The following is a 55,655-nucleotide window of genomic DNA, read 5'->3' on the forward strand; positions in this document are numbered from 1 at the left end:
GCTGTCAAATCCGACACGCCGTAGCTCCCGAAGAAGCCATCCGACCGTGCCGAGATCTTCACGAACTCGAAACGAGGAAGACAAGCCACAAACCTACAGACCCGAACCTGAGTCCCAACTGGAAGCCGGGGATCCGAACTGAAGAACTTGTGATTTGTGTCACACGGCCTGGGGTGGGGAGTCTTCCGACTCAACCTCACCGCTTGGCGGCGACAAGGGATTACATTACGCGGATCCCGGGGTGGCCACAAACGAGGCCGCGTCCGGGCGTGTCGCGTCAAGGTCTTCGATAACGGTCCCGGTCGCGTCCGCTCCCCCGTCTGCCAGCGCGTCCAGCAGCGCGACACCGCCGATCAGGACGCCGATGAGCACCAGGAGCGCGACTACGGAGCCGACCACGAGTCCGACGCCCGCCCGGTTCTCGAGCGAGCTGCGCGCAGGCCCGGTCGAGAGAAGCTTCTCGATCGCCTCGCGCCGCTCGGCGAGGGACCCGTACCTGTCAGACGCACGCAGGGTGAGGTCGCCCGTGAGCTCGCTCACGTACTGGCTCATCACCTGAGCGCGTCCCTCCGGCGTGCGGAGCGCCTTCGAGGCCTCGAGCAGCCGCTCGGCCTCTTCGTCATGCACCCCGTACCGGTCCGCGAGCCCACCCGAGACGTGCACACCCAGTTCGCGAAGCGCCTCACCGCGCCCCTCGGTCGTCGCGAGGCTCTGCGATTCCTCGACGATCTGCGCGGCAGCGGGATCGAGGCCGACTCGTTCGGCGGCTTTCCGCACCCCGGTCTCGCTGTGCTCCGCGAGCTGCTGCTGCGCGATCCCCCGCAGAGCGCTCTCGCGTGCCGCAGGATCCATCTCTGCGATATCCGTCGCCTGCTCGGCGACCGCACTGACGTCGGTCCAGGGCATCGTCATCGATCGACGCTGCGGACTGCTCAGGTGCTGATCACTCATCGAGATTCCCCTCCGATCTGAGGCTATCCGTTCGGAGGCCCAGATCCCAGGCATCCGCTGACACAACGGCGCCCTCACACCGAGATGGGTGCGAGGGCGCCGTCGATGCGCGCCGTTCAGCGGAGGAAGACTCCCGCGAGCGACTTCTTGCCGCGACGGATCACGGAGACGCCGCCGGGCAGGGATCCGGTGATCTTCTCGTCGTCGGAGGCGACCTTCGCCCCGTCCACCGAGACGCCGCCCTGCGTGATGGCGCGGCGCGCTTCTGATGCGGAGCTGACCAGCTCGGTCGCCACGAGCGCGTCGATGACGGACGTGCCCGTTGCGAGCGTCGCGTTCGGCAGCTCGCCCAGCGCCGCCTGCAGTGTTGCGGCGTCGAGCGCTGCCAGATCGCCCTTGCCGAAGAGCGCTTCAGAGGCCGCGATCGCCTTGTTGGTGGCGTCGATTCCATGCGCCGTGGCCGTCACCTCGAAGGCGAGGCGCTTCTGCGCCGCGCGCCGGAAGGGCTCGTCGCGCACGAGGCGCTCGTACTCGCTGATCTCGTCGCGTGTGAGGAACGTGAACACCTTCAGGCGCTCGGCGACGTCGCGATCGTCGGTGTTGAGCCAGAACTGGTAGAACGCGTACGGGCTGCACATCGCGGGATCGAGCCAGATCGCGTTGCCCTCGCTCTTGCCGAACTTCGTGCCGTCGCTGTTCGTGATCAGCGGCGTGCCGAATGCATGCACGGACACGCCCTCGACGCGGTGGATGAGATCCGTGCCGCTCGTGAGGTTCCCCCACTGGTCGGATCCGCCGGTCTGAAGGACGCAGTCGTAGCGTCGGTACTGCTCGAGGAAGTCCATCCCCTGCAGCAGCTGGTAGCTGAACTCGGTGTAGCTGATGCCGGCGTCGGAGTTGAGTCGCGCGCTCACCGCGTCCTTCTTGAGCATCGTGCCGACGCGGTAGTGCTTGCCGACGTCGCGCAGGAAGTCGATCGCGCTCAGCCCCGACGTCCAGTCGAGGTTGTTCGTCATGCGCGCGGCGTTGTCGCCCTCGAAGCTCAGGAAGCGCTCGATCTGACCGCGCAGCTCGGCGACCCACTCCGCGACGGTCTCCTTCGTCTGCATCATGCGCTCGGACGTCGGACGCGGGTCGCCGATCAGCCCCGTCGCGCCGCCGACGAGCCCCAGCGGTCGGTGCCCGGCGAGCTGCATGCGCCGCATCGTCAGCAGCTGGACGAGGTGGCCGAGGTGCAGACTCGGCGCCGTCGGGTCGAACCCGCAGTAATACACGATCGGATCCCCATCGAGCAGCTCGCGCAGCGCGCCTTCGTCGGTCGATACGTGGATCAGGCCGCGCCAGACGAGTTCATCCCAGAGCGTCTCGAAACTGGGGTCGTTCGCCTGCACGGCCGTTTCTGCAGGTGCGGTCATGACTGTCGATCCTACTTCTCGGTGAGTGCGGTGAACGCCGACTGCGCGCGCTCGACCAGCTCTGTGCGCTGCTCGGCGACGCGATCGGGAGCGGTGCCCCCGACGCCCGAGCGCGAGGCGACGGACCCCTCGATCGTGAGGACCTCGCGGACACCAGGAGTGAGATGCTCCGACACGCTCGACAGGAGGGCGTCGTCGACGTCCTCGAGGCCGATTCCGCGCTGTTCGCACGCACGTACGAGGGAACCGGAGATCTCGTGCGCGTCGCGGAAGGGGACGCCCTGCTTCACGAGCCACTCGGCGACGTCGGTCGCGAGCGAGAAGCCCTCGGGAGCGAGCTGAGCCATCCGATCGGTGTGGAAGCGCATCGTCGCGACCATGCCGGTGAACGCCGGCAGCACGAGCTCGAGCGTCTCGACGGAGTCAAAGATCGGCTCCTTGTCCTCCTGCAGGTCGCGGTTGTACGCGAGCGGGAGCGCCTTGAGCGTGGCGAGCAGGCCCGTGAGGTTTCCGATCAGACGCCCCGACTTCCCGCGCGCGAGCTCGGCGATGTCGGGATTCTTCTTCTGCGGCATGATGCTCGATCCCGTGGAGTAGCCGTCGTCGAGCGTGACGAAGTCGAACTCGCGCGTATTCCACACGATGATCTCCTCGGACAGGCGGGAGATGTCGATGCCGATCTGCGCCGCGATGAACGCGAACTCGGCGATGACGTCGCGCGCGGCAGTCGCGTCCATGGAGTTCTCGGCCGGGCGGTCGAGGCCCAGCTCTCGCGCGACGAGCGCGGGGTCGAGCCCCAGCGTGGATCCGGCGAGCGCGCCGCCGCCGTACGGCGACACCCCCGCGCGCACGCGCCAGTCGCGCAGTCGTTCGAGGTCGCGGACGATCGGCCAGGCGTGCGCCTGGAGATGGTGGGCGAGCAGAACGGGCTGAGCGTGCTGCAGGTGGGTGCGGCCCGGAAGGATCGCGTGCTCGTGCGCCTCCGCCTGAGCCACGAGCGCATCGACGAGCTGCAGGAGCTCGCGCGCGACGATCTCGGCGTGGTCGATGAGATACATGCGGACGAACGTCGCGATCTGGTCGTTGCGGCTGCGACCGGCGCGGAGGCGACCGCCGAGCTCGGGGCCGACCTCGTCGAGGAGCATCTGCTCCATCGCGCCATGCACGTCCTCGTCTTCCGCCCGCGGCGCGAGCTGACCCGATCGCACCTTCTCGGCCAGGCGGTCGAGGCCGTCGTGCATGCGCTGCGCGTCGTCGGGCGTGAGGTAGCCGGCCGACTCGAGTGCCGTCGCATGCGCGTGAGATCCGCGGATGTCGTAGAGCGCGAGCTTCCAGTCGAAGTGCGTCGACTTGCTCAGGGCCTCGAGCGCGGGGCTCGGGCCGGACGCGAATCGGCCGCCCCAGAGGGCGCCGTCGTTCGTGCCGTGTGCGGGGGTCTCGGGCTCGGAAGTGCTCACCCGGTCAGCCTATCGGGGAGTGGGAGCCGGTCCCGGCACCGCCGCCCGCGCGGCCCCCGCGATCGCCGCCTCGAGCGGTCCGCGCCCGAGGAGTGCGGCCCAGACGGAGCACGCGACGATCGTGCCGATCGCGAGGGGCCAGAACGGATCCGCCTCCTGGAAGTCGTACAGGCGGCTCACGGCGGAGCCATCGTTCTCCGCGACCCAGATCCAGATGCTCCACGCGACGAGCTGGGCCGTGTAGGCCGTGAGCGGCATGGAGCCCACCGCGCGGATCGGCCAGAGGAGCCATCGCGCGGGCGTCCGCCCGACCAGCACGCACACGCAGATGACCACGACGGCGAGACCACCGGACCCGACGATCTCTCCCATCCCCGTCGAATGGGGCTCAGCAGACAGCGCCGATTCGGGAGACGCCCCCGCGCCGATGATGCCGAAGCCGACGTACGAGACCGCGGCTCCGATCGCCCCCGCGATCGCCGCGCGGGCAGGTCCCACTCCCCCCGCGCGGACGAGCGCGAGCCCGGTCAGAACGAACGCAATCCATGCAAGGAACGGGTAGTGCCACCCGAACAGAGCGGCGACGACGCGGCCCGATTCCGACGTCCAGAATGACCACCCGTCCACGCGCTGGACGAGGAACGGCGACACCGCAGCCACGCCCGCGGCGAGGGCGAGGAGCGGCAGCGGTCGCCAGCGCAGCAGGGGCAGCGCGATGACGAAGAGGATCGCATAGGCGGGAAGGATCACGTACACCGGCGCCGGGAGAAGCCACAGGACGACGCCGATCACCAAGATGAGCGCCGCGCGGATCGCGATCCGCTGCCGCGCGGTTCGCAGCCGGGCTCCCGCGATCGGTTCGGATCCGCCCGTCACGAGCGCGAGCGAGACGCCCGCGAGCGTCGCGAACAGGATCGACGAATTGCCGTGGACGGCCGCGAGCCACGTCGAGGGATCCGCCCCGCGGAACGCGTCGGGCGTCACGACGACGTGCGCCGCGAACATGCCGAAGACCGCGAGCCCGCGCGCCAGATCGACGCCGGGCTCGCGGCCGGGTTCGTCGAGCCGCGCCCGACGAGAAGACGAGTCGGCGCTTACGCCGCCTGCTGCCGCAGCAGCCACACCAGCAGCGCCTTCTGCGCGTGGAGACGGTTCTCGGCCTCGTCCCAGATCACACTCTGCGGGCCGTCGATGACCTCGGCGTCGACCTCGAAGCCGCGATCCGCGGGGAGGCAGTGGATGAAGATCGCGTCGCTCTTCGCGAGCCCCATCACCTCGGTCGTCACCTTGTACTCGCCGAGGTCGCGGAGGCGCTCGAGCTTCTCCTCCTCCTTGCCCATCGACACCCACGTGTCTGTGACCATGACGTCGGCGCCCGCAGCGGCCTCGAACGGGTCGGTCATCAGGGTGAGGGATCCACCCGTCTCCGCGGCGATGCGGGCCGCGTCGTCGACGATGTCGGCGCGCGGCGCATACGCCTCGGGGCTCGCGACGCGCACGTGCATTCCGGCCATGACGCCCGAGAGGACGTACGAGTGCGCCATGTTGCTGCGTCCGTCGCCGTAGAACGACATCGTCAGACCCTGCGTGGCGCCCTTGTGCTCGCGGATCGTGAGGATGTCGGCGAGCAGCTGGCAGGGGTGGAAGTCATCGCTCAGCGCGTTGACGACCGGGACGGTCGTGCCCTCGGCCATCTGCTCGAGCCCCTCCTGCGCATAGGTGCGCCAGACGATCGCCGAGACCTGGCGCTCGAGAACGCGCGCCGTGTCGGCCGGTGTCTCCTTGCCGCCGAGCTGGCTGTTCGCCGTCGAGATGATGAGGGGGGATCCGCCGAGGTCGGCGATGCCGACTGCGAACGACACCCGGGTGCGCGTCGACGACTTATCGAAGATGACGGCGACCGTCTGCGGGCCCTCGAGCGACTTGTCCTTCCAGCGATCGGCCTTGAGCTCGGCCGCGAGATCGAGGATCTCGGACTGCTCGGCAGGCGTGATGCTGTCGTCGCGCAGGAAGTGACGGGTCATGCGGTGGCCTCCACAGTCTGGTTCTCGGCGACGGCGGCGAGCGCCTGGCCGAAGAGGTCGAGGAACTCGGTGATCTCGGGCTCGCCGATCGTGTATGCCGGCGCGATGCGGATGACGTCCGCGGTCGGGGCGTTGATGATGAGGCCGCGCGACATCGCCTCGCGTGCGACGTCGGCCGCCACCGGATGCGCCAGCTCGATGCCGATGAGGAGGCCCGCTCCGCGCGTGCCCGACACGAGCGGGAGCGCGCTGACGCCCTCGCGCAGCTCGGCGCCGCGGCGCGTGACGTTCGCGAGGAGGTCCCCTCGCTCGATGTGATCGAGCACCGCGTTCGCGACAGCGCTCGCGAGCGGGTTGCCGCCGAACGTCGAGTTGTGCGTGCCGGGCGAGAACAGCTCGCTCGCCTCGCCGAACGTGATGAGGGCGCCGACAGGGAAGCCGCCCGCCACCCCCTTCGCCAGCGTGATCGCGTCCGGCGTGATCCCCTCGCGCTGGAAGCCGAACCACTCCCCCGTCCGACCGGACCCCGTCTGGACCTCGTCGATGATGAGGAGGGATCCGTGGTGCTCCGTGAGTGCGCGGGCCCGAGCGACGAAGCCCTCTGGCAGCTCGACGACACCGGCCTCGCCCTGGATGGGCTCGAGGAACATCGCGGCGATGTCGCCCGCGTCGAAAGCGGCCTCGAGGGCCTCGATCGTCGGAGCGATCGCCCGCACGCCCGGCATCAGCGGGGCGAAGGGATCCTGGTAGGCCGCCTTCGGCGTGATCGCGAGCGCGCCCGTCGAGCGCCCGTGGAACGCGCCCTCGAGGCAGAGGATCGTACCGGCGCCCGTCTTCTTCGCGTGCAGCCGCGCGAGTTTGATCGCCGTCTCGTTGGCCTCGGTTCCCGAGTTCGCGAGGAACACCCGCCCCGACTCTCCCGTGCCGGCGAGTCGCTTGAGACGCGCCGCGAGCTCCAGCTGCTGCGGCGTCGCGAAGTAGTTGGACACGTGCGCGAGCACGCCCGCCTGCTGCTCGACGGCGCGCACGAACGCGGGGTGCGCGTGGCCCAGGCAGTTGACGGCGATGCCGCCCAGGAAGTCGAGGTAGCGGGTGCCCTCATCGTCCCAGACGTGAGATCCCTCGCCCCGTACGAGATTCGCGAGACGTCCGCCGACGCTCATCAGGTCGCGCGTCGCCGCGTCGTTCCAGTCGCTCGTCATGCTGCCACGACCTCCGTTCCGATTCCGTTGCTGGTGAACAGTTCGACGAGCACCGAGTGCGGCACGCGACCGTCGATGATCGATGCCTTCTGGACGCCGCCGTCGACGGCATCCAGGCAGGCCTGCATCTTGGGGATCATGCCCGACTCGAGCTTCGGCATGAGCTCGCGCAGCTCGGACGATGTGAGGTGCGAGACGAGCGAATCGCGATTGGGCCAGTCGGCGTAGAGGCCGGGCACGTCGGTGAGGACGACGAGCTTCTTCGCCCCCAGGGAGCGAGCGAGAGCGCTGGCCGCGGCGTCCGCGTTGATGTTGAGCGTGTGCCCTGGGTTGTCGAGGTCGGGTGCGACGCCCGCGATCACCGGAATCCTGTCCGCGCGCAGGTGATCGAGGACCGGAGTCGGATCCACCTTCTCGACGTTGCCGACGCGCCCGAGGCTCTCTTCGACGCCATCGATCATGACTCCGCGACGGCGGCCGCCGAAGAGCGCGGCGTCCTCTCCGGAGAGACCGACCGCGAAGGGGCCGTGCGAGTTGATCTTGGCGACGAGCTGCGGATTGATCTGGCCCGTCAGGACCATGCGCACGACGCTGATCGCCTCGGTCGACGTGACGCGGTACCCGCCCTTGAACTCGCTCGGGATCGCGAGGCGATCGAGCATGTTCGAGATCTGCGGGCCGCCGCCGTGCACGACGACCGGCTTGATGCCGACGTAGCGGAGGTAGGCGATGTCCTCGGCGAAGGCGTCCTGCAGCTCCTCCGAGATCATCGCGTTGCCGCCGTACTTCACGACGACGATCTGGTCGCGGTACTGCTTCAGCCAGGGCAGCGATTCGATGAGCGTGGAGGCCTTGAACTCGGCCTCCTCTGCGCTCGTCTGCTGCAAGTCGATAGGAGGTGTCATGAGGAGTATGCGCTGTTCTCGTGAACGTAGGCGTGCGTGAGGTCGTTGGTCATGATCGTCGCCGTCGCCTCGCCCTGAAGCAGGTCGATGACCACGTGGGTGTCGCGCGGGGCGAGGTCCACCTCTTCGCGCGGACGGTCGGGTCCGCCCTTCGTGCAGACACGCACGCCGTTCATCGTCACGTCGACGTCGTACGGATCGAACTGCGCGGATGTCGTGCCGATGGCCGCCAGCACGCGCCCCCAGTTGGGGTCGTTCCCGAAGATCGCGGTCTTGAAGAGATTGTTTCGCGCGACGGAGCGGCCGACCTCGAGGGCCTCCTCCTCGGTCGCGGCGTGGAGGACCTCGATGCGGATGTCGTGACTCGCTCCCTCGGCGTCGCGCATGAGCTGCGCGGCGAGGTCGAGGCAGAGCTCCGTGAGCTCGTGCTCGAACTCGGCCGCGTCGGGGACGATTCCCGACGCCCCGCTCGCGAGGAGCGTGACCTGATCGTTCGTCGACATCGCACCATCGGAGTCGAGGCGGTCGAAGCTCATGCGCGTCGCCGCGCGAAGGTGTGCGTCGGCCTGATCGGGGCTCAGCTCGGCGTCGGTCGTGACGACGACGAGCATCGTCGCGAGGCCGGGCGCGAGCATTCCCGCGCCCTTCGCGATGCCGCCGATCGTCCAGCCGCTCCGCGAGCGGACCGCGGTCTTCGGGACCGAGTCGGTCGTCATGATCGCGGCGGCCGCGTCGTCGCCGCCCTCGGCCGACAGCGCGCCGATCGCGTCTTCCGTGCCGCTCAGCACCTTCTGGCGGAACACATCGTCGCCGATGCCGATGAGTCCCGTCGAGCAGACGATGACGTCGACGGCGCTCACGTCGAGCAGCTCGGCCGCTCGCTCAGCCGTCGCGTGCGCCGTCTGGAATCCGAAGGATCCCGTGAAGCAGTTCGCTCCGCCGGAGTTGAGCACGACGGCCTCGACGCGGCCGTCCGCAATCACCTGCTCGGACCACATGATCGGGTTGGCCTTCGCGCGGTTCGACGTGAAGACGGCGGCACCTGCCTTGTGCGGTCCACGGTTGACGACGACGGCCACGTCGGGCCGGCCGGTGCTCTTGAGGCCCGCAGCGACGCCCGCCGCCTCGAAGCCCTTCGGTGCGGTCACGCTCACGGCGCCACTCCATTCACGGTCAGCGCGCGGTCCTCAGGAAGACCGAGCGCGATGTTCATCGATTGGACGGCCGCCCCGGCCGTGCCCTTCGCGAGATTGTCGACAGCCGTCACGACGACGACGCGGTTCGCGGCGCGATCGATCGCCAGACCGATGAGTGCGGTGTTGGCCCCCAGGACGTCCGCCGTGCGCGGCATCTGCCCTTCTGGCAGCAGCTGCACGAACGTCTCGTCGCCGTAGGCGGACTCCCACGCCTCTCGGATCTCGGAATCGGACGCATCGCCGGCGATCGGCGCGGACGTCGTCGCGAGGATCCCGCGCGCCATCGGCACGAGCACAGGCGTGAACGAGATGCGCGGATCCGACGCGCCTGCCTGGCGCAGGGCCTGCTGGATCTCGGGGATGTGACGGTGCGTCCCGCCGACTGCGTATGGGGACGCCGTTCCCATGAGCTCCGCCCCGAGCAGATGGGTTTTGAGAGCCTTGCCTGCGCCGGAAGGCCCCACCGCGAGGACGCTGACGACATCGGACGCGTCGATGACGCCCGCCGCGACGCCGGGCGCCATGCTGAGCGACACCGTCGAGGCGTTGCAGCCCGGCGCAGCGATGCGCGTCGCACCGACGAGGCGGTCGCGTTGCCGGCCCGTCGCCGTGATCAGCTCGGGGACCCCGTACGTCCACGGCTCGTGGAAGGATCCGCCGTAGAACGCGTTCCAGTCGGCCTCGCTGGTGAGGCGGTGGTCGGCGCCCGCGTCGATCACGAGGCTCGCGTCGCCGAGCGCGTCGGTGTACTGGCCCGACTGGCCGTGCGGCAGCGCCAGAACCACGATGTCGTGCCCCGCGAGGACCTCGGGCGTCGTGGGCTGGAGGACGAGGTCGCGCAGCGACCGCAGGTGGGGCTGATGCGCGATGAGCGGATCGCCCGCACTCGAGTGCGCGGTGACCGTGCGGATCTCGATATCGGGATGCCCGGCGAGCAGGCGGAGGACCTCGCCGCCCGCATAGCCGGAGGCACCGGAGACGGCGACCGAATACGTCATGACTTCTACCTTATTGACTCGTGAACGGCTTCCGGGACGGCGGGCCGCTCACGCGCCGTCAGGCACGCAGGCTGCAGCGACCCGCCGAGAGTCGGCGGACGCGCAGGCGCAGCACGGAGACGCTCGGAGCGAGCGTCGAATCCATCGCAGGCGCGGTCATGCCGCGAGCGTAGCACGACGCGACGACGTCGAACCCGACGTGGCGCGCCGAATGCGGCGCCCCTCGTCGGGTTCGACGTCGTCGATCGGATCGTCAGTCGCGGATCTTCGCGCCGAAGCGCCGCTCGGCGACCTGGACGCCCGCCATCTTCGCCTCGGTGGCCTCGGCCGCGGTCAGCGTGCGGTCGTCCGCGCGGAAGCGCAGCGCGAACGTCAGCGACTTCGCCCCGTCCTCGATGCCCGTGCCGCGGTAGTCGTCGACGAGGCGCGTGGTCTCGAGGAGCACCCCTGCCCCCTCGACCAGCGCTGCGCGCACGTCGCCTGCCGGGACGTCTGCGGACAGCACGAGCGACACGTCCTGCGTCGCAGCCGGGAATGTCGCGAGCGACGAGACCGTCACGCGATCGCTGGCGAGGGCTACGACGCGGTCGAGGTCGAGCTCGGCGACCGTGACGCGACCGGTGAGATCGGCCTCGGACGACACCTCGGGGTGCAGCTCCCCGACGTAGCCCACCGGCTCGCCTGCAATGGTCAGCACGCCCGTGCGCCCCGGGTGGAGAGCGGCGCGCTCGCCCTGGACGACGTCGATGCGGACGCCCGCGGCGCCGCCGACCACGCGGATCGCGTCGAGAGCGGTCTCGAGCCCCGCCGGCTCTGCCGGGCGACCGGGTTGCTTCGGCGCGACATCGCCCGCGAACAGCATCGCGACGTGGCGGGGCTGCGGCGGGATCGCGGCGTCAAGCTGGGCCAGCACGTCGTCCGATGGCTTCTCGCCGCGCGGCGGATTGGCATCCGTGCCGTAGGTGACGCCCTCCTCCGGCAGGAACACGCTGCCCACCTCGAAGAGCGAGAGATCGGTGGATCCGCGCGACAGGTTGCGGTGCGCGGCCTTCATGAGCCCCGGCACGAGCGTGCGACGGAGGAACGGCGTGCTGGCATCGAGCGCATTCGCGAGCTTCACGGCCGGCAGACGGAAGCCGGAAGCGGATCCGTGCAGGTCGTTCTGCTGCTCGGTCGCGAAGGGGAACGAGATGATCTCGACGAGGCCGGACGCGGCGAGCGCATTCGAGACCCGACGGCGCGCCTGCTGCGCGGGCGTGTAGCCGCGCCCCGACGGCGGGTTCGGCAGAATCGACGGCACCTTGTCGAGGCCGTCGACGCGCGCGACCTCCTCGGCGAGGGTCCACTTGTCGGTGAGGTCGGGGCGCCAGGACGGCGTCTCGACCGAGAATCCGGGTACCGTCGCCGCGACCGCGCAGCCGATGAGCGTGAGCGCCTCGGCGATGCGCTCCGGCGGGTAGTCGACGCCGATGAGACCCGGCACGAAGCCGGCGGGCAGCTCGATGCGCACGGACTCGTGCACGTGCCCGAGCGACGCCCCCGCCTCCCCCGCCGATCCGCCGGCGAGCTCGACCATCAGGTCGACGACGCGCTGTGCGGCGGCGAAGGGGATCTGCGGATCCACCCCGCGCTCGTAGCGCTTCGACGCCTCGCTCGGCAGCCGGTGCCGGCGTGCCGTGCGCGCGATCGACACCGGGTCGAACACCGCCGCTTCGACGACGACGTTCGTCGTGTCGCCGCCGAGCTCCGTCGTCTGGCCGCCCATGACACCCGCGAGACCGATGGGCCCCGAGTCGTCGGTGATGAGGAGGTCCTCGTCGCTCAGGGTGCGCTCGACACCGTCGAGTGTCGTGAGCTTCTCGCCCGTGTCCGCGCGTCGCACGGTGATGCCGCCGGCGAGACGGTCGGCGTCGTAGCCGTGGATCGGATTCCCGAGCTCGAGCATCACGTAGTTCGTGATGTCGATCAGGAGGCCCAGCGGGCGGATGCCAGCGAGCTGCAGGCGCGCGGTCATCCAGGCCGGCGTCGGACGCGAGGGGTCGACGCCGTTCACCGTGCGCACGACGAACTCGGTGACGCCCGCATTGCCGCGGATCGGGTTGTCGTCGACGACGGCGAGCGGGAATCCCGTGCCCGACTCGATGTCGCCGGCCTGACGGCCCGCCGGATCCGTGAACGCCGCGCCGGTCGCGAGCGCGTACTCCCGGGCGAGGCCGCGGATCGACAGTGCGTAGCCGCGGTCTGGTGTGACGTTGACGTCGACCGCGACGTCGTCGAGGCAGAGGAGATCGATCGCGTCGGCGCCGACGGCCGGGTCGAGGCCCCACTCCGCCAGGCGGATGATGCCGTCGTGGTCGTCGCCGAGCCCGAGCTCCTTCGCCGACGCGATCATGCCGTCGGAGACGTGCCCATAGGTCTGACGCGCCGAGATGGGGAACGGCCCCGGCAGCACCGCGCCGGGCAGGGACACGACGACCTTGTCGCCCGGATGGAAGTTCTGGGCGCCGCAGATGATCCCGCGCACGCCGCCGTGCGCCTCGCCGACGTCGACCTGACACCAGCGGATGTTCTTGCCGTTCTTCTGCGGCTCGATCTCGAACGAGAGCACCTGGCCGACGACGACGGGCCCCGTCACGTCGAAGCCGAGGGCCTCCTCCTCCTCGAATCCGACCGACACGAGCGACGCGAAGACGTCATCGGTCGTCGCATCCGCAGGAACCTCGACGAACTCACGCAGCCACGAAAGCGGGACGCGCATCACACCACCATCCCGAACTGCTCGCTGAAGCGGACATCGCCCTCGGCCATGTCGCGCATGTCCTGTACATCGCTGCGGAACATCAGTGCCCGCTCGATCCCGATTCCGAAGGCGAATCCGCTGTACACCTCGGGATCGATCCCCGCCGCCCGCAGCACGTTGGGATTGACCATGCCGCAGCCGCCCCACTCGATCCAGCGTGCGCCGCCCGTGAATGTCGGGTGCCAGAGATCGAATTCAGCGCTCGGCTCGGTGAACGGAAAGTAGTTCACGCGCATGCGCGTCTCGGCTTCGGCGCCGAAGAGCTGGCGCGCGATGTGGTCGAGCGTGCCCTTCAGGTGCGCCATCGTGATGCCCTTGTCGACGACGAGCCCCTCGGCCTGCGTGAAGACGGGCAGATGCGTGGCATCGAACTCGTCCGTGCGGGCGACCTTGCCCGGCGCGAGGATGTAGATCGGCAGCTCGCGGTCGAGCATCGAACGCATCTGCACGGGGCTGGTCTGCGTGCGCATCACGAGATGGCGTTCGACGGGATCCACGAAGAACGTGTCCTGGAGCTGGCGCGCCGGGTGATCCTCATCGAGGTTGAGCGCGTCGAAGTTGAACCACTCGTGCTCGAGCTCCGGCCCCTCGGCGATCTCCCACCCCATGCCGACGAACACATCGCTGATGTGCTCCTGCATCAGGTTGATGGGATGGCGCGCGCCCGTGCGTGTGCGGCTCGCGACAGCGGTGATGTCGACGCGCTCGGACTCGAGCCGCCGCGCGACCTCGGCGGCCGCGAGCTCCTCCTCGCGCGTGGCGAACGCCGCATTCACGCGCCCGCGCGCCTGTCCGATGAGCTTGCCGAACTCGGCCTTGCGCTCCTTCGGCACATGGCGCATCTGCGCGTTGTACGCGGCGAGCGGGCTGCCCTCGCCCTGGTGCGCGGCGCGCGCCTTCTTCAGGCCGGCGGTATCGGGGGCTGCGGCGGCCGCGGCAAGCGCATCCGCGACAGCGGCCTCCACCCCCTGGGGAGTGATCTCGGGAACGTCAGACACGAAAGATCATCTTACGGGGCGCGGCCGGCGCGCCGCGCCCTCAGTGCGGGCCGGGCGCGTGGCCGGGGTCGAACTTCCCCGCCCCCTTCTGCGCCGCAAGAGTCTCCGTGACCGTGCCGTCATGGGCCCGCGGGTCGTCGACGATCGCGCGCGACTTCGGCGACGCGTACGTGCGCTTCTCGACCATGCGGACGACGGCCGAGAGGATCAGACAGAGCGCGATGTAGATGCCGCCGATGACGATCGCCGCGGGGATGTACGGACGCCCCGTCTGCAGGTTGCCGCCGATGAGCTTCGCGACGTACAGCAGCTCGTCGTACGTGATGAGGGATCCGAGTGCCGTGTCCTTCAGTGTCACGACCAGCTGCGCGAGAATCACCGGCAGCATGACGCGCACGGCCTGCGGCATCAGCACGAACGTCATGACTCCCGACTTGCGCAGCCCGATCGCGTAGGCGGCTTCGCTCTGTCCAGTGGGAAGCGACGCGACGCCGGCGCGGATCGCCTCGGCGATGACCGAACCGTTGTAAGCGATCAGCGCGAGCACGACCGCCCAGTAGGCGTCCATCGTCACGCCGACCGACGGCAGGCCGTAGTAGAGGATCATCATGAAGATGAGCACGGGGATCGCCCGGAAGACCTCGGTGACGGCCATGAACGGCACGCGCACCCACACATGATCGGAGAGCCGGCCCACGGCGAGCACGAACGCGAACACGATCGAACCGATCGCGGCAGTGAGAAAGGCGCCGAGGGTCTTTCCGAGCGCCGGCAGGATCTGGTCGGTCCAGAGGTAGCTGTAGCTGAACGCCGACCACTTCTCCGCCGTGAGCTGACCTGTGTCGATGAAGCGCCACAGCAGCCAGCCGAACAGCGCCAGGAGGACGAGGACCGTGAGGACGCCGACCAGGCGATTGCGTGCGACGGCCTTGGGGCCCGGGACGTCGTAGAGAACCGAGGTCATCGGTACACCTTCCATCGCGTCTCGAGGGTGCGCTGGAGCCAGCTGAGCAGCAGCACGAGCGCCACGAAGAACGCCGCGATCCACAGCAGGACGGCCATGGCCGGCTCGCCGCGCTCGGAGAGGTTCGCGCGCATCGACCCCAGCTCGACGACGGAGAAGCCTGCCGCGATCGTCGTGTTCTTCAGGAGGGCGATCAGCACGCTCATCATGGGCGGCACGATCGAGCGGAATGCCTGCGGCAGGACGATGAAGCCCATCACCTGGCCGAACGGCAGTCCGATCGCACGGGCCGCCTCGGCCTGGCCCACGGGAACCGTGTTGATGCCGGCGCGCAGCGCTTCGGCGACGTAGGTCGCCGTGTAGAAGCCGAGGGCCAGGATCGCGAGCGTCGTGAAGTCGAGGCTGACGATGGCAAGCGACGGGAAGCCGAACGCGAAGAAGAAGAAGATCAGCGTCAGCGGCGTGTTGCGCACGAGGTTGACATAGGCCGTGCCGACCGCGCGCGCGATCGGTACGGGCGAGACGCGCATGGCGCCGACGATCGCACCGAGCACGAGGGCCATCGCCGCGCTCGCGAAGAACAGCACAACCGTGCGCCCCAGAGCAGGGATCCACAGATCGAGGTTGTCGATCAGGGTGTCCACGTCGCCTCCTTCAGGAGTGGTGTGAGGGCGGTGGCCGGCCGGGAGACCGGCCACCGCATCAGGATCCGACGGATCCGTCGATCAGTAGCGGTCGACCTCGGGCTGCTCGGCCGCGACGCCCGCGTCGCCGAGCTCCTGCTCGAAGATCTCGGTCCAGGTGTCGCCGCCCTCTTCGAGGGTGTCGTTGAAGAACCCGCGAAGCGCGTCGTCGCCCTTCGGCACGCCGATGCCGTAGTTCTCGACCGAGAACGGCTCGCCGACGATCTTCGTCTGGTCAGGATAGGCCGCCGCGTATCCGATGAGGATCAGCTCGTCGGTCGTGACCGCGTCGACCGTGCCCGCGAGGAGCGCGTCGACGCACGCCGTGTAGGTGTCGAACTCTCGGGTCTCCGCGTCGTAGTTCTCGCGGATGTTCTGGATCGGCGTCGAGCCGGTCGCCGAGCACACGGTGACGTCGCTGGTGAGGTCGGCGTCGGACTCGATCTCCGAGTCGGCGCCGACGAGCAGGCCCTGGCCCGTCGAGAAGTACGGTCCGGCGAAGTCGATCTGCTCCTTGCGCTCGTCCGTGATCGAGTAGGTGCCGACGTAGAAGTCGATGTCGCCGTTGACGAGCGCCTGCTCGCGGTTCGCCGACGGAATCGCCTGCCAGTCGATGTCGTCCTCGGCGAAGCCGAGCTCGGCAGCCATCCAGCGCGCGATCTCGACATCGAAGCCGGTGCGGTCACCCGTCGTGGCGTCGAAGTAGCCGAGACCCGGCTGGTCCTCCTTCACGCCGATCGTGATCGTGCCGGCTTCCGCGGCGGCGTCATAGGTGGGGCTGCCCTCGAGTGCGACGTCCTCGGCGACGTCCTGTTCGGGTGCATCGCCGCCGCCGCCCGGCGTGCCGCTGTTGCAGGCGGTGAGGGCGAACAGCGCTCCGGCGGCGAGACCGGCCGCCGCGATGTTGCGGAACTTTCGCATGTGATTCCTCCTGGTGGGTGGTGGCGCCTGATGCTGTGTGGAATGGCGCCGTGATCGGTGTGCGGGCAGATCGCGCCTCAGTGCGTGATCAGCTTCGAGAGGAAGTCCTTCGCCCGGGCGGACTGCGGGTTCGTGAAGAACTCCTCGGGCGTGGCCTCCTCGACGATCTCGCCGTCGGCCATGAAGACGACGCGGTCTGCGGCCTTGCGTGCGAAGCCCATCTCGTGGGTGACGACGACCATCGTCATGCCCTCCTTCGCGAGACCGACCATGACGTCGAGGACCTCGTTGATCATCTCGGGGTCGAGCGCACTGGTCGGCTCGTCGAAGAGCATGATCTTCGGGTGCATCGCGAGGGACCTGGCGATGGCGACGCGCTGCTGCTGGCCGCCGGACAGCTGCGCCGGCAGCTTGTCGGCCTGCTGGTCGATGCCGACGCGCTCGAGGAGCTGATGCGCCTGCTTCTCGGCGTCGGCCTTCTTGAGGCCGCGCACCTTGATCGGCCCGAGGGTGACGTTCTCGAGGATCGTCAGGTGGCTGAAGAGGTTGAACGACTGGAACACCATGCCGACATCGGCGCGGAGCGACGCGAGGGCCCTGCCCTCCTTCGGAAGCTCTTTGCCGTCGATCGTGATGGATCCGCTCGTGATCGTCTCGAGGCGGTTGATCGTGCGGCACAGGGTCGACTTGCCGGAACCGGACGGACCGATCACGACGACGACCTCGCCCTTGCCGACCGTGAGGTCGATGTTCTTCAGTGCGTGAAAGTCACCGTAGTGCTTCTGCACGTTGTCCATGACGACGAGGGGCTCTGCCATAGGGGTCAGCCTAGACGGAACATCAGCATTCCTGCGATCGACCCGTCACCGGTTACGCAGTCGTAACGCGGCGTCAGACCGAGCGCTGAGCGAAGGCCGTCTCGTAGAGGCAGACGCTGGCCGCGGTCGCAAGGTTGAGTGACTCGGCGTGGCCGTAGATCGGCAGCCGCAGCGCGCGATCGCACAGACGGAGCGCGTCGTCGGGCAGGCCGCGGGCCTCGTTCCCGAACACCCACGCGGTCGGCCGCTCGAGCGTGCCGTTCGAACGCGCGGCGAGCAGGTCGTCGCCCTTCACATCGGCCGCGAGCACCTGCATCCCCGCGCTGCGTGCGCGCCCCGTGACGTCGGCGAGATCTGCGTCGACGGCGAACGGCAGGTGGAAGAGGGATCCGGTCGTCGAGCGGACGACCTTCGGATTGAACGGATCCACCGTGCGTCCCGTCAGGACGACCGCATCGGCGCCCGCGGCGTCGGCGGCGCGCAGGATCGTCCCGAGATTGCCCGGATCCCGGACCTCCTCGCAGATGACGACGAGCCGAGGAGTCTCGCCACCGGCCGGGAAGATGTCCTTCAGCGCGGTCGGGTTCTGTCGCGCCACCGCGACGAAGCCCTGCGGGGTGACCGTGTCGGACATCGCTGCGACGACGTCCTCATCGGCGTAGTCCCACTCGAGGTCGGGGTTCTCCGCGCGCGCGTCATCGATGAGGGCGCGCATGTCCCCGTGCTTCTCGAGACCTGTCGGCGTGGCATAGAGCTGCTCGACCAGATCCGGACGATAGGTGAGCGCCTCGCGCACAGCCTGCGGCCCCTCCAGGAGGAAGCGGCCTGTCTCGCGGCGGCTGCTGCGCTGGCCGAGCTTGCGGATCGTGCGGACGCGAGCGGCGCGGGGGTTCTCGAGCATGGACACGAGTCTATGGATCCGACCTGAGCCCGCGGCGTGATGCCCGGGGCGATCTGCTCGATCCGGCGGCGCGGCGCCCGCGGGAAGAGATGCCAAAGAGGGGCATCTCTCGCGAGATGCCCCTCTTCAACGTCGATCGCGTGTTTACGCAGCCTTCGCGGCGTTGACGTCGCCGGGCAGAGCGCCCTTCGCGACCTCGATGAGCGTCGCGAACGTGGCGGGCTCGTTGACCGCGAGCTCCGCGAGCATGCGACGGTCGACCTCGACGCCCGCCAGGTTCAGGCCCTGGATGAAGCGGTTGTAGGTGAGGCCGTTGGCGCGGGCGCCGGCGTTGATGCGCTGGATCCACAGGCGGCGGAAGTCGCCCTTGCGCTTGCGGCGGTCGCGGTATGCGTAGACGAGGGAGTGAGTGACCTGCTCCTTCGCCTTGCGGTACAGGCGCGAACGCTGGCCACGGTAACCCGAGGCGCGCTCGAGGATGACGCGACGCTTCTTGTGCGCGTTGACTGCGCGCTTGACTCTAGCCATGAGTGAATTTCCTTATCGAGTAACGAGTTTCGAGCCGCTCAGCGACCGAGGAGCTTCTTGACGGTCTTGACGTCGTTGCCCGAGATGATCTGGTCCTGGTTCAGACGACGCGTGCGACGGCTCGACTTGTGCTCGAGGTTGTGGCGCATGTTCGCCTGCTGCTTCTTGATCTTGCCGCTGCCGGTGATCTTGAAGCGCTTCTTGGCACCCGAGTGGGTCTTCTGCTTCGGCATTCTTCGTGACTTTCCTTGACGTGAGCGCCCGGGTGGGCGACGTGGGTGCTGCCCGCTCCGGAGAGCGGGAAGGCGATGTGGTGACTACTCGCCTGCGGGAGCCTTGTGCGCGTGCTTCGCATCGCGCGCGGCCTTCTTGTTGGCCGCACGCTGGGCGTTCTGCTCCGCCTTGGCCTCGGACTTGTTCTTGGCCGGCGCGATGATCATGACCATGTTGCGGCCATCGATCTTCGGGCGGGACTCGACGGATCCGAGTTCCGAGACCTCTTCAGCGAACTTCATCAGCAGGCGCACGCCCATCTCGGGGCGCTGCTGCTCTCGACCGCGGAACAGGATCATGGCCTTGACCTTGTCGCCGGCCTTGAGGAAGCCCTCGGCACGCTTGCGCTTCGTGTCGTAGTCATGCTGGTCGATCTTCAGGCGGAAGCGGACCTCCTTGAGAACCGTGTTCGCCTGATTGCGACGTGCTTCCTTGGCCTTCTGCGCGGTCTCGTACTTGAACTTCCCGTAGTCCATGATCTTGGCGACGGGAGGACGCGACTCGGGAGCCACCTCGACGAGGTCGAGGTCGGCCTCCTGCGCGAGGCGGAGCGCCACCTCGCTGCGGACGACGCCGATCTGTTCGCCTCCCGGGCCGATGAGTCGAACCTCGGGAACGCGAATGCGCTCGTTGATGCGGGGATCGCTGATGCGGAACTCCTCAGTGCAGTAGTGAATGAGCCACCGCGGTGCGAGGATCGCGCCACGGGCGGGAGAGAGATCAGCATCCACCCGTGCGTCGCGCCGACTTCTCGCGCACACCATCACCCTGTGAGCAGTTCACGCATGAACCGCTCCTACCCACCTCACGGTGAGCGGAGTGCCAAGTGACCCGGTAGCCTGGAACGGCAAGCGCGGGTGGGATGAAGATCCTCTTTCGTCCGAAACAATATCGGAGCCCGGACAAGTCTACCAGAAGGCAGCACATGAGCACCATCCCCGGCGATCAGGCCGCGCACGCCCACAGCTTCGACTCCTCCCGCGTCGATCGCTGGGACGAGCAGGAGAAGGCCGCGTCGGCCATCGATGCCACGCGCGACCTCGCCGATGTTCCCGCCGTCGAGGTCATCGCGTCGACCTGCGTCCATCTCATGAGCGCCGCCGCGGTCAAGCTGGGACTGGGCGAAGAGGACGGCGCAGAGGACCTCATCGACCTCGACGAGGCCCGCAAGGTCATCAACGCGCTCGCCGGCCTCGTCACCGGCGCCGCTCCCGAGATCAGCGACAGCCACGCCCGCCCGATCCGCGACGGCCTGCGATCCCTGCAGCTGCGGTTCCGCGAGATCTCATCGATCCCCGACGTCCCGGGACAGGGCCCCGGGGAGAAGTTCACCGGGCCGGTCATCTGACCACACTCCATGATGCGGGGCGACGTCGTTTCGGCGTCGCCCCGCATCGTGCGCGCGGACCGCTCCACCCCCCCTCCCCGCGACGGTCGCCGCTCCCCGACAGGCGCATCACCGCGCGGTCGATATCGTTTTCCATCTCCCCCTTGCGTCATCGCTCCCCTGTCCCATACCTTTCGTTTTGTTGGCTGACACAACTTAAGGGCGCACCGCGGCGCCCGATCCCACGACGTCGACGACGCCGTCGACCACGGAAAGGTTGACCATGACCAGACGCACACTCCTGGCCGCCCTCGGCGGCACGGCCGCTCTCGCCCTGCTCGCGACCGCGGCACCCGCGGCCGCCGCTCCCCCGACTTCGCCGCCCGGCCTCGCCGCGCTCGACGGCCTCGACGCCGCCGCGCCGAACGACCTCGTCGTCGGCGGAGCCGCGGCCGGAGGCGGCCACCATGGCGATGCCGCCTATCCCGACCCGTTCACCTTCGACGAGGACTACCGGAACCTGCTCGCGGGCGAGTTCGGCTCGCTCACACCCGAGAACCAGATGAAGTGGGACCACCTGCGCCCCGCGCAGGACGAGTTCGCGTTCGCCGATGCCGACGCGATCGTCGAGTTCGCCGACGACGCGGGGATCGCGGTGCGCGGGCACACCCTGCTCTGGCACAGCCAGAACCCCGACTGGCTCGAGAACGGCGACTTCACCGACGCCGAGCTGCGTGACATCTTGCACGAGCACATCACGACCGTCGTCGAACGGTATGCCGGCCGGATCATGCACTGGGAGGTCGCGAACGAGATCTTCGACGAGCAGGGCGACCTGCGCAGCGAGGAGAACATCTGGATCCGCGAGCTCGGCCCCGAGATCATCGCCGATGCGTTCCGCTGGGCGCACGAGGCCGACCCGGAGGCCGTGCTGTTCTTCAACGACTACAACGTCGAGGGGATGAACGTGAAAGCGGACGCCTACTACGACCTCGCGCGCGAGCTCCTCGCCGACGGCGTCCCCGTCGGCGGGATGGGGCTGCAGTCGCACCTCGGCACGATGTACGGCTACGACACGACCCTGCCGGACAACCTCGCCCGGTTCGGCGCTCTCGGGCTCGAGACCGCCATCACCGAGCTCGATGTGCGCATGACCATGCCCGAAGACGGCGAGCCGACAGCCGAGATGGTCGCCCAGCAGGACGAGTTCTACGACTTCGTGCTGAACGCGTGCCTCGCCGAGTCGAGCTGCGGGTCGTTCACGCTGTGGGGCGCATCCGACGCGTACTCGTGGGTGCCCGTCACGTTCGACGGACAGGGATCCGCGACGCCGTGGACGGCCGAACTCGAGCGCAAGTCGTCGTACTGCGTGCTGCAGGAGACGCTCGTGACGGCGAACCCGGGAGGCGCGGCCCGCTTCGCCCACCACCCCGCCTACGAGGAGTGCCGGACGGCTCTACTCTGACCGCAGAGCGATCTGCAGCGAGTCGACGAGCACGGCGATGCGGTCGTCGGCCGACCATCGCTGTGCCAGGCGGCCCAGCACCGTGTCGAGCTCGGCACGATCGAGACCCTGCATGAGGGTCAGCACGACGGTGACCTCGGGGCCGCGCAGGCGCGCCTCGGGGTCACCGGGCTCCACGGCCAGATCGAGCACGGCCAGCTCGGAGCCGATCGACTCGTGGAAGGCGCGGACGACCTCGTCGCTGCGCCAGGCAGGGGCCCATGGCTGCGACTGCGCGATCGCCCACACGGCCGGTCGCCGGACGACGAACTCGGTCGGGCTCGTCGGATCGAGCACGATGAGATCCGTGTCCTCTCCCGCCGCGGCGAGAGCCGCTCGGGTGCCCGCCACGGGGATCGGGCGCGCCTCCGCGTTCCACGCGCGCATCGTGTCGACGCACGTGAACGCCGGCAGCACCTTGCGCCCGTCGGGCGCCGCGACCGTGACGATCGACAGCTCCTGCGTCTTGTCGACGACGAGACCCGTCGGTCCGACGCCCTCGTCGCCCTTCTCCGCAATGAGCGGCACGAGGACGCGCGCCTCGCGCATCGCATCGACGACCTGATCCGGGGCTCCCTCACCCGCTCGGAATCGCGTCAGCGCTTCCCAGAGTGCAGGATCCGCGGATCCGTCGTCTCCGGCCGCGGGGTTCGGCTGGAACGTGCGGCCCTCCCACGCCCGGCCGGCCGAATCGGCCGTGTTGCCGGCGAGATGCGCCAGGTGACTCGGGGTCTCCGAGGAGACTCCCGAGCCTCGACCCTCGTCAGACGGTCGCGACATCCAGTGCCTCGGCCAGCGTGAAGGCCTCCGAGTAGAGCGCCTTGCCGACGATCGCCCCTTCGACGCCGTGCGGCACGAGCTCGCGGAGCGCGGCGATGTCGTCGAGGCTCGAGATGCCGCCCGACGCCACGACCGGCTTGTCGGTGCGCTCGGTCATCTGACGCAGCAGCTCGATATTCGGCCCGCGCAGCGTGCCGTCCTTCGTGACGTCGGTGACGACGTAGCGGGCACAGCCCGCCTGCTCGAGCCGCTCGAGCACCTGCCAGAGGTCGCCGCCCTCCTGCGTCCACCCGCGCGCCGCGAGCGTGGTGCCGCGCACATCGAGGCCGACCGCGATCGCCTCGCCGTAGCGGGCGATGACCGCCTCGGTCCAGTCGGGGTTCTCGAGCGCCGCGGTGCCGAGGTTCACGCGCTGCGCACCGGAGGCGAGCGCGGCCTCGAGCGACGCGTCGTCGCGGATCCCACCAGAGATCTCGACGTTGACGCCGCGCATGTGCTTGATCACCTTGCGCAGCACGGCGGTGTTGCTGCCACGGCCGAATGCCGCGTCGAGGTCGACCAGGTGCAGCCACTCGGCGCCCTGGGCCTTCCACTGCTCTGCAGCCTCGACCGGGTCGCCATAGCTCGTCTCAGAACCCGCCTCGCCCTGGGTCAGGCGCACGGCCTTGCCACCCGCGACGTCGACAGCGGGCAGAAGGATCAGACCGGGTGTGGACGCGAAATCGTTCATCTCTCCTCGAGGCCCGCCGGACTCTCCCGCGTGACGCACAAGCGATAAGGCTAGACCCCTCGAACCGATCCGGCCAATCGGCGCGTCGCGTGCCCTCGGACCGAGGTGCGCACGTCGTCAGCGGGGCAGCGTGTCGATCCAGTTGCGCAGGAGGGCGATGCCCGCCTCGCCCGACTTCTCGGGGTGGAACTGCGTCGCCGTCAGCGGACCGTTCTCGACCGCCGCAAGAAAGCGGGAGCCGTGCGTCGCCCACGTCACGGCGGGCTGAGGAAACGGGGGCAGGACGTCGAGCGTCCACTCCTGCGCCGCGTACGAGTGGACGAAATAGAAGCGCTCGTTCTCGAGACCCGCGAACAGCCTCGACCCTTTGCCTGCCTCGACCGTGCTCCATCCCATATGCGGCACGACGGGCGCCTCGAGCCTGCTCACGACGCCGGCCCACTCCCCGAGACCCTCCGTGTCGGCCCCGCGCTCGATGCCGCGCTCGAACATCACCTGCATGCCGACGCAGATACCCATGACCGGGAGCCCGCCCGCCAGACGACGCTCGATGAGCTCGGCGCCGCGGATGGCATTCAGCTGCTCCATCACCGCACTGAACGCCCCGACGCCGGGCACGAGAAGCCCCTGAGCGCTCATCACCTCCTGGCGGTCGCGCGTGAGCCGCACGTCGGCACCCGCGGCCTCGAGCGCCTTGACCGCCGAGTGGACGTTGCCGGAGCCGTAGTCGAGGACCGCGATGAGGGGCGCGCTCTGCGCCATCAGAGGGCGCCCTTGGTCGACGGGATGCCCTTCACGAGCGGGTCACGCGCCTTCGCCTGGCGGAACGCGCGAGCGAGCGCCTTGTACTCGGCCTCGGCGATGTGGTGCGGGTCGCGGCCTCCGAGCACGCGCACGTGCATCGTCAGCCCGGCGTGGAACGCGATCGCCTCGAACGTGTGACGCACCATCGAGCCGGTGAAGTGACCGCCGATGAGGTGCATCTCGAACCCGTCGGGCTCGCCCGTGTGCACGAGGAACGGACGCCCCGAGATGTCGACGACGGCCTGCGCGAGCGCCTCGTCGAGCGGGACCAGGGCGTCGCCGTAGCGAGAGATCCCCGCCTTGTCGCCGAGCGCCTCGCGGATCGCCTCGCCCAGCACGATCGCCGTGTCCTCCACCGTGTGGTGGACATCGATGTGCGTGTCGCCCTTCGCCGTGATGCGGAGGTCTGTCAGCGAGTGCTTCGCGAACGCCGTGAGCATGTGATCGAAGAACGGCACAGACGTGTCGATGCTGCTGGTGCCGGTGCCATCGAGGTCGAGCTCGAGCTCGATCGACGACTCGCTGGTCGTGCGGGTGCGGCTCGCGGTGCGCGCGTTCGTCATAGCAGGATCCTATTCGGGCGTGGCTCAGTCAGTCGCGGATGGCCGCGAGGGCGTCGAGGAAGGTGCTGGTCTCGTCTTCGGTTCCCGCCGAGACCCGGAGGTGCCCGGGGATGCCGATGTCGCGCACGAGGACGCCGCGGTCGTACAGGCGGGTCCACGTCTCGTGCGGGTCGTCGACGCCGCCGAAGAGAACGAAGTTGCTCCAGGTGGGGTACGGGTCGTAGCCCAGGGCCTCGAGGGTGGCCGAGATGCGCTCGCGCTGCTGGACGATGTCGTCGACCATGCGGAGCATCTCGCCGCTGTGCTTCAGCGCAGCTGTGGCCGCGGCCTGCGTGACGGCGCTCAGGTGATAGGGCAGGCGGACCAGTCGCAGCGCGTCGATGACGGCGGGGTCGGCCGCGAGGTAGCCGACGCGGGCTCCGGCGAACGCGAAGGCCTTGCTCATCGTGCGCGACACCACGAGGCGCTCGCGACCGGGCAGCAGCGTGAGCGCCGATGTCGCCTCCGCGGGCGCGAACTCGAAGTACGCCTCATCGACGATCACGATGCCGCGCGAAGCCTCGTAGACGGCCTCGACGACCTCGATCGACAGAGGGGTTCCCGTGGGGTTGTTCGGCGCACAGAGGAACACGACGTCGGGATCCGCCTCGCGCACCTGACGGGCCGCGTCTTCCGCAGTGATCTCGTAGCGCGGACCGCGGGTCCCCGCGATCCACTCGGATCCGACGCCTCGGACGAGGAGCGAGTACATCGAGTACGTCGGAGCGAACCCGAATCCCGTGCGGCCCGGACCCCCGAACGCCTGCAGCAGGTGCTGAAGGACCTCGTTCGACCCGTTCGCCGCCCAGATCTGGTCGGGGCTCAGCCCGTGGCCGAGGTAGGACGCGAATGCCTCACGCAGCTCGGTGAACTCGCGATCCGGGTAGCGGTTGAGGCCCGAGATGCTCTTCGCGACCGCGTCGGCGATGTCGTCGGCGACGGCGCCGGGAATCGGATGCGTGTTCTCGTTGACATTCAAAGCGATCGGAAGCGGCACCTGAGGCGCACCGTAGGGCTTCTGCCCACGCAGATCGTCTCGGAGGGGGAGGTCGTCGAGTGTCACCGTCACCCTGACAATGCTACGGCGAACCCGTCAGGTCAGCGCCCGCCGGAGTAGACGGCCGGCAGGGCGAGGGTCTGCCCCGCCTCGACCAGCGCGCCGGGAAGCTGATTGAGGGCGACGATCTCGTCGACGACGTCGCGCGGGTCGACGCCGGGAGCCACGCGCTCGGCGACGCTCCAGAGCGATTCACCGGACATGACCGTGACGGAGCCGAACGTGCCGGCGGGTGCGCCCGGCTCGTCGGAGCCGATCGCGCTGCCGCCGCCGAGGACTGCCGCCGCGATGCCGACAGCGAGGGGCATCGCGGCGAGGGACGCGAGGACGCGGCGACCGCGGCGGGTGATGCGCAGGCGGGTCGACGTCATTCGTACCGCAGGTGCGGTGAGTGCGACGGTGCTCATCTGCTGACCTTCTCTCGTATCGATGTACCGAACTTATCTTCGAATATTCGAACGCGTCAACCCTTTCTTCGAAGAAATTCGTCGACATGAGCACGACACACTCGAACAAATCTCCCGAAGATCGCATCGCCTCGGGTAGCGTCTCGGGTGACGCAGATCACGACACCAGGAACCCCTGACATTCGAAGAGGAGCAGCGGATGAGCGCCGCCGACAAGCAGCAGGCCCCCCGTGGACGCCGCCGCAAGAATCTGAGCGAGAAGCAGCTGGCCATCCTCGAGGTGATCCAGCAGTCGATCCAAGTCAACGGGTACCCGCCGAGCATGCGCGAGATCGGCGACGCCGTCGGGCTCAAGTCGCTGTCGAGCGTCACCCATCAGCTCGGCCAGCTCGAGCTCAGCGGCTATCTGCGTCGAGACCCCGGCAAGACGCGCGCAATGGAGGTTCTCATCGACCTCCCCGGCACGTCCGCGACCGAGAACCCCGCCGACATCGCTCCCGCGGTCGGTGACGCCGCGATGGTGCCGCTCGTCGGCCAGATCGCCGCGGGCGTGCCGATCACCGCCGAGCAGCAGGTCGAGGAGGTCTTCCCCCTCCCGCGTCAGCTCGTCGGCGGCGGCGAGCTGTTCATGCTCAAGGTGTCGGGCGACTCGATGATCGACGCGGCCATCTGCGACGGCGACTGGGTCGTGATCCGTGCGCAGAACGACGCTGAGAACGGCGAGATCGTCGCGGCGATGCTCGACGGCGAGGCGACCGTGAAGACCTTCCGCCGTCGCGACGGCCATGTATGGCTCCTCCCCCGCAACTCCGCCTTCGAGCCGATCCTCGGCGACGAGGCGGTCGTCCTCGGCCGCGTCGTCGCCGTGATGCGGGCCGTCTGACCGCACGCGCGACCACGACGACGCGGCGCGATCACGCACCATCCCGCGATGCGACGCCCGTCGACGGCAGATCATCTCGCGCGCCGTGGCATGCCGTCGCGTGACGCCGTGACGGCCGTGCCATAGCGTGGAGCCATGGCCCACACCGACCAGCTCGCCTTTGGAACCTGGCCGTCGCCGATCCGACCCGAGGACATGCCCACGGGCTCGCTGCGTCTCGGGCGCGCGCGCTACGTCGGCGACGAAGTGTGGTGGGCGGAATCCGTGCCGTCGGAGCGCGGGCGCACGGCGATCTTCCGCTCGCAGGAGGGCACGCCCGTCCTCCCGGCTCCATGGAGCGCGCGATCGCGCGTGCACGAGTACGGCGGCGGCGCGTGGACCGTCACCGGCGACGAGCGCGTGGCGTTCGTGCACCAGGCCGATCAGCGCATCTACAGTCTCGTGCTCGGCGAGGGTCCCGCTCCCCTGACTCCCGCGGACTCGCGGTTCGTGTTCGGCGACCTCGTCTTCGCGGAGGATGCACTGTGGGCCGTCCGAGAGACGCACGAGGTGCCGCACGAGACGCCTCTGCGAGAGATCGTGCGCATTCCGCTGGACGGAGCGGGCGCCACGGATCCCGAGGCGATCGTCTCCGTCGTCGGCGGCAGCGACTTCGTCGCCTACCCCGCCCCGCGCGCGGGTCGGCTCGCCTGGATCGCCTGGGACCATCCCGACATGCCCTGGGACGCCGCCGAGCTGCGGGTCGGGACCCTCGACGCCGACGGACGCGTCTCGTCCTGGATCCGCGCAGCGGGTGGCCGGGGTGTCGCCGACGGGAAGAACGTCTCGGCGCTCCAGCCCGAGTGGACGGGCGACGAGGAGCTGATGTTCCTCGCGGATCCGCCGATCGCCACGGGAGAGCCGGATGCGCCCGCGCGCTGGAACCTGTACTGGCTGCGCTTCGACGAGGGGCTCGCCGTCGCGGGCCCGGATCCCATCTTCCCGGTCGACGCCGACACGGGCGGCGCGCTGTGGAGCCTCGGCTCGCGCTGGTACGCGGCGCTCGCCGACGGCCGCGTCGTCGCGGTGGTGACGAATGGGCGCTCGGAGCTCCTCATCGTGGATCCGACGGGCGGCGCCGTGACGGAGCTCGAGACGCCCCTGACGGGCGACGTGCAGATCCACGATGTGCGCGGTGAGCGCGTGCTCCTCACCGGTGCGGGGGCCGATGTTCCGGGCGGGCTGTGGCAGCTCGACGTCGACGCGCGCTCTCTCGAGGCGCTGCGGGGCGGAGAAATCGACGACGTCCCCGGGCTGCGCTCCGTCGCCGAGCCCCTGACGTTCTCCGGACCCAACGGTCCGGTGCACGCCTTCTACTACCCGCCGAGCCACCCCGTCGTCACGGCGCCCGACGGCGAGCTCCCGCCCGTCCTGGTCCTCGTGCACGGCGGCCCCACGGGCCATGTCTCCGGGGATCTGTCGCAGGGCACGGCGTTCTTCACCAGCCGCGGGATCGGTGTGCTCGATGTCAACTACGGCGGGTCATCTGGCTACGGCCGCGCCTACCGGGAGCGACTCAACGGAGGCTGGGGGGTGTCGGACGTGCAGGACGTCGCCGCGGCGGCGCAGGGCCTCGTGAACGCGGGGCTCGCGGATCCGCGCCGCCTCGCCATCAAGGGCGGCTCGGCGGGCGGGTGGACGGTGCTGTGCGCGCTGGCGGACACCGACGTGTTCTCCGCGGGGATCAGCCGCTACGGCGTCGCCGACCTGCGCCTGCTCCTCGCCGAGACGCACGACTTCGAGGCGCGATACGTCGACAGCCTCGTGGGCCCGTGGCCTGAGGCCGAGCAGGAGTACATCGACCGCTCTCCCCTGTCGCGCCCCGAGTCGCTGACGACCCCGCTGCTGATCCTCCAGGGCACCGCTGATCCGGTCGTGCCGCCCTCGCAGTCGGAGGCGCTGCGCGACGCGCTCGCGGCGAACGACGTGCCGTATGCATACATCCTGTTCGACGGGGAAAGCCACGGGTTCCGGCAGGCGGAGACGATCGTGAAGTGCTTCGCGTCCGAGCTCGCCTTCCTCGGCGAGGTCCTCGGGTTCGAGACGCCGGGCGTGGATCCGCTCACGCTGTCCTGACTCTCGCGAACGACGCGGGGAGGTGGGAGCGGATCGGGCATCCGCGTGCGGGGGCGCCGGCGAGGCGCTCGTCGCCTGGAGCGGGGCCGAACTCGACGGAGAGCCCCGCGAGCACGCGGTCGTCCGGTCCCAGAGGCACATCCGACAGAAACGTGCGCGCCTCCGCGTCGACCTACGGCCTGCCCGCACAGCCGTGCCCCCGGTCGCCGGACCAGGGCGATGAGCTCGCCGCAGCTCAGGGCTCATCTGCCATCCTCGAGCACCGACGCGTCCAGGTGTCGGTGGGCGGTCTCCCGCAGGATGTCGATCAGCGTGCGCTCTGGCGGCGCCCGTGCGCGTCGCCGCCTCCCCGCGACGCACCCGGCGGCGGCGCGCCTCGTTTGTCGGGGGTTGGCCGTACCGTCATGGGTATGGAGATCGCAGGACTCATCCTCGGCACGATCGGCGCCGTCGACCTCGTGCGCGCCGCGCGCGGGCCCTCGCCGTCGAGTCGCCGCGCGAGCCTCATCGGGATCATTGCGATCCTCCTGTCCAGTGCCGCCGTGGGCGTCGCCCTGCAGGGGTTCACCGTCTCCGGCGTCGTGCTCGCACTCATCGCGCCCGCGTTCGCTCTCCTCTGGGCGGCGACCATGCACGACGACGACGCGCGCGCCGGCTTCGTCCCCGTCCTGCTCGTCGGGGTCGCCGTCGCCGTCAGCGCCGTCATCATCCCGACGAGGTCCGACACGATCGAGCTCGCCGCCGGGTCCGTCCCCCTGCCGCTCGTCGTGCTATGTGTGGGCTCGGGGCTCTTCCTGGTCCAGTCGTCCAACCTCATCGTGCGCACGGCTCTGCGACGCGAAGCGGTCGACCTGCCGGATGACCCGCCCCGCGGCCGGTGGCTCTGGCCGTTCGCCAGTCGCCCGGCCGACCCGCCGGCCGACGTCGCTCCGCCGCGGCCGACGCTGCGCGGCGGTCGCATGATCGGCCCGCTCGAACGCCTCCTGATCGCGGGGCTGGTGATCGCGCAGGGCTACCACCTGATCGCAGCCCTCGTGGCGGCCAAGGGCATCGTGCGCTTCCCCGAGATCTCGCGCGATCGCGACCGCGGCACGATGGCCGAGTACTTCCTCGTCGGCAGCATGGTCAGCTGGGCGCTGAGCCTCGCCGTGGCGCTGCTGATCTGGTTCGGCTTCGAGACCTACGCGGTCTGACGCCCTACGCGGCGTACGGCGCGAGGTCGGCGGCGAGTCGGGCGTCGACCCGCGCGTGCACAAGGGTGCCGCTGGCCTCGTGGGTCTGGGCGAGGAACTGCCCCGTCTCGTGGATCGCCGAGATGAGGTCACCCCGCTCGTACGGCACGAGGGCGCGCACTTCGACCTCGGGAACCGGCAGTGCGGCTTCGACGGTGCGGCGCAGCTCCTCGATGCCCTCGCCCGTGTGCGAGGACACGAACACGGCGCCGGGTGCGAGACCGCTCAAGACGAGCCGCTCGGAGTCATCGACGAGATCCATCTTGTTGAACACGACGATCTCGGGCACATCTCGCGCGCCCACGTCGGCCAGGACCTCTCGCACCGTCGCCAGCTGACCGCCCGGATCGGGGTGGCTGCCGTCGACGACGTGCACGATGACGTCGGACTGCCCGACCTCCTCGAGCGTCGATCGGAAGGCCTCGACGAGCTGGTGCGGGAGGTTGCGCACGAACCCGACCGTGTCGGCGAGCGTGAACACACGGCCGTCGGCCGTCTCGGTGCGCCGCACCGTCGCATCCAGCGTCGCGAAGAGCGCGTTCTCGACGAGCACTCCCGCGTGCGTGAGGCGGTTGAGCAGGCTCGACTTGCCGGCGTTGGTGTAGCCCGCGATCGCGACCGACGGGATCGTGTGGCGCTTGCGCTCCGTGCGCTTCGCCTCGCGCGCGGGCGCGAAATCGCGGATCTGGCGACGGAGGATGGCCATGCGGGTGCGGATGCGACGGCGATCGAGCTCGATCTTCGTCTCACCGGGGCCGCGAGAGCCCATTCCGGCCCCGCCGGCGCCGACCTGGCCACCGGCCTGACGGCTCATGGAGTCACCCCAGCCGCGCAGGCGCGGCAGGAGGTACTCGAGCTGGGCGAGTTCGACCTGCGCCTTGCCCTCTCGCGTCTTGGCGTGCTGCGCGAAGATGTCGAGGATCACCGCCGTGCGGTCGATCACCTTCACCTTGATGACGTCCTCGAGCGCGCGGCGCTGGCTCGGCGCCAGCTCGGCATCGGCGATGACCGTGTCGGCGCCCTCGGCCTTGACGATGTCGCGCAGCTCTTCGGCCTTGCCGCGCCCGACGTAGGTCGCGGGGTCGGGATGCGGGCGGCGCTGCAACACGCCGTCGAGGATCACGGATCCGGCCGTCTCGGCGAGGGCGGAGAGCTCGCGCAGCGAGTTCTCCGCGTCGACGAGGGAGCCCTGGGAGTACACGCCGACGAGCACGACGTTCTCCATGCGTACCTGGCGGTACTCGACCTCGGTGACGTCTTCGAGCTCGGTCGAGAGCCCGGGAACGCGGCGCAGCGCGTGGCGTGCCTCGAGATCCCACTGCTCGCCGTCTCCGGTGCCGCCGCGCGCCGTCGCGTCGTCCTGCAGCGCCTGCGCGGCGCCGAACACCCGGGCCGAGGAGCGCGTCTCGTCGCGCGAGAGGATGCGGTCGAGGGTCGCGTCGTCGCGATCGCCGTCGACGGGCGCATCGCCGGTGTGGGTGGTGTCGGTCAAGTGGTGCCTCTCCTGGGGTGGTCTCAAGCCCTCCAGGATACCGCGGATCCGGCGCGCGCGGCAGGTCACCGCTCTTTCCCCGTGCGGCGCCCCTCGGGTAGAGTCGCGCGCTATGGGGGAACACTACTTCAGTGCCGCGCCCTCGAGTCCGGAGCAACTCCGCCGTCTTCCTGTCACCCTCGCTGGACGAGATGTCGAGGTCACGACTGCGCGTGGGATCTTCAGCCCCGAACGACTCGACAAGGGCACATCGGTGCTTCTCGCGAACTCACCCGAGGCCCCCGCGGGTGGTGACTTCCTCGATCTCGGATGCGGCTGGGGCCCCATCGCTCTGACGCTCGCGATGGAGGCGCCGCACGCGCGGGTGTGGGCACTCGACGTCAACGAGCGCGCTCTCGACCTCGTGCGTCGCAACGCCGAGGCGCTCGGGCTCGACAACGTCCACCCCGTCACCGCCGATCAGATCCCCGACGACGTCGTGTTCCGCACGATCCGCTCGAATCCGCCGATCCGCGTGGGCAAGGAGGTCCTGCACGAGCTCCTCGAGACGTGGATCCCCCGCCTCGATCACCACAGCGACGGATACTTCGTCGTGCAGCGCAACCTCGGCAGCGACTCGCTCCAGCGCTGGATGGACGCCACGTTCGTGGACGGCTTCTCGACGCGCCGCCATGCCACCGCCAAGGGATTCCGGGTGCTCAAAGTGCGCCACCACGGGGATCCCGCCACGGGCCCGCTGCCGATCGCCTGACCCGCGTCACTCCGCCTGAGCGAGCGCGAGGCGCGCGTGCCCGACGACGGACTCGCGGATCGCCGTGAGCACGGGCGAGGCGATGTTCCACTGCTGCCAGTAGAGCGGATCGGTGAGCGCCGGCGCCCCCAACTCGCGCAGCGTCCCGAGGTCGATCGACGCGGCCGCCTGCGCGGGCGGGAGCATGCCCCACCCCATGCCGAGCCGCACGGCGGCCGCATAGTCTTCGGACGCCGGCACGTAGTGACGCGGCGGGACCAGAGGATCCACTCCGTGTGCCCGCAGCCACTCCGACTGCACGTCATCTGAGCGATCGAAATCGATCACGGGCGTCACCGCGAGCGCTTCGGCCGTCACGCCGTGCGGCAGCCAGCGGGCGATGAAGGCCGGCGTCGCGACGGCGGTGTACGTCGTGGCGCCGAGCGGAGTCACCGAACAGCCGGCCACCGGCGAGCCCTGCGAGGTGATGGCGGCGAGCGCCGCACCGGACTCGAGCAGCGCACCGGTGCGGTCCTCGTCCTCGCGCAGAAGCTCGAAGGTGACCTCGTGCTGGTGCGTGACCGCTTCGAAGGCGGGAAGCAGCCACACGGCGAGCGAGTCGGCGTTGACGGCGATCGGCACGTGCACGAGCCCGCCGCGGTCGAGGCCCAGCTCGACGGACGCCTCGTGGCCGATGAGTGCGTACTGGCGCGCGACCCGGAGCACGACGGCGCCTGCGTCGGTCACGTGGACCGGTCGCGAGCGCACCAGGAGCACGCGGCCGAGCTGCGTCTCGAGCGCACGCAGGCGCTGACTCACCGCGGACGGCGAGATGCGCAGGCGCCGCGCGGCCGCGTCGAACGATCCCTCGTCGACGATCGCCGCGACCGTCTCGGCCAGGTCGGGAGCAATCCACATAAGCGCTGCTTCACCATCTTTCGGATCGACACATCTGCTTTTGATTCTCGCAGGTTCCCGCGTTCGATGGGATCCATGCTCACCGCTCTGCTCGCCGGTTTCGGCCTATGCCTGTCGCTCATCGTCGCACCCGGCGCGCAGAACGTTTTCCTCCTCCGCGAGGGGATCCGCCATGCGCGCGAGGGACGCCGCCACGCGATCATCCTCGCTGCCGTCTGCCTGGCGAGCGACGTCATCCTCATCTCGGTCGGCGTCGCCGGATTCGGCGTCATCGTCGAGCACGCGCCGTGGGTGCTGCCGGCGGCGAAATGGGCCGGCGTCGCCTTCCTCGCCGGCTACGGGCTCTTCGCCGCGTGGCGCACGATCCGCCCGAAGGGCGAGGCGATCGAGATCCCGCGGGAGCGCGACACGGAGCCGGCTCCTGAGCCCCTCGGCGGCGGGACGACGACGCTCACGAAAACCCGTCGGCGCCCGGCATCCGCGACGCTGCCCGCCGTCCTCACCGTCCTGGCGATCACCTGGCTCAACCCGCACACGTACCTCGACACGGCGCTGATGCTCGGGTCGGTCTCCACGGCCTACGGCGACGACCGGTGGCTCTTCGCGATCGGCGGGATCCTCGGCAGCGCCACCTGGTTCGTGTTCCTCACCTTCGCGGCGCGCTTCGCCGCCCGCTGGCTCCGCTCGCCGCGCTCCTGGCGAATCCTCGACGGCCTCATCGCCGTCGTCATGCTCGGAGTCGCCTCGGCCCTCGCCCTGGGGTGACGCTCAGGCGAGGGCGACCGTGCCCGAGAACACCAGCGTCGCGGGCCCCGAGAGGGCGACGTGCTCGCCTTCCTCTGTCGGGAACATGCGCACCCCCAGCGTTCCTCCCGGCACCTCGACACGCCAATTGTTCGGCGCCTGCGCGCCCGCCCAGGACCGGACCGCAAGCGCCGCCGCCACCGTCCCGGTTCCGCACGACAGCGTCTCCCCGACGCCGCGCTCGAACACTCGCATGCGGATGCGCCCGACGCCGTCCTTGACGAGCGGATCGCTCGGCACGACGAACTCGACGTTCGCGCCGCTCGCGGGCGCCGGATCGATGATGGGCAGGACCGTGAGATCGAGCGCTTCGAGCTCCTCTTCGCTCGCGAGCGCGACCACCACGTGGGGGTTGCCGAGATCCACGTTCATCCCGGGGCGCGCGACGTCGATGCCCTTGGCGCGCACCAGCGGATCCTCACCGTCGGTGCGCCAGCGCCCCAGATCCGCCTGGAAGCCGGTCTCGCTCCGCGTGACGTCCTTCACCCCCCCGCGCGTGCCGACCGGCAGGGTGGAGCCGGGGTCGAGCGACGCCAGACCCGTGTCGAGGAGGTAGCGCGCGAACACACGCACGCCGTTGCCGCACATCTCGGCGATGGAGCCGTCGGCGTTGCGATAGTCCATGAACCACTCCGCCGCCGGCTCCTCGGCGAGCGCGGCCCGACCGGCGTCGATCGCGCGCGAGCGGACGACGCGCAGCAGCCCGTCGCCCCCGATGCCGAAGCGTCGGTCGCACAGCGCGGCGACCTGCTCGGGTGAGAGGTCGAGCTCCCCGTCGGGGTCGGCCACGATCACGAAGTCGTTGCCGGTGCCGTGGCCTTTGGTGAAGGGGATCTCGGGCATGACCCCAGTCTAGGGACCCGTACCCCGTCATACCCCGGTATGACGGGTGACTCCCGAGGATCCGTCCCTCCTCCGATGTGCCGGCGCACGCGCTCTCGAAGAATGGAGGCATGATCACAGCAGAGAACCTCACGAAGCGCTTCGGCGCGCACACGGCCGTCGATGACGTGTCGTTCACCGTGAAGCCCGGACAGGTGACGGGCTTCCTCGGACCGAACGGCGCCGGCAAGTCGACCACGATGCGCGCGATCATGGGGCTCGACCGCCCCACGAGCGGGTCGACGACCGTCAACGGACGCCCCTTCCCCGAGCACGCCGACCCCCTGCATCAGGCCGGCGCCCTGCTCGACGCGAAGGCCGTGCATCCGGGGCGGCGCGCCGTCGACCACCTGCGGCTCCTCGCCGCCACCAACGGCATCCCCCGCCGCCGCGTCGACGACGTCATGGAGCTCACGGGCATCACCGCGGTGCAGAAGCGCCGCGTCGGCGGATTCTCGCTCGGCATGCACCAGCGGCTCGGAATCGCCGCGACGATGCTCGGCGACCCGCAGGTCCTCATGTTCGACGAGCCCGTCAACGGCCTCGACCCCGAGGGTGTGCACTGGGTGCGAGGCTTCGCGAAGGCACGCGCCGCCGAGGGCCGCACCGTCTTCATCTCGTCGCACCTCATGAGCGAGATGGCGCAGATGGCCGACCACATCATCGTCCTCGGCCGCGGACGCGTACTCGCGGACGCCCCGATCGGCGACTTCCTGCGAGCCGCCGACCAGACGACGACGCGTGTGAAGGTCTCCGACGCCACGGTGCTCGCTTCCCTCCTCTCCGCCGACGGCGTGACGATCCTGCAGACGGCGGCGGACGAGATGGAGGTGACGGGGATCCCCGCACATCGCATCGCGCGCACCGCCGCCCTCGAGAACCTCGACCTCCACGAGCTCACCCCCGTCTCCGCCTCGCTCGAAGAGGCCTACCTCGCTCTCACGGGCGACGCCGTCGAGTACCGCAGCGACGCGTCGGCCGCGGCCTGACGCACGAAAGGCACCGCATCATGTCCACGACTCTGACCACCCCCGCCGCCGCTCCCGCCGCGGCGCCCGCACCGACCGCTTCTCGCGTCACCTTCGGCACGCTTCTGCGCGCCGAATGGATCAGCCTCTCGAGCCTGCGCGGGAACATCGTCTCGCTCTTCATCGGGATCGCCCTGGTCGTCCTTCCCGCTGCCGCCTTCGCCACGCTCTGGGCGTATGACTTCTCCAGCTCCGGCGGCGACACGGCCATGCTCGAGTGGATCCCGCCCGTACCCGCGATCGCCCTGAACGGCTCCATCTTCGCGATCGCCGTCGCGGTGATCGTCGGCGCCGCCGCCTACGCGAAGGAGCACGCGACCGGCTCTCTCCGCTCCCAGCTCGCCGCGTCGCCGCGCCGCGTGCCGATGCTCCTCGCGAAGGCCGCGGTCGTCGGGGCCGCCGTCTTCGTCGCCACGATCATCGCCTTCGCCCTGGCGTACGCCGTCAGCTCCGTCGTCTATTCGATCGCCGGGCTCCCTCTCGGCATCTCGGACCCCGTGTTCGACGTCATCGTGCCGATCCTCGGCGGGGCGCTGGCCGCAACCGCCGTCGCGATCTTCGCACTCGGCATCGCGAGCCTCCTGCGTTCAGAGACCTGGGCCGTCACGCTCACGCTGGTCTTCCTGTTCATCATCCCGATGCTGCTCCTGCAGGTGCCCTGGGAGTGGGGCCCTCAGGTGTCCGAGCTGCTCCTCGGATCCACCCTGCAGACCCTCGCGAGCGGGATCGCCGAGTTCACGGGGATGTATGTGCGCGATCTCGCACTGACGCTCGGCTGGGCGGCCGCCGCCTTCCTCGGCGGTGCGATCGTCGTGTCGCGCCGCGACGCGTAGATTCGCTCTCGATGAGCTCTTCGACGCACACCTCGCCCGGCTCCGCACAGGGGCCGGGCGAGGCCGCGTCCGTCGAGCTGCCGAAGCCCCCTGGGTTCCTGCGGAGATGGGTCGATTCCCACCCGCGGACGATCGACGGCGTCATCGCCTTCTTCCTCGTCATCGCACCGCACGTGCTCGTCGTGATCTCGCTCGGGCTCACCGTGGACGACCCGACCCGCATCATCGTCGTCTCGGCGGTCGCGATCGTCGTGCTCACGGCCGGCGTGATGCTGCGGCGGCGCTGGCCCTTCCTCCTGCTCGGGCTCTCTCTGCTCATCTCGGCTCTCAGCTCGGGGAACGAAGGAGCCGCCAGCGGTGCCGCGATGTGGGTGGCGCTGTACTCACTCGGCGTGTTCGCCGGCGTGCGGCGCGCGTGGCTCGGATTCGGCCTCGCCGCCGCCGTGTCGTTCGTCCTCCTGCAGTTCGACGCCGACCGCATGGTGGGACCGTGGTGGGCCCTCGTGCTCGCCGATCTCCTCCAGGTCGGGGCGGGCCTGATCATCCCGACGCTCGTCGGGCTCTGGATCGGCGGGCGCCGGCGGTACGAGCAGGCGCTCATCGCCCGTGCGCAGGACCTCGTCCGCGAGCGCGACCAGCGCGCGCAGCTGGCGGTCTCGAACGAGCGCACACGCATCGCGCGCGAGATGCATGACATCGTCTCGCACAGCCTTACGGTCATGATCACCCTGTCCGAGGGCGCCGCCGCACAGGCCGAGGCCGGCTCCGACAGCGCGCCCGACGCCATGCGCCGCGTGGCCGAGACGGGGCGCGAGTCGCTCGCGGAGATGCGACGTCTGCTCGCCGTCCTGCGTGCGCCGGATTCCGACGCGGAGCTCGCGCCCCAGCCCGGAGCGAACGGCATCGGCGTCCTCGTCGCACAGTTCCGCGACGCGGGACTGCCGGTCGCGTGGCAGCGAGAAGGGGCGGAGCTGCCGCCGGGCGGACTCGCGCTCACGACCTACCGCATCGTGCAGGAATCGCTGACGAACGCCCTGCGACACGCGCCGGGCGCACGCCAGGTCGTCGTGCGCACCCGAGTGGATCCCGATCGCGTGACGATCACGATCGACAACGACATCACGCGCGACCCGCAGCCGTCCGACGGCGCGGGGCGCGGACTCATCGGCATGACGGAGCGCGCGGCGCTGCACGGCGGATCCGTCGACGTCGGTCCCCGCTCCGACGGGCACTGGCGGGTCGAAGCGGTGCTCTTCACGGACACGTCACGAGAGGACCCCGCATGACCGCCGATTCCATCCGCGTCGCGATCGTCGACGACCAGGAGCTCGTGCGCATGGGACTGCGCATGATGCTCGACGCCCAGCCCGACATCGAGGTCGTCGCCGAGGCGCCCGACGGAGACGCGGCGATCGCTCTCGCGGCGCGCCGCGAGGCCGACGTGCTGCTCATGGACGTACGGATGCCGGGGACCGACGGCATCACCGCGACGGAGCGGATCACCGCCGAAGACGACGCGCCGCGCGTGCTCGTGCTCACGACGTTCGACCTCGACGAGTACGCCTTCGCGGCTCTGCGCGCCGGCGCGAGCGGCTTCCTTCTGAAGGACGCACGACCTCCCGAGCTCCTGCGCGCGATCCGCGCCGTCCACGCCGGCGACGCGGCGCTCGCGCCGCGCGTGACGGCCCGGATGATCGAGCGGTTCGTCGAGGCGCCCGCCCCCCAGCAGGCCGTGACGGATCCAAGACTCGCCTCGCTCACGCCGCGTGAGCGCGAGATCCTCGTCGCCATCGGCGAAGGACTCACCAACGACGAGCTGGCGTCGCGCTTCTTCCTGTCGATCTCGACGGTGAAGACGCACATCAGCCGACTGCTGCAGAAGCTCGAGGCGCGCGATCGCGTGCAGCTCGTCATCCTCGCGTACACCTGGGGGCTCGTCGCTCGCTGAGAGCCGCCCTCTCCACGAGGAGTAACGTGGCTCGCCGGAATGAGCGACGACAGCGGATGGCAGGGACACCGGCACGGTGATGCGGCGTTCCGCCGCGTCCTCCTCGCGCTCTTCGCCGCGGGGTTCGCGACGTTCGCGCAGGTGTTCGACGCGCAGGCTGTGCTGCCCGCGATGTCCGCCGAGCTCGGCATCGCGCCGTCGACCGCCTCGCTGAGTCTGTCGTTCGCGACCCTCGGCATGGCCGCGTCGGTGCTGCCGTGGGCGTCCGTCGCGGATCGCTTCGGGCGCGTGCCCACGATGAAGGTCGCGCTCGTCGTCTCGGGCGTCGTCGGCGTGCTGACGCCGCTCATGCCGACATTCGAGCTGTTCCTCGCGATGCGCGCGATCATGGGCGCCGCGCTCGGCGCCGTGCCGGCCGTCGCGATGGCGTACCTCGCCGAGGAGATCCATTCGGGGCACATCGCACGAGCGGCGTCCATCTACATCTCGGGCAACACCATCGGCGGGATCGTCGGTCGACTCGTCGCCGGACAGCTCGCCGAAGCGACGTCCTGGCGCGTCGGAATCGAAGCCGTGTCGCTGCTCGCCGTCGCGGCCGGCGTCGCGTTCCTCCTGACCGCGCCCCGTCCGCGCGGGTACCGCCCGCAGCGCGTCCGCCTCCGGGTCACTCTGCGCAGCATCGCGTTCAACCTGCGCGATCCGCTGACGCTGTCGCTGTACGCGATCGGCTTCCTGCACATGGGGGCGTTCGCGGGGCTGTACAACTACCTCGGCTACCGCCTGCAGGATCCGCCGTTCTCGGTCCCCGCGACCGTCGTCAACCTGTTCTTCCTCGCCTACCTCATCGGCGCCGCGTGCTCTCAGCTCTCACCGCGACTCGTACCGCGATGGGGCATCGTCCAGACGATGACCGTGGGGTTCGCGCTCGAGATCATCGGCGTCGCCCTCACCCTGCCGTCCTCGATCACGACCTCGGTCGTGGGCCTCGCGCTCTTCACGGCCGGGTGGGGGTTCATCCATCCGATCGTCAGCGGGCAGTCCGGCTCGCGCGCCCAGGTCGGCCGTGCGCAGTCGACGGCGCTGTTCCAGCTGTCGTGGCTCGTCGGCACGGCGCTCTTCGGGTGGCTCATCGGCCTGGCGCTCGAGCGGGCCGCCTGGCCGGGCGCGGCCGGAACGATCGCCGCGCTCGTCGTGGCGAGCTGCACCGCCGCCTGGGTCGGCATGCACGCGCTCGCGCGGCACCGCCCCACGCCGCCCGCGTGACCGGTGACGGTCAGGAATCGATCCAGCGGACCCCGTCGTAGCGCCGGAACCAGCTGACCTGTCGGCGCGCGTAGCGTCGGGTGAGAGCCTGCGTCTCGGCGATCGCCTCCGACTCGGTCTTCTCGCCCGTGAGCTGCGCGAGCGCCTGCGCGTATCCGATCGCGCGGCTCGCCGTCTTCCCGCTCTCCAGGTCGTGGGCGCGCAGTGCTGCCGTCTCGTCGGCCATCCCCTGCCGCCACATCCGCTCGACGCGACGGTCGAGCCGCTCGACGAGCGCCGCACGCTCCGTCCTCAGCCCGAGGACGGTCGCCTCCCGCCACATCGTCGGCGCCGCCGGCAGCGCGGCCCCGTGTCCTTCGCCGCCCTGCTCGAGCACTTCGAGGGCCCGGACGAGACGTCGGGTGTTGCGCGGATCCACGCGGTCGGCCGTCGTCGGATCCTTCTGCCGCAGCTCGTCGTAGAGGGCTCCGGCGCCTTCATGGGCGAGCCGTTCCTCGAGACGCGCACGCAGCGCGTCGTCGCGTGGCGGGAAGCGGAAGTCGAACAGCACGCTCGAGACGTAGAGGCCGGATCCGCCGACCAGGATCGCATGGCGTCCCCCGGCGATCACGCGATCGATGGCCCGTCGCGCGTCGGCCTGGTAGGCCGCGACCGCCGCTTCCTCGGTGACCTCGAGCACGTCGAAGAGGTGGTGCGGGATCCCCCGGCGCTCGTCCGGAGCGAGCTTCGCCGTGCCGATGTCCATCCCGCGATACAGCTGCATCGCGTCGGCGTTCACGACCTCTGCGTGCTCACCGCGCGCCGCCAGCGCCTCGGCGAGGTCGAGCGAGAGGTCGCTCTTGCCCGTTCCCGTCGCCCCGACGACCGCCCACAGCTGCGGGCCACGCACGCCGCCCGGAACGTCGGGCGGGAGCAGCGTCACGCGCCGAGACGAATGGTCGGAAGCCCGAGCGTCACAGAGCCGTTCGCGACCTGGCCGCTCGGCGTCGGGACGCCGCAGGAGTCGGCCTGCGCACGATCGTGCGCGTCGCCGGCCCGTGTGCGCCGGATCGTGAGAGGTGCGCCGTCGCGGCTGTCGGCGAGCAGATGGGACGGCGCCGCGTGCGTGACCGTTACGGTCACGACATCTCCCGGGCGCGGGATCTCCGACCCCTCCGGCACCTCGAAGTGCACGAGCCGGTTGTCCTCTGCACGGCCCGTGAGGCGATGCGTCGACGCGTCCTTCTTGCCCTCACCCTTCGACACGAGCAGATCGATCGTGCGGCCGAGCTGCTTCTCGTTCTCTTCCAGCGTGATGCGCTGCTGGAGGGCCAGGAGGCGGTCGTAACGTTCCTGCACGACCTCCTTGGGCACCTGATCCGTCATCGTCGCGGCAGGTGTGCCCTCGCGAATCGAGTACTGGAACGTGAACGCACTCGAGAACCGGGCCTCCTCGACGACCCGCATCGTCTCCGCGAAGTCCTCGTCGGTCTCGCCGGGGAAGCCGACGATGATGTCGGTCGTGATCGCCGCGTGCGGGATCCGCTCGCGCACGCGGTCCAGGATGCCGAGGAACTTCTTCGCACGGTAGGAACGGCGCATGTCCTTCAGCACCTTGTCGCTGCCGGACTGGAGCGGCATGTGCAGCTGGGGCATCGCGTTCGGGGTCTCGGCCATCGCGTCGATCACGTCGTCGGTGAAGGCCGCCGGGTGCGGGCTCGTGAAGCGCACGCGCTCGAGTCCCTCGATCTCGCCGCAGGCGCGCAGCAGCTTGCCGAACGCCTGACGGTCGCCGAACTCGACGCCGTACGTGTTCACGTTCTGCCCGAGGAGCGTGACCTCGATCGCCCCGTCATCGACCAGGAGCTTGATCTCCTCGAGGATGTCGCCGGGGCGGCGGTCCTTCTCCTTGCCGCGCAGGCTCGGAACGATGCAGAACGTGCACGTGTTGTTGCAGCCGACCGAGATCGAGACCCAGCCCGAGTAGGTCGAGTCGCGCTTGGTCGGAAGCGTCGACGGGAAGACCTCGAGCGACTCGAGGATCTCGAGCTCGGCATCGCCGTTGTGACGCGATCGCTCGAGAAGCTGCGGGAGCGAGCCCATGTTGTGGGTGCCGAAGACGACGTCGACCCACGGGGCCTTCTCGACGACGGCGTCCTTGTCCATCTGCGCGAGGCACCCGCCGACGGCGATCTGCATGCCGTCGTGCTCGTCCTTCTTGGACTTCAGATGTCCGAGCGTGCCGTAGAGCTTGCCGGCGGCGTTCTCTCGTACCGCGCAGGTGTTGATGATGACGACGTCGGCATCTTCGCCCTCGGCCGCCTGCACGTACCCCGCACTGTCGAGGGAGCCCGAGAGGCGCTCGGAGTCGTGCACGTTCATCTGACATCCGAATGTGCGCACCTCGTACGAGCGAGGCCTGCCGGAGGCGTCGAACGCGGCGGGCGAGGGCTCGATGAGTGTGGGGGCACTGGAAGGCGTGGTCATAACGCGAGCAATTCTACGTTCTGTCGGGCGGGCGCGCGTGTGAGGAAGCCCTATTGGAACCGCACGCCCCGCGCTCCCCCGGTCTCCTCGTCGAGAGCCTGATTCGCGACGTTCATCGCGAGGGACCCGCCATACCCACGTCGTGAGAGCTGCCCGATGAGCCGCCGGAGACCGGTGTCGCGATCGTAGCGCGCAAGAGCGCGTGCCTTGCCGCGCGCGTACTCGAGCGCGCGCTCGTAGTCGTCGTCGGGCAGATCGGCGAGAGCGGCATCGACCGATTCGCGCGAGATGCCGCGCTTCGCGAGGCTCTGGGCCACCGCACGGCGCCCCTGGTTCTTGCGCGTGACGCCCGTGTGGACGAGCTGCTCGGCGAGACGGTCGTCGTCGAGCGCCCCGACGCGCAGCAGTCGATCGACGATGTCGTCGATGGCGTGTGCCTCGACACCCTCTCGACGCAGTCGGTCTCGGGCTTCGCGTTCCGACAGCCCCCGAGAGGCGAGCGAACGCGTCAGGCGCACCTCGGCGGCTTCTGCGAAGTCGTCGACCTCCGACTCGGGTTCGACGTCGAGGGGTGCCTCTTCGGAGCTCGCCGGCGCGGCGGCGCGGGCGGATGCGCGCGGCTCGGGGCGCGATGCCGCACCCTGCCACGTCGTGTGCCAGTCATCGTGTCCGGTCTCGGGCGGATCGGTGCGCGCGGGCGGCGCCGCGGGTACCGATCCGCCGAAGAGGGGCACGACGGGGGCGAGGTCGTCGCCCCCGTTCTCGTGCGGTGACATGAGAGAGATCAGGCTGTTCGGAGTTCGGCGACGTCGGCGACCGGGACGTCGACGCCGTCTTCCGAGACCGCGTCGGGGTCGTCGAGGAGACCGAGCTTGACCTTGATCTTGTTCTCGATCTCGAGCGCGACGTCGGCGTGCTCGATGAGGAACCGACGCGCGTTCTCCTTGCCCTGGCCGAGCTGGTCGCCGTCGTAGGTGTACCAGGATCCCGACTTCTTGACGATGCCGTGCTCCACACCGAAATCGATGAGCGAGCCTTCTCGCGAGATTCCGGTGCCGTAGAGGATGTCGAACTCGGCCTGCTTGAACGGCGGGGCCATCTTGTTCTTCACGACCTTGACGCGGGTGCGGTTTCCGACCGCCTCGCCGCCGTCCTTCATCGTCTCGATGCGGCGGATGTCGAGGCGCACCGACGCGTAGAACTTGAGCGCCTTTCCACCCGCTGTCGTCTCCGGAGATCCGAAGAAGACGCCGACCTTCTCGCGCAGCTGGTTGATGAAGATCGCCGTGGTCTTCGTCTGGCTGAGACCGCCCGTGATCTTTCGCAGAGCCTGCGACATCAGGCGCGCCTGGAGACCCACATGGGCGTCGCCCATCTCCCCCTCGATCTCGGCGCGGGGCACGAGCGCCGCCACGGAGTCGATCACGACGACGTCGATGGCACCCGAGCGGATCAGCATGTCGGCGATCTCGAGCGCCTGCTCTCCCGTGTCGGGCTGGGAGACGAGCAGCTGGTCGATGTCGACGCCGAGCTTCCTCGCGTATTCGGGGTCGAGAGCGTGCTCTGCGTCGACGAATGCGGCGATGCCGCCGGCCGCCTGGACGTTGGCGATCGCATGGAGGGTGAGCGTCGTCTTACCCGACGACTCAGGACCGTAGATCTCGACGACGCGCCCACGCGGGAGCCCGCCGACGCCAAGGGCCACGTCGAGTGCGATCGACCCGGTGGGGATCACCTCGACCGGTGCGCGCTCCTCGCTTCCGAGGCGCATGACCGTTCCCTTGCCGAACTGACGATCGATCTGCGCGAGTGCCGTCTCGAGGACCTTCTCGCGATCTGCCGCTGCTGCCATGGTGAGCTCCTTGTCTGCTCGTCTACCGCCGCCCATAGGCTGTCGTGATCCGCCGCCGGTGGACGGATTCTTCGACAGGGCGCGTGGCCTGTGTGCCGCTCGTCACGTTACGGAGAACCCCTGACAAACGAAGCCCGGACCCCCGAGATGTGAAGAACTTCTGCACATTCCACGTTGGGGACGAGCCTACGCCCGAGCGAACAGATGTTCGAACGCGACGCGCCGAAAGACGCATCCCGTTCGAACACGGAGGACGGCAGTCAGTCGCCGCGAGGATCCCTCAGACCCACGCCGTAGCGCGCCGAGGAGGGAAGGTCGGTCTCATCGCACAGCGCGCGCCAGATATCGCGCGGAGCGATTCCCGCGTCGAGCGCATCCGACGCCGTGCGATCGAAGCCGGGCAGCACAAGATCGTCGATGATCCAGTTCGCACGCGGACCGAACTGCTGGTCGACAGCACGCAGGAACTCGCTGCGCCTCATGTGCGCGCGCTCAATGCAGGGAGAGCTCGGGCTCGACCTCGGCGACCAGATCGTCGGGAACGACGTCGGGGAAAGCACTGTCGATGCCCTCGAGCACGGCGAGGCGGTCGCCGACGCGACGCATCACGGCGGACATCGGCACCTCGAGCGCGTCCGTCACGGCCGCGAGGATCTCGCTCGAGACCTCCTTCTGGCCGCGCTCGACCTCGCTGAGGTAGCCGAGCGCCACACTCGCCTTGCTGGCGACCTGGCGCAGCGTCTGACCTCGCTGCTGACGGAAGTCGCGAAGCACGTCGCCGATCTCTTGACGTACCAGGATCATGACGCCCCTCCCTCGTCTCTCGCGTTCGTCGATGCGGTCTGCAGGTATTGCACCCTAACAGCTGCCTGATACCAGGCTAAGGCCAGATGGCTGGGCTGCGGCCGCACATCGTCAATGGTTACGCCGGGGAAACGTCTCCGTCGGCCGATTCATTCCCCGAAGCAGCTCCCCCGTCACGGATCACGTCGAGCGCGAGGAGGAGCGCCGCATCGGCTGCCGTGCTCCGGATCTCCGCACGGTCTCCCGAGAAGAGGAATCGCTCGACGCGATCCCCCGCCGGCGAGGAGACGCCGACGAAGACCGTCCCGACCCTCTGTCCATCAGGAGAGTCGGGCCCCGCGATCCCTGTCGTCGACAGGCCCACGTCAGCGTCCGCCGCTTCGACGCGAAGAGCACGTCGGACCCCCTGCGCCATCTGTCGCGCGACGTCGGCGTGCACGGGACCGTGTGCGGAGAGGAGGTCGGCATCGACGCCGAGCAGCGCGTGCTTGACGCGTGAGTCGTAGGCGACCACGCCGCCGCGCATGCTGTCGGACGCGCCGGGAACGTCGATGATGCGCGACGCGACGAGACCGCCCGTGAGCGACTCCGCGGCGCCGACGGACCACCCGCGCCTGCGCAGCTCATCGAGCAGCGCCGCCGCCGCGCGCGCAGGCGCGGTCACGACGACGCCCTGGCTCCCCGCGCCTGCGCGACGACGTAGTCGATCCCGCTCGCGATCGTGAGGATGACGACGATCCACATGAGCACGGCCGTGATCACGAGCCACGGCAGGAAGCCCACCACGACGTCCATGGGAAGGAGCGCCCATGACAGAGCGACCCCCTGGACCGCCGTCTTGACCTTGCCCATCCACGCGGCGGCGACGACGTGTTCGCGACGCACGATGAGCCTGTGCAGCGTGATGCCCCATTCGCGCACCAGGATGACGACGACCATCCACCACGGAATCTCGCCCAGGATGGCGAGGCCGACGAACGCGGACCCGGTGAGCAGCTTGTCGGCGATCGGATCCCACAGCTTGCCGAAGTCGCTGACGATGCCGTGCTTGCGGGCGAGGTAGCCGTCGACCCAGTCGGTCGAGATCGCGATGATGAACAGGATCGCTGCCGCGAGCCGGACGCCCAGGTGCGGGTCGCCGAACGACCCGCCGACGAGGAGCAGCACGAAGAACACGACCGCGAGCGGGATGCGCGCGACGGTGATCGCGTTGGGCAGCTGTGGGTGGATCGCCATGAGGTCAGTGTCGCATCGCGCGCGTCAGTCGTCGCGGCCCGTGAGCTGCCACGCGTCTTCACCCTCGGACTCGTCGACCACCGGCCTGCCCGCGAACTGCTGTTCGATGGGATCGGTGTCGTAGCGGTCGTCGGAGAGGGGAGCAGCCTGCGGCACGTCGGTCGGCGCCGTCGTCGCCTCGGCGCGGTCCGCCGCCGCCGGAGTCGCCTCGCGAGCGGCCGCGGGCGGCTCCTGGCCCTTGAGCTTGGCGAGAACCGCCGCCAGCTGCTCGGGCGCCACGAGCACGTCGCGTGCCTTCGACCCCTCGGAGGGGCCGACGATCTCGCGTGACTCGAGCAGGTCCATGAGCCGGCCGGCCTTCGCGAATCCGACGCGCAGCTTCCGCTGGAGCATCGACGTCGAGCCGAACTGACTCGACACGATCAGCTCGGTCGCCGCGAGGAGCACCTCGAGGTCGTCTCCGATGTCCTCGTCGATCTCCTTCTTCTTCGTCTCGATCGCCTCGGCGACATCGGAACGGTACTCGGGCCTGGCCTGCCCGGTGACGTGCCGGACGACCGAATCGATCTCGGCTTCCGTGACCCAGGCGCCCTGCAGGCGGAAGGGCTTCGAAGATCCCATCGGCGAGAACAGCGCGTCGCCCTGGCCGATGAGCTTGTCGGCGCCCGGTCCATCGAGGATGACGCGGGAGTCGGTCACGCTCGTGACCGCGAAGGCGAGGCGCGACGGCACATTCGCCTTGATCAGACCCGTGACGACGTCGACGGACGGGCGCTGAGTCGCCAGCACGAGGTGGATGCCCGAGGCGCGCGCGAGCTGGGTGATGCGCACGATCGAATCCTCGACGTCGCGCGGAGCGACCATCATGAGATCGGCGAGCTCGTCGACGACCACGAGCAGGTACGGGTAGGGCTTGAGTACGCGCTCTGATCCGACCGGAAGCTGGATCTCATCGTTCACGACAGCCCGGTTGAAGTCGTCGATGTGGCGGAACCCGAACGACGCGAGGTCGTCGTACCGCATGTCCATCTCCTTCACGACCCACTGCAGCGCCTCGGCGGCCTTCTTGGGGTTCGTGATGATGGGCGTGATGAGGTGCGGCACACCCGCGTAGCTCGTGAGCTCGACGCGCTTCGGGTCGACGAGCACCATGCGCACGTCGCTCGGCTTGGCGTGCATCAGCAGGCTCGTGATCATCGAGTTCACGAAGCTCGACTTGCCGGACCCGGTCGAGCCCGCGACCAGCAGGTGGGGCATCTTCGCGAGGTTCGCGACGACGAAGCCGCCCGAGACGTCTTTGCCGACGCCGATCGTGAGGGGGTGCGTCGACTTCTGCGCCGCCGGCGAGCGCAGGACGTCGCCCAGCGCGACCGTCTCGCGGTCGGTGTTCGGGATCTCGATGCCGATTGCGCTTTTGCCCGGAATCGGCGCGAGGATGCGCACATCGTTCGACGCGACGGCGTACGAGATGGTGCTGGACAGCTGCGTGATCTTCTCGACCTTGACGCCCGGACCGAGCTCGACCTCGTACTGGGTGACGGTCGGACCGCGTGAGAAGCCCGAGACCTTCGCGTCGATCTTGAACTCCGCGAAGACCTTCTCGATCTGCGCGACGATGTGATCGTTCGCGTCGGAGCTGACGACCGCGGGGGGTCCTGCCGCGAGCGCTGCCGCCGACGGCAGGATATAGGGCGCCTCGGGAGGCTGCGGACCGCGCACCCCGGGGCCGTCGGTGCCGAAGCCCGAGATGCCGCCGAGCTCCTCGTCGTCGCCCTCGCCGTCTCCCATGAGCCCGAGTCGCGCGTCGCTGAGGTCACCCGACGCGCGCAGGTTCCGCAGCGCGGGATCGTTCAGCACCTCGGTCGCGGCAGCCGCCGGATCCGGTGTCGGTGTCGTGTCGAGGACGGGAGCCGGCTCGTCGCGCACGACCGCCTTGTCGTAGCCGCCGTCCTTCTGCTCCGACAGGAGGTCGGTGAGCTCCTGCGGATCGGTGACCGCTTCGACGTCGGTCTCGCGCCCGGACGCGTTGCGGCGCCACCAGGGCAGCTCGTCCGCGCCGTCGAAGAGCTCGGGATCGTCGCTCTTCTTCTTGCGCCCGCGACGTCCGCGCGCGGGCTTGTCGTCGTCGAGCACCTTCGTGGGCGCGTCGGAGTCGACAGGCTGCTCGTCGGGGCGCTCGGCGTCGAACATCCACGTGTACAGGTCGCCGAGCCGACGGCCGATGCGGTTCGGCGGCGTCTTGGTGATGATCAGAAGGCTCAGAGCGATGAGCACGCCGAGCACGATGTATCCGCCGATCGGCGTGATGAGGAGCGCGAGCGGTTCGCCGACCATCCAGCCGAACAGCCCGCCGGCCTCGCTCAGCGCGGGCATCCCCTGCACCGGCTCGGGGCGGCCGAGCGCGAGGTGGCAGATGCCGGCGACCGAGACCGTGAACAGGGCGAAGCCGATGCCGACGCGGCCGTTGTCATTGACCGACGCGGGGTGACGGAACAGCCACCCGGCGAGGAAGAGCAGGAGCACCGGGAACACGAACGCCGTGCGACCGACGAGGAGGCCGAAGGTGTAGGCGCTGATCTGCGCCGCGATGTGGTCGCCGATGAAGAACCACTCGACGACGGCGCCGGCGACCGCGAGCAGGACGAGCAGCAGCGGGAAGCCGTCGCGACGATCGTCGCGTTCGAGGCTCTCGGATCCGAAGGCGCGGAAGAGCCCGCCAACGGCATGCGCGATGCCGTTCCAGGCGCGCACAGGCACGGCCGGACGATCGACGTCGTCGATGTGCTTCTTGGGCGCAGCCGCAGACCGACGCGGTGCCCCCTTCGAGGAGGCGCCGCGACCGTTCTGCGCAGATTTCTTGGGCGCGGTGGACGAGCGAGCCATGAGATCAACGGTACGTCGGACCTCCGACAAACGAACGCAGGACGCGCACGGCCCGGGCGAATCCCCTGTTTCAGGGAGTCGCCAGGGCCGTACGCGCGTGTTCTACGCCTCGATGACGAGCGGGACGATCATCGGGCGGCGGCGCAGCCGCTGGCTGACCCAGCGTCCGATCGTGCGGCGGACGACCTGCGAGAGCGCGTGGTTGTCGCGCACGCCCTTCTGGGCGGCCTCCTCGAGGGCGCTGACGATCTTCGGCTTGACCTTGTCGAAGACCTTGTCGTCCTCCGCGATGCCTCGCGCGTGGATCTCGGGACCCGACACGATCTGGCCCGTCTTGGCGTCGACGACGATGATGACCGAGACGAAGCCCTCTTCGCCGAGCACCCGGCGGTCCTTGAGGTCGGCATCGGTGATCGCACCCACGGTCGACCCGTCGACGTATACGAAGCCGATGTCGAGCTGACCCGACACCCATGCCTCGCCGTCCTTGAGGTCGATCGAGGTGCCGTTCTCGGCGATGAATGTCTGGGACTCGGGGATCCCCGAGTCCTGCGCGACCTTCGCGTTCGCCATGAGGTGCCGGTACTCGCCGTGCACGGGGAGGACGTTCTTGGGCTTCAGGATGTTGTAGCAGTAGAGCAGCTCGCCCGCCGACGCGTGGCCCGAGACGTGCACCTTCGCGTTGGCCTTGTGCACGACGTTCGCGCCCAGCTTCGTCAGCCCGTCGATCACGCGGTAGACCGCGTTCTCGTTGCCGGGGATGAGGCTCGACGCGAGGATGACGGTGTCGCCCTCTCCCGGTTCGATCGCGTGGTCGAGGTTGGCCATGCGGCTGAGCACCGCCATCGGCTCCCCCTGCGACCCTGTCGACATGTAGACGATCTCGTCGTCGGGGATGTCGCCGGACTTCTTGTAGTCGACGAGAGTCCCCTTGGGGACCTCGAGGTAGCCGAGCTGCTCGGCGATCGTCATGTTGCGCACCATCGAGCGGCCGAGGAGCGCGACGCGACGGCCGTTGATGTGCGCCGCATCGATGACCTGCTGCACGCGGTGCACGTGACTCGAGAAGCTCGCGACGATGACGCGGCCCGTCGTCTTCGACATCACCTGTTCGAGCACGGGGCCGATCTGGCGCTCGGTGGGCGTGAAGCCGGGCACCTCGGCGTTCGTCGAGTCGGGCAGGAAGAGGTCGACGCCCTCCTCGCCCAGCCGCGCGAACGCGCGCAGGTCGGTGAGGCGGCCGTCGAGCGGCAGCTGATCCATCTTGAAGTCGCCCGTGTGCAGCACGAGGCCGGCCTCCGTGCGGATCGCGATCGCGAGAGCATCGGGGATCGAGTGGTTGACGGCGACGAACTCGAGTCCGAAGGGGCCGACCGAGATCTTCTCGCCCTCGCGGACGACCGTCGAGCGCGGGGTGATCCGGTGCTCCTTGAGCTTCGCGGCGGTGAGCGCGAGCGTGAGCTTGGATCCGTAGATCGGGATGTCCTCGCGGAGCCGCAGCAGGTACGGAACCGCACCGATGTGGTCTTCGTGGCCGTGCGTGAGCACGAGACCCACGACGTCGTCGAGGCGGCCGCGAAGCGCCTCCATGTCGGGGAGGATGAGGTCGACGCCCGGCTGGTGCTCTTCGGGGAAGAGCACACCGCAGTCGATGATGAGGATCTTGCCGTCGAACTCGTACATCGCCATGTTGCGGCCGACCTCGCCGAGGCCGCCGAGAGGCGTGACGCGCAGGGCGCCGGAGTCGAGTTCAGGCGGATCGAAGACAGGAGTGGACATTGTGCCTTTCCGCGCGGATGCGCAGGGTATTCGTCACCGAGTGGTGCCAGGCACCTTCGGCAGCGCGCCACCCGCGGCCGCGTTGCGGTCGGGGCGGAAGTTCGAGAAGTCCACGCCGTCGACGTCCTTCACGAGGGCGAGTTCGTCCTCGATGACGGCGGCCTCCCACTCCTCGGGACCGACGAGCGGCAGGCGCACGCGGGGGCTCGAGATGCGGCCGAGGCCGTGAAGGATGTACTTCGCGGAGACCGTGCCCGGCACGTGCGTCATGACGGCGCGTACGAGGGGCTCGAGCTTCCTGTGCTGTTCGGTGGCGGTGGTGAGGTCGCCGCGGTTGACCGCGTCGACGATGGTTCGATAAGGGCCTGCGGCGAGGTTCGCCGTGACGCCGATGAGACCCGAGGCGCCGATGGACAGGTGGGGCAGCGCATTGGCATCGTCGCCCGAGAAGTAGAGCAGGTCGGTCTGGTTCAGCACGCGGCTGACCTCGCTGAAATCGCCCTTGGCGTCTTTGACGGCGAGGATGTTCGGGTGCTTCGCGAGACGCAGAATCGTCTCGTACTGAATCGGGACGCCCGTGCGCCCCGGAATGTCGTAGAGGATGACCGGGAGGTCGGTCGAGTCGGCGATCAGGCGGAAGTGCGTGAGGATTCCCGCCTGGGTCGGCTTGTTGTAGTACGGGGTGACGATCATGATGCCGTCCGCGCCCAGCTTCTCGCTCTTCTGATAGAGCTCGATCGCATGTGCGGTCTCGTTGGATCCGCCGCCCGTGATGATCTTGGCGCGGCCCGCTGAGACGCTCTTGCCGACCTCGACGAGACGGAGCTTCTCGGGGTCGGTCAGCGTCGACGTCTCGCCCGTCGTTCCGGTCACCACGATGCCGTCCGCACCCGACGAGATGACGTCGTCGATGTGCTTCTCTGTCGCATCCCAGTCGACTTCGCCGTCGGCCGTCATCGGAGTGACGAGGGCGACGAGAACCTGTCCGAAGGGATTCGCGGCGTGACTCATTCCCCCAGGTTATCGCCTGCGGCTGTATGTCAGGAACCGATACCGGAGCCCCGCGGCGCTCACGTGCCAGCCGGTCGCGGGATCAGCGCTCTCGAGCCGCCATTCGCCGCCGACCTCCGGAGCAGTCGTGTCGCCGTCGACGTCGAGATCGATCTCGGTGACCCACAGCTCATCGAGGACGCCCATCGCCTGCTCGTAGATCTGGCCTCCGCCGATGACCCATGCATCCTCCGACAGCTCGCGCGCACGTGCGATACCCGCGTCGAGAGAGGCGACGACCTCTCCCCCGGGTGCCGAATACGCCGCGTCCCTCGTCACGACGATGTTCGCGCGTCCGGGAAGGGGACGGAACCGATCGGGGAAGGACTCCCACGTGCGACGGCCCATCACGACCGGAGCGCCCGACGTCGCGCGCGCGAAGTGCGCGAGATCCTCCGGCAGGTGCCACGGCATGGACCCGGCGTCGCCGACGACCCGACCGCGGGCCTGCGCCCAGATCGCTCGCAGCACCATCAGACGGCCACGGCGCCGCGGATCGCGGGGTGGTGCTCGTAGCCCACCACCTCGAAGTCGTCGTAGTCGTACTCGAAGATGCTCGGCGCCTTCTTCATGCGCAGCGTCGGGTACGGATACGGATCCCGCGAGAGCTGCTCGTCGACCTGCGCGCGGTGGTTGTCGTAGATGTGACAGTCGCCGCCCGTCCACACGAACTCGCCCGGTTCGAGGCCCGCCTGCTGCGCCATCATCATCGTCAGCATCGCGTAGCTCGCGATGTTGAACGGCACCCCGAGGAACAGATCGGCGCTGCGCTGATACAGCTGGCAGCTCAGCCGCCCGTCTGCCACGTAGAACTGGAACATCGCGTGGCACGGCGGAAGCGCCATGTCGGAGACCTCGGACGGATTCCACGCCGAGACGATCATGCGGCGGGAGTCGGGGGTCTGCCGGATCTGGTCGAGAACCTGCGCGATCTGATCGATGTGGCCGCCGTCCGGCGTGGGCCACGACCGCCACTGCACGCCATACACCGGGCCGAGGTCGCCGTTCTCGTCGGCCCACTCATCCCAGATGGTGACGCCGCGCTCCTGCAGCCAGCGGATGTTCGAGTCGCCGCGCAGAAACCACAGCAGCTCGAGCGCGACCGACTTGACGTGCACGCGCTTGGTCGTGATGAGCGGGAACCCCTGCGAGAGGTCGTAGCGCATCTGCCGCCCGAAGACGCTCGTCGTCCCCGTCCCCGTGCGGTCGGACTTGCGGGTGCCGTTCGCGAGCACATCGCGCAGCAGGTCCTCGTACGGGGTCGGGATCGCGTCCGTCATGCCTCCAGGGTATGCGTTCGAGACCCCGATGCGACGCGCCGCGCACGCGACTGTTCCCCGCACGGCGTCTCGTGGCTAGGCTGGCGACGACCCGCTCACTTTCAACCCGCGAGGAGTCACAACATGTCTGTCACCAGCGAAGCGACGGCCACCTGGTCCGGAACCCTCTTCGAGGGATCCGGATCCGTGACGCCCGCCTCGGGCATCGGAACCTTCCCCGTCAACTGGAAGGCTCGCAGCGAGGGCGCGGAGTCGACGACGACTCCGGAAGAGCTCATCGCGGCGGCCCACTCATCGTGCTTCAACATGGCGCTGTCGAACGCGCTCGCGCAGGCCGGTTCGCCGGCGGAGAAGATCTCGACGACCGCGTCCGTGACGTTCGTGCCCGGCACCGGCGTGACGGGCAGCCACCTCAACGTGGCCGCCACGGTTCCCGGGCTGAGCGAGGAGCAGTTCGAGGAGCTCGCCGAGAGCGCCAAGGCGGGATGCCCCATCTCGCAGGCGCTCGCCGGCATCGACATCACCATCGAGGCGACGCTCGACTGATCGCCCGATCATACGGAACGGGCCCGGATCGATGACGATCCGGGCCCGTTCTGCGTCTGAGAGGGGCGGCATCAGCCCGAGCGCGATACGGTCGCCGCGCGCGAAGCCGGGCTCATCTAGCCTCCCGACTTCGACAGACGGATCGCCGTGCGGACGGCCGCCCGTGCCCGCTTGCGGTCGCCCGCCGCGTCGTACGCGACGCTGAGCCGGAACCACGCGCGCCAGCTGTCGGGATCGCTCTCGACCTCGGCCTGATAGGTGGGGAAGACGGCATCGGCGTCTGCGCGCACGACGCGGCCCGACGGCGTGAGAGCGACCTCGTCGTCGGGCAGGGCGCCCTCGGCGTCGAGGCGCTTCGCGAGCGTGTCGGCCCGCCACCCGAACCACAGCTCGCGGCCGAGCGCCCACGCGCCGACGAACGGGAAGACGAGGATCGCCGTCCCCATGACGACGGCGACCGGATCGCCTGTGCCGATCAGCGCGATCCCACGGCCGCCGAGCAGCCAGATGTACAGCGCGAAGACCGCCGCCATCGCGACGACGCCGATGCGAGTGCCCACGGTCAGGCGATCGTGGAGCGCGCGACCTGACCCGACACGCCGCCATCGTCGACGGGCTTCGTCGAGGCCTGCCGCGGGCCGCCGATGCCGATGTCGATGAAGCTCTCGAGCCCGACGACCACGCCGGCCGCGTCGACCGCGGCGTCGAGCGCGATGCGGATGCCCGGCGCATATGCGGCCGCGGGATCCGCCGTGTCGTGGATGAGGGAGAGGCTCTCGCCGGGGCCGGAGAGGATCGTCTCCTGCCGTGCGACGACGCCGGGCCGTCGCAGGGAGTGGACCGGGATGCTCGCGACCTGCTGACCGCGGGCGCGCTGGTCGACGTGGGGCGCCTCGACCGGTGTGTCGCGCGCCGCCGCGATGAGCTCGGCTGTGCGGACGGCGGTGCCGCTGGGCGAGTCGACCTTCGTGTCGCGATGCGCCTCGACGATCTCGGCGAAGGAGAAGAACGGCGCGGCCGCGGCGGCGAGAGCCGAGCCGAGCACGGATCCCAGGGAGAAGTTGGGGATGAACACCACGCCCGTCCCCGCGGCTTCGATCTCGGGCCGCAGGCGAGCGATCCGCTCGGCCGACCACCCGCTGGTTCCCACGAGCACGTTGATGCCGCGCTCGGTGGCGGCGCGGACCACGTCGGCGCTCACCTGCGGGTGGGTCGTGTCGACGACGAGATCGGCGCCGTCGATCTCGCTGAGGGCGCTCGCCGAGGTGAGCACGGCGTGCAGGTCGAAGCCCGGCTGCCCCTCGACGATGTCGCGGATGATGCTGCCGAGCCTGCCGGAGCCGCCGACGAGTGCCACACGTGTCATGGGCTCCATCCTACGGACCG

The 55,655-nt window shown here is 69.4% G+C and carries 56 protein-coding genes; 13 read left to right on the forward strand and 43 right to left on the reverse strand.

All coding sequences use genetic code 11. The features are described 5' to 3' along the window. Positions 1-225: 225 nt before the first annotated feature. The 19 genes from KOL93_RS11995 to infC all read right to left on the reverse strand — a co-directional run bounded on the left by KOL93_RS11995 (position 226) and on the right by infC (position 19,684). Positions 226-912, reverse strand: coding sequence for a hypothetical protein (locus KOL93_RS11995; RefSeq protein ID WP_221585624.1), 687 nt, complete (start codon positions 910-912; stop codon positions 226-228). A 155-nt stretch (positions 913-1,067) separates the two neighbouring features. Continuing rightward, positions 1,068-2,366 carry a tyrosine--tRNA ligase gene (tyrS, locus tag KOL93_RS12000; RefSeq protein ID WP_221585625.1) on the reverse strand — a complete coding sequence of 433 codons (1,299 nt, stop codon included), beginning with the start codon at positions 2,364-2,366 and terminating at the stop codon, positions 1,068-1,070. An 11-nt stretch (positions 2,367-2,377) separates the two neighbouring features. Further along, complete coding sequence (gene argH / locus KOL93_RS12005; RefSeq protein ID WP_221585626.1) at positions 2,378-3,823, reverse strand: argininosuccinate lyase; 1,446 nt, start codon at positions 3,821-3,823, stop codon at positions 2,378-2,380. A gap of 9 nt (positions 3,824-3,832) precedes the next feature. Next, on the reverse strand, positions 3,833-4,945 hold the full coding sequence (locus KOL93_RS12010) for a heparan-alpha-glucosaminide N-acetyltransferase domain-containing protein (protein ID WP_308291628.1): 1,113 nt from the start codon (positions 4,943-4,945) through the stop codon (positions 3,833-3,835). Next, positions 4,918-5,847 carry an ornithine carbamoyltransferase gene (argF, locus tag KOL93_RS12015; protein ID WP_221585627.1) on the reverse strand — a complete coding sequence of 310 codons (930 nt, stop codon included), beginning with the start codon at positions 5,845-5,847 and terminating at the stop codon, positions 4,918-4,920. Before argF ends, KOL93_RS12010 begins: the two co-directional genes overlap by 28 nt. After that, positions 5,844-7,049, reverse strand: coding sequence for an acetylornithine transaminase (locus tag KOL93_RS12020; RefSeq protein ID WP_221585628.1), 1,206 nt, complete (start codon positions 7,047-7,049; stop codon positions 5,844-5,846). Before KOL93_RS12020 ends, argF begins: the two co-directional genes overlap by 4 nt. Beyond that, positions 7,046-7,954, reverse strand: a complete 909-nt coding sequence (argB, locus tag KOL93_RS12025; RefSeq protein WP_221585629.1) for an acetylglutamate kinase — start codon at positions 7,952-7,954, stop codon at positions 7,046-7,048. The genes KOL93_RS12020 and argB overlap by 4 nt, the downstream gene beginning before the upstream one ends. After that, on the reverse strand, positions 7,951-9,108 hold the full coding sequence (gene argJ, locus KOL93_RS12030; RefSeq protein WP_221585630.1) for a bifunctional glutamate N-acetyltransferase/amino-acid acetyltransferase ArgJ: 1,158 nt from the start codon (positions 9,106-9,108) through the stop codon (positions 7,951-7,953). Before argJ ends, argB begins: the two co-directional genes overlap by 4 nt. Next, positions 9,105-10,148 carry an N-acetyl-gamma-glutamyl-phosphate reductase gene (gene argC, locus KOL93_RS12035; protein ID WP_221585631.1) on the reverse strand — a complete coding sequence of 348 codons (1,044 nt, stop codon included), beginning with the start codon at positions 10,146-10,148 and terminating at the stop codon, positions 9,105-9,107. Before argC ends, argJ begins: the two co-directional genes overlap by 4 nt. Before the next feature lie 253 nt (positions 10,149-10,401). Beyond that, positions 10,402-12,906 (reverse strand): phenylalanine--tRNA ligase subunit beta, encoded by a 2,505-nt coding sequence (gene pheT, locus KOL93_RS12040; RefSeq protein WP_221585632.1) that lies wholly within the window; start codon positions 12,904-12,906, stop codon positions 10,402-10,404. After that, a complete protein-coding gene (gene pheS / locus KOL93_RS12045; protein WP_221585633.1) occupies positions 12,906-13,946 on the reverse strand; it encodes a phenylalanine--tRNA ligase subunit alpha in 1,041 nt (346 codons plus the stop codon). The genes pheT and pheS overlap by 1 nt, the downstream gene beginning before the upstream one ends. A gap of 40 nt (positions 13,947-13,986) precedes the next feature. Further along, positions 13,987-14,910 carry an amino acid ABC transporter permease gene (locus KOL93_RS12050; protein ID WP_221585634.1) on the reverse strand — a complete coding sequence of 308 codons (924 nt, stop codon included), beginning with the start codon at positions 14,908-14,910 and terminating at the stop codon, positions 13,987-13,989. Continuing rightward, a complete protein-coding gene (locus tag KOL93_RS12055; protein ID WP_221585635.1) occupies positions 14,907-15,554 on the reverse strand; it encodes an amino acid ABC transporter permease in 648 nt (215 codons plus the stop codon). The genes KOL93_RS12050 and KOL93_RS12055 overlap by 4 nt, the downstream gene beginning before the upstream one ends. An 81-nt stretch (positions 15,555-15,635) precedes the next feature. Then, on the reverse strand, positions 15,636-16,514 hold the full coding sequence (locus tag KOL93_RS12060; RefSeq protein WP_221585636.1) for a glutamate ABC transporter substrate-binding protein: 879 nt from the start codon (positions 16,512-16,514) through the stop codon (positions 15,636-15,638). A 77-nt stretch (positions 16,515-16,591) separates the two neighbouring features. Further along, positions 16,592-17,332, reverse strand: a complete 741-nt coding sequence (locus tag KOL93_RS12065) for an amino acid ABC transporter ATP-binding protein (RefSeq protein ID WP_221585637.1) — start codon at positions 17,330-17,332, stop codon at positions 16,592-16,594. Between the two features lie 73 nt (positions 17,333-17,405). Then, positions 17,406-18,233: a TrmH family RNA methyltransferase gene (locus KOL93_RS12070; protein WP_221585638.1), complete on the reverse strand. Its 828-nt coding sequence runs from the start codon at positions 18,231-18,233 to the stop codon at positions 17,406-17,408. 144 nt (positions 18,234-18,377) lie between these two features. Continuing rightward, entirely contained in the window at positions 18,378-18,761 is a 384-nt protein-coding gene (gene rplT, locus KOL93_RS12075) for a 50S ribosomal protein L20 (RefSeq protein ID WP_221585639.1), read from the reverse strand. Between the two features lie 38 nt (positions 18,762-18,799). Beyond that, positions 18,800-18,994: a 50S ribosomal protein L35 gene (gene rpmI / locus KOL93_RS12080; protein WP_221585640.1), complete on the reverse strand. Its 195-nt coding sequence runs from the start codon at positions 18,992-18,994 to the stop codon at positions 18,800-18,802. A gap of 84 nt (positions 18,995-19,078) precedes the next feature. Then, positions 19,079-19,684, reverse strand: coding sequence for a translation initiation factor IF-3 (infC, locus tag KOL93_RS12085; RefSeq protein WP_374107119.1), 606 nt, complete (start codon positions 19,682-19,684; stop codon positions 19,079-19,081). Between the two features lie 275 nt (positions 19,685-19,959). Between infC and KOL93_RS12090 the strand changes: the two genes are divergently transcribed. Then, complete coding sequence (locus KOL93_RS12090; RefSeq protein ID WP_221585642.1) at positions 19,960-20,382, forward strand: DUF1844 domain-containing protein; 423 nt, start codon at positions 19,960-19,962, stop codon at positions 20,380-20,382. A gap of 262 nt (positions 20,383-20,644) precedes the next feature. After that, positions 20,645-21,826, forward strand: a complete 1,182-nt coding sequence (locus tag KOL93_RS12095; RefSeq protein ID WP_221585643.1) for an endo-1,4-beta-xylanase — start codon at positions 20,645-20,647, stop codon at positions 21,824-21,826. Here the strand turns inward: KOL93_RS12095 and KOL93_RS12100 are convergent. The 6 genes from KOL93_RS12100 to KOL93_RS12125 all read right to left on the reverse strand — a co-directional run bounded on the left by KOL93_RS12100 (position 21,818) and on the right by KOL93_RS12125 (position 26,245). Beyond that, positions 21,818-22,645 (reverse strand): SseB family protein, encoded by an 828-nt coding sequence (locus tag KOL93_RS12100; protein ID WP_221585644.1) that lies wholly within the window; start codon positions 22,643-22,645, stop codon positions 21,818-21,820. The genes KOL93_RS12095 and KOL93_RS12100 overlap by 9 nt on opposite strands. Next, positions 22,629-23,375 carry a bifunctional 1-(5-phosphoribosyl)-5-((5-phosphoribosylamino)methylideneamino)imidazole-4-carboxamide isomerase/phosphoribosylanthranilate isomerase PriA gene (gene priA / locus KOL93_RS12105; protein ID WP_221585645.1) on the reverse strand — a complete coding sequence of 249 codons (747 nt, stop codon included), beginning with the start codon at positions 23,373-23,375 and terminating at the stop codon, positions 22,629-22,631. The genes KOL93_RS12100 and priA overlap by 17 nt, the downstream gene beginning before the upstream one ends. Before the next feature lie 117 nt (positions 23,376-23,492). Further along, a complete protein-coding gene (gene hisH / locus KOL93_RS12110) occupies positions 23,493-24,137 on the reverse strand; it encodes an imidazole glycerol phosphate synthase subunit HisH (RefSeq protein ID WP_221585646.1) in 645 nt (214 codons plus the stop codon). Beyond that, entirely contained in the window at positions 24,137-24,742 is a 606-nt protein-coding gene (hisB, locus tag KOL93_RS12115) for an imidazoleglycerol-phosphate dehydratase HisB (protein WP_221585647.1), read from the reverse strand. Before hisB ends, hisH begins: the two co-directional genes overlap by 1 nt. A gap of 28 nt (positions 24,743-24,770) precedes the next feature. Next, complete coding sequence (locus KOL93_RS12120) at positions 24,771-25,850, reverse strand: histidinol-phosphate transaminase (protein ID WP_221585648.1); 1,080 nt, start codon at positions 25,848-25,850, stop codon at positions 24,771-24,773. Positions 25,851-25,879: 29 nt separating this feature from the next. Continuing rightward, complete coding sequence (locus tag KOL93_RS12125) at positions 25,880-26,245, reverse strand: LysM peptidoglycan-binding domain-containing protein (RefSeq protein ID WP_221585649.1); 366 nt, start codon at positions 26,243-26,245, stop codon at positions 25,880-25,882. A gap of 199 nt (positions 26,246-26,444) precedes the next feature. Between KOL93_RS12125 and lexA the strand changes: the two genes are divergently transcribed. The 3 genes from lexA to KOL93_RS12140 all read left to right on the forward strand — a co-directional run bounded on the left by lexA (position 26,445) and on the right by KOL93_RS12140 (position 30,436). Beyond that, positions 26,445-27,128: a transcriptional repressor LexA gene (gene lexA / locus KOL93_RS12130; protein ID WP_221585650.1), complete on the forward strand. Its 684-nt coding sequence runs from the start codon at positions 26,445-26,447 to the stop codon at positions 27,126-27,128. Positions 27,129-27,263: 135 nt separating this feature from the next. Then, a complete protein-coding gene (locus KOL93_RS12135) occupies positions 27,264-29,243 on the forward strand; it encodes an alpha/beta hydrolase family protein (RefSeq protein ID WP_221585651.1) in 1,980 nt (659 codons plus the stop codon). Between the two features lie 410 nt (positions 29,244-29,653). Then, the gene (locus tag KOL93_RS12140; RefSeq protein WP_221585652.1) at positions 29,654-30,436 is read left to right on the forward strand and encodes a hypothetical protein; all 783 of its coding nucleotides are present in this window, start codon (positions 29,654-29,656) and stop codon (positions 30,434-30,436) included. A 4-nt stretch (positions 30,437-30,440) separates the two neighbouring features. Here KOL93_RS12140 and hflX read toward each other — a convergent pair whose 3' ends face one another. Continuing rightward, a complete protein-coding gene (hflX, locus tag KOL93_RS12145; RefSeq protein WP_221585653.1) occupies positions 30,441-31,967 on the reverse strand; it encodes a GTPase HflX in 1,527 nt (508 codons plus the stop codon). 112 nt (positions 31,968-32,079) lie between these two features. Between hflX and KOL93_RS12150 the strand changes: the two genes are divergently transcribed. Continuing rightward, the gene (locus tag KOL93_RS12150) at positions 32,080-32,718 is read left to right on the forward strand and encodes a class I SAM-dependent methyltransferase (RefSeq protein WP_221585654.1); all 639 of its coding nucleotides are present in this window, start codon (positions 32,080-32,082) and stop codon (positions 32,716-32,718) included. 6 nt (positions 32,719-32,724) lie between these two features. Here KOL93_RS12150 and KOL93_RS12155 read toward each other — a convergent pair whose 3' ends face one another. Beyond that, positions 32,725-33,615: a LysR family transcriptional regulator ArgP gene (locus tag KOL93_RS12155; protein ID WP_221585655.1), complete on the reverse strand. Its 891-nt coding sequence runs from the start codon at positions 33,613-33,615 to the stop codon at positions 32,725-32,727. A gap of 75 nt (positions 33,616-33,690) precedes the next feature. On the opposite strand from KOL93_RS12155, the gene KOL93_RS12160 reads away from it, so the two are divergent. After that, the gene (locus tag KOL93_RS12160) at positions 33,691-34,380 is read left to right on the forward strand and encodes a LysE/ArgO family amino acid transporter (protein WP_221585656.1); all 690 of its coding nucleotides are present in this window, start codon (positions 33,691-33,693) and stop codon (positions 34,378-34,380) included. A gap of 3 nt (positions 34,381-34,383) precedes the next feature. Here KOL93_RS12160 and dapF read toward each other — a convergent pair whose 3' ends face one another. Continuing rightward, positions 34,384-35,262, reverse strand: coding sequence for a diaminopimelate epimerase (dapF, locus tag KOL93_RS12165; RefSeq protein ID WP_221585657.1), 879 nt, complete (start codon positions 35,260-35,262; stop codon positions 34,384-34,386). 110 nt (positions 35,263-35,372) lie between these two features. Between dapF and KOL93_RS12170 the strand changes: the two genes are divergently transcribed. From KOL93_RS12170 to KOL93_RS12190, 5 genes are read left to right on the forward strand one after another with little or no spacing between them, the layout of a single operon-like run. Then, positions 35,373-36,290, forward strand: coding sequence for an ATP-binding cassette domain-containing protein (locus KOL93_RS12170; RefSeq protein ID WP_221585658.1), 918 nt, complete (start codon positions 35,373-35,375; stop codon positions 36,288-36,290). A 20-nt stretch (positions 36,291-36,310) separates the two neighbouring features. Further along, a complete protein-coding gene (locus KOL93_RS12175) occupies positions 36,311-37,162 on the forward strand; it encodes a hypothetical protein (protein WP_221585659.1) in 852 nt (283 codons plus the stop codon). Between the two features lie 11 nt (positions 37,163-37,173). Next, positions 37,174-38,448: a sensor histidine kinase gene (locus KOL93_RS12180; protein WP_221585660.1), complete on the forward strand. Its 1,275-nt coding sequence runs from the start codon at positions 37,174-37,176 to the stop codon at positions 38,446-38,448. Further along, positions 38,445-39,110 carry a response regulator transcription factor gene (locus KOL93_RS12185; protein WP_221585661.1) on the forward strand — a complete coding sequence of 222 codons (666 nt, stop codon included), beginning with the start codon at positions 38,445-38,447 and terminating at the stop codon, positions 39,108-39,110. Before KOL93_RS12180 ends, KOL93_RS12185 begins: the two co-directional genes overlap by 4 nt. A gap of 39 nt (positions 39,111-39,149) precedes the next feature. After that, complete coding sequence (locus KOL93_RS12190) at positions 39,150-40,373, forward strand: MFS transporter (protein WP_221585662.1); 1,224 nt, start codon at positions 39,150-39,152, stop codon at positions 40,371-40,373. 10 nt (positions 40,374-40,383) lie between these two features. On the opposite strand, the gene miaA is transcribed toward KOL93_RS12190, so the two are convergent. From miaA to KOL93_RS12255, 13 genes are all read right to left on the reverse strand, one after another. Next, complete coding sequence (gene miaA / locus KOL93_RS12195; RefSeq protein WP_221585989.1) at positions 40,384-41,262, reverse strand: tRNA (adenosine(37)-N6)-dimethylallyltransferase MiaA; 879 nt, start codon at positions 41,260-41,262, stop codon at positions 40,384-40,386. 29 nt (positions 41,263-41,291) lie between these two features. Beyond that, positions 41,292-42,839: a tRNA (N6-isopentenyl adenosine(37)-C2)-methylthiotransferase MiaB gene (gene miaB, locus KOL93_RS12200; RefSeq protein WP_221585663.1), complete on the reverse strand. Its 1,548-nt coding sequence runs from the start codon at positions 42,837-42,839 to the stop codon at positions 41,292-41,294. 50 nt (positions 42,840-42,889) lie between these two features. Further along, positions 42,890-43,615, reverse strand: a complete 726-nt coding sequence (locus KOL93_RS12205; RefSeq protein ID WP_221585664.1) for a regulatory protein RecX — start codon at positions 43,613-43,615, stop codon at positions 42,890-42,892. Positions 43,616-43,623: 8 nt separating this feature from the next. After that, positions 43,624-44,691 (reverse strand): recombinase RecA, encoded by a 1,068-nt coding sequence (recA, locus tag KOL93_RS12210; protein ID WP_221585665.1) that lies wholly within the window; start codon positions 44,689-44,691, stop codon positions 43,624-43,626. 260 nt (positions 44,692-44,951) lie between these two features. Further along, positions 44,952-45,173, reverse strand: a complete 222-nt coding sequence (locus KOL93_RS12215) for a DUF3046 domain-containing protein (protein WP_221585666.1) — start codon at positions 45,171-45,173, stop codon at positions 44,952-44,954. 10 nt (positions 45,174-45,183) lie between these two features. Beyond that, complete coding sequence (locus KOL93_RS12220) at positions 45,184-45,495, reverse strand: helix-turn-helix domain-containing protein (protein ID WP_221585667.1); 312 nt, start codon at positions 45,493-45,495, stop codon at positions 45,184-45,186. Between the two features lie 118 nt (positions 45,496-45,613). After that, positions 45,614-46,159 (reverse strand): CinA family protein, encoded by a 546-nt coding sequence (locus tag KOL93_RS12225; protein ID WP_221585668.1) that lies wholly within the window; start codon positions 46,157-46,159, stop codon positions 45,614-45,616. Next, positions 46,156-46,731 (reverse strand): CDP-diacylglycerol--glycerol-3-phosphate 3-phosphatidyltransferase, encoded by a 576-nt coding sequence (pgsA, locus tag KOL93_RS12230; protein ID WP_221585670.1) that lies wholly within the window; start codon positions 46,729-46,731, stop codon positions 46,156-46,158. The genes KOL93_RS12225 and pgsA overlap by 4 nt, the downstream gene beginning before the upstream one ends. 24 nt (positions 46,732-46,755) lie before the next feature. Continuing rightward, positions 46,756-49,614 carry an FtsK/SpoIIIE family DNA translocase gene (locus tag KOL93_RS12235; RefSeq protein ID WP_221585671.1) on the reverse strand — a complete coding sequence of 953 codons (2,859 nt, stop codon included), beginning with the start codon at positions 49,612-49,614 and terminating at the stop codon, positions 46,756-46,758. A 102-nt stretch (positions 49,615-49,716) separates the two neighbouring features. Then, positions 49,717-51,393 (reverse strand): ribonuclease J, encoded by a 1,677-nt coding sequence (locus KOL93_RS12240; RefSeq protein WP_221585672.1) that lies wholly within the window; start codon positions 51,391-51,393, stop codon positions 49,717-49,719. A 33-nt stretch (positions 51,394-51,426) separates the two neighbouring features. Continuing rightward, positions 51,427-52,404, reverse strand: coding sequence for a 4-hydroxy-tetrahydrodipicolinate synthase (dapA, locus tag KOL93_RS12245; RefSeq protein ID WP_221585673.1), 978 nt, complete (start codon positions 52,402-52,404; stop codon positions 51,427-51,429). Positions 52,405-52,413: 9 nt separating this feature from the next. Then, entirely contained in the window at positions 52,414-52,917 is a 504-nt protein-coding gene (locus KOL93_RS12250; protein ID WP_221585674.1) for a dihydrofolate reductase, read from the reverse strand. Continuing rightward, the gene (locus KOL93_RS12255) at positions 52,917-53,723 is read right to left on the reverse strand and encodes a thymidylate synthase (protein ID WP_221585675.1); all 807 of its coding nucleotides are present in this window, start codon (positions 53,721-53,723) and stop codon (positions 52,917-52,919) included. The genes KOL93_RS12250 and KOL93_RS12255 overlap by 1 nt, the downstream gene beginning before the upstream one ends. Before the next feature lie 123 nt (positions 53,724-53,846). On the opposite strand from KOL93_RS12255, the gene KOL93_RS12260 reads away from it, so the two are divergent. Continuing rightward, complete coding sequence (locus KOL93_RS12260) at positions 53,847-54,269, forward strand: OsmC family peroxiredoxin (RefSeq protein ID WP_221585676.1); 423 nt, start codon at positions 53,847-53,849, stop codon at positions 54,267-54,269. A 116-nt stretch (positions 54,270-54,385) separates the two neighbouring features. Here the strand turns inward: KOL93_RS12260 and KOL93_RS12265 are convergent, their stop codons facing one another. Both KOL93_RS12265 and dapB read right to left on the reverse strand, forming a co-directional pair. Beyond that, the gene (locus KOL93_RS12265; RefSeq protein ID WP_221585677.1) at positions 54,386-54,829 is read right to left on the reverse strand and encodes a tetratricopeptide repeat protein; all 444 of its coding nucleotides are present in this window, start codon (positions 54,827-54,829) and stop codon (positions 54,386-54,388) included. A 2-nt stretch (positions 54,830-54,831) separates the two neighbouring features. Next, positions 54,832-55,635, reverse strand: a complete 804-nt coding sequence (gene dapB / locus KOL93_RS12270) for a 4-hydroxy-tetrahydrodipicolinate reductase (protein ID WP_221585678.1) — start codon at positions 55,633-55,635, stop codon at positions 54,832-54,834. Positions 55,636-55,655 lie beyond the last annotated feature (20 nt).

Origin of the sequence: Microbacterium salitolerans, assembly GCF_019720895.1 — a bacterium.
Classification (GTDB): domain Bacteria; phylum Actinomycetota; class Actinomycetes; order Actinomycetales; family Microbacteriaceae; genus Microbacterium.

What these genes read in the sequence shown, in the direction of transcription:
- KOL93_RS11995 (WP_221585624.1), bottom strand. Translation starts at nt 912, where the DNA reads ATGACGATGCCCTGGACCGACGTCAGTGCGGTCGCCGAGCAGGCGACG.
- tyrS (WP_221585625.1), bottom strand. Translation starts at nt 2,366, where the DNA reads ATGACCGCACCTGCAGAAACGGCCGTGCAGGCGAACGACCCCAGTTTC.
- argF (WP_221585627.1), bottom strand. Translation starts at nt 5,847, where the DNA reads ATGACCCGTCACTTCCTGCGCGACGACAGCATCACGCCTGCCGAGCAG.
- KOL93_RS12020 (WP_221585628.1), bottom strand. Translation starts at nt 7,049, where the DNA reads ATGACGAGCGACTGGAACGACGCGGCGACGCGCGACCTGATGAGCGTC.
- argB (WP_221585629.1), bottom strand. Translation starts at nt 7,954, where the DNA reads ATGACACCTCCTATCGACTTGCAGCAGACGAGCGCAGAGGAGGCCGAG.
- argC (WP_221585631.1), bottom strand. Translation starts at nt 10,148, where the DNA reads ATGACGTATTCGGTCGCCGTCTCCGGTGCCTCCGGCTATGCGGGCGGC.
- pheT (WP_221585632.1), bottom strand. Translation starts at nt 12,906, where the DNA reads ATGCGCGTCCCGCTTTCGTGGCTGCGTGAGTTCGTCGAGGTTCCTGCG.
- KOL93_RS12050 (WP_221585634.1), bottom strand. Translation starts at nt 14,910, where the DNA reads ATGACCTCGGTTCTCTACGACGTCCCGGGCCCCAAGGCCGTCGCACGC.
- KOL93_RS12060 (WP_221585636.1), bottom strand. Translation starts at nt 16,514, where the DNA reads ATGCGAAAGTTCCGCAACATCGCGGCGGCCGGTCTCGCCGCCGGAGCG.
- KOL93_RS12065 (WP_221585637.1), bottom strand. Translation starts at nt 17,332, where the DNA reads ATGGCAGAGCCCCTCGTCGTCATGGACAACGTGCAGAAGCACTACGGT.
- KOL93_RS12070 (WP_221585638.1), bottom strand. Translation starts at nt 18,233, where the DNA reads ATGCTCGAGAACCCCCGCGCCGCTCGCGTCCGCACGATCCGCAAGCTC.
- rplT (WP_221585639.1), bottom strand. Translation starts at nt 18,761, where the DNA reads ATGGCTAGAGTCAAGCGCGCAGTCAACGCGCACAAGAAGCGTCGCGTC.
- rpmI (WP_221585640.1), bottom strand. Translation starts at nt 18,994, where the DNA reads ATGCCGAAGCAGAAGACCCACTCGGGTGCCAAGAAGCGCTTCAAGATC.
- KOL93_RS12090 (WP_221585642.1), top strand. Translation starts at nt 19,960, where the DNA reads ATGAGCACCATCCCCGGCGATCAGGCCGCGCACGCCCACAGCTTCGAC.
- KOL93_RS12095 (WP_221585643.1), top strand. Translation starts at nt 20,645, where the DNA reads ATGACCAGACGCACACTCCTGGCCGCCCTCGGCGGCACGGCCGCTCTC.
- KOL93_RS12100 (WP_221585644.1), bottom strand. Translation starts at nt 22,645, where the DNA reads ATGTCGCGACCGTCTGACGAGGGTCGAGGCTCGGGAGTCTCCTCGGAG.
- priA (WP_221585645.1), bottom strand. Translation starts at nt 23,375, where the DNA reads ATGAACGATTTCGCGTCCACACCCGGTCTGATCCTTCTGCCCGCTGTC.
- hisH (WP_221585646.1), bottom strand. Translation starts at nt 24,137, where the DNA reads ATGGCGCAGAGCGCGCCCCTCATCGCGGTCCTCGACTACGGCTCCGGC.
- hisB (WP_221585647.1), bottom strand. Translation starts at nt 24,742, where the DNA reads ATGACGAACGCGCGCACCGCGAGCCGCACCCGCACGACCAGCGAGTCG.
- KOL93_RS12125 (WP_221585649.1), bottom strand. Translation starts at nt 26,245, where the DNA reads ATGAGCACCGTCGCACTCACCGCACCTGCGGTACGAATGACGTCGACC.
- lexA (WP_221585650.1), top strand. Translation starts at nt 26,445, where the DNA reads ATGAGCGCCGCCGACAAGCAGCAGGCCCCCCGTGGACGCCGCCGCAAG.
- KOL93_RS12135 (WP_221585651.1), top strand. Translation starts at nt 27,264, where the DNA reads ATGGCCCACACCGACCAGCTCGCCTTTGGAACCTGGCCGTCGCCGATC.
- KOL93_RS12140 (WP_221585652.1), top strand. Translation starts at nt 29,654, where the DNA reads ATGGAGATCGCAGGACTCATCCTCGGCACGATCGGCGCCGTCGACCTC.
- KOL93_RS12150 (WP_221585654.1), top strand. Translation starts at nt 32,080, where the DNA reads ATGGGGGAACACTACTTCAGTGCCGCGCCCTCGAGTCCGGAGCAACTC.
- KOL93_RS12155 (WP_221585655.1), bottom strand. Translation starts at nt 33,615, where the DNA reads ATGTGGATTGCTCCCGACCTGGCCGAGACGGTCGCGGCGATCGTCGAC.
- KOL93_RS12160 (WP_221585656.1), top strand. Translation starts at nt 33,691, where the DNA reads ATGCTCACCGCTCTGCTCGCCGGTTTCGGCCTATGCCTGTCGCTCATC.
- dapF (WP_221585657.1), bottom strand. Translation starts at nt 35,262, where the DNA reads ATGCCCGAGATCCCCTTCACCAAAGGCCACGGCACCGGCAACGACTTC.
- KOL93_RS12170 (WP_221585658.1), top strand. Translation starts at nt 35,373, where the DNA reads ATGATCACAGCAGAGAACCTCACGAAGCGCTTCGGCGCGCACACGGCC.
- KOL93_RS12175 (WP_221585659.1), top strand. Translation starts at nt 36,311, where the DNA reads ATGTCCACGACTCTGACCACCCCCGCCGCCGCTCCCGCCGCGGCGCCC.
- KOL93_RS12180 (WP_221585660.1), top strand. Translation starts at nt 37,174, where the DNA reads ATGAGCTCTTCGACGCACACCTCGCCCGGCTCCGCACAGGGGCCGGGC.
- KOL93_RS12185 (WP_221585661.1), top strand. Translation starts at nt 38,445, where the DNA reads ATGACCGCCGATTCCATCCGCGTCGCGATCGTCGACGACCAGGAGCTC.
- KOL93_RS12190 (WP_221585662.1), top strand. Translation starts at nt 39,150, where the DNA reads ATGAGCGACGACAGCGGATGGCAGGGACACCGGCACGGTGATGCGGCG.
- miaB (WP_221585663.1), bottom strand. Translation starts at nt 42,839, where the DNA reads ATGACCACGCCTTCCAGTGCCCCCACACTCATCGAGCCCTCGCCCGCC.
- KOL93_RS12205 (WP_221585664.1), bottom strand. Translation starts at nt 43,615, where the DNA reads ATGTCACCGCACGAGAACGGGGGCGACGACCTCGCCCCCGTCGTGCCC.
- recA (WP_221585665.1), bottom strand. Translation starts at nt 44,691, where the DNA reads ATGGCAGCAGCGGCAGATCGCGAGAAGGTCCTCGAGACGGCACTCGCG.
- KOL93_RS12215 (WP_221585666.1), bottom strand. Translation starts at nt 45,173, where the DNA reads ATGAGGCGCAGCGAGTTCCTGCGTGCTGTCGACCAGCAGTTCGGTCCG.
- KOL93_RS12220 (WP_221585667.1), bottom strand. Translation starts at nt 45,495, where the DNA reads ATGATCCTGGTACGTCAAGAGATCGGCGACGTGCTTCGCGACTTCCGT.
- pgsA (WP_221585670.1), bottom strand. Translation starts at nt 46,731, where the DNA reads ATGGCGATCCACCCACAGCTGCCCAACGCGATCACCGTCGCGCGCATC.
- KOL93_RS12235 (WP_221585671.1), bottom strand. Translation starts at nt 49,614, where the DNA reads ATGGCTCGCTCGTCCACCGCGCCCAAGAAATCTGCGCAGAACGGTCGC.
- KOL93_RS12240 (WP_221585672.1), bottom strand. Translation starts at nt 51,393, where the DNA reads ATGTCCACTCCTGTCTTCGATCCGCCTGAACTCGACTCCGGCGCCCTG.
- dapA (WP_221585673.1), bottom strand. Translation starts at nt 52,404, where the DNA reads ATGAGTCACGCCGCGAATCCCTTCGGACAGGTTCTCGTCGCCCTCGTC.
- KOL93_RS12250 (WP_221585674.1), bottom strand. Translation starts at nt 52,917, where the DNA reads ATGGTGCTGCGAGCGATCTGGGCGCAGGCCCGCGGTCGGGTCGTCGGC.
- KOL93_RS12255 (WP_221585675.1), bottom strand. Translation starts at nt 53,723, where the DNA reads ATGACGGACGCGATCCCGACCCCGTACGAGGACCTGCTGCGCGATGTG.
- KOL93_RS12260 (WP_221585676.1), top strand. Translation starts at nt 53,847, where the DNA reads ATGTCTGTCACCAGCGAAGCGACGGCCACCTGGTCCGGAACCCTCTTC.
- dapB (WP_221585678.1), bottom strand. Translation starts at nt 55,635, where the DNA reads ATGACACGTGTGGCACTCGTCGGCGGCTCCGGCAGGCTCGGCAGCATC.